Genomic DNA, 56,975 nt, shown 5'->3' with positions numbered 1-56,975 from the left:
TGACGGGTCGGGTCTGCCGGGGACGCGACTATATTGGTCGGTGCCGCTGCCCGCGGAGTGATGCCGGACAGCGATCAGCCGAGCGTCCGCATCCCAAGGCTTTACGCAAGCACCGACCGGCTCGGTGCAGACCGGTGCGCATCCCGGCGACCCGCGCACCGCGACCTCAGATACCCGGCGGCCCGAGCACCAGCATCGAGTTGTGCCCGCCCATACCGAGCGACGACTTCAGCGTGAGACCGCCCTCGAACGGCGTCGGTCCGTCCAGCAGCCGCGGATGCGCCGGTGCAACGATCGGCGGCGCGGGCAACACCCCGCGCTCGTAGGCCATGGCCGCCACGGCCACCTCCACCCCCGCCGCTGCGCCCTGACTGTGCCCGGTGAGCGGTTTGAGCCCGTACACGTGCGGGCGATCCCCGAAGACCCGCGCGACCAGATCACGCTCGGCCAGTTCGCACTGCCGCGTCCCGGTGCCGTGCGCGTTCACGTACGCGATATCCCCCGCCGCCACGCCCGCCTGGGCCAGCGCGCGGTGGGCGCAGTCGAGGATCTGCGCGTGCTCCGGCTCGACCGACACCACGTGGTAGCCGTCGTTGGTCATGCCGCCGCCGAGCACCGCCGCGTAGGGTCGCTCGACCTCGCGGGTCAGCACGAACGCCACGGACGCCTCGGCGAAGCCGAAGCCGCGGCTGCCCTCCTGGAACGGGCGGCACGCCTCGAGCGGTTCGGCGTCGGTGATCGCGGCGCCGAGGCGGACGAAATGCTCCACCATGTCCGGTGTCGCGGACATGTCGGTTGCCACGCACAGCACGTCGTCGGCGATGCCGTTGTCGAGCCAGAGTTTCGCCGTGATCAGCGCGACGTTGGCCGAACTGCACGCCGCCGACACGTTCATCGAGGGACCGTGGAAACCGAACTCCTGCATCAGCACCGAGATCGGGGTGGACGGCAGCAGCCGCAGGTAGTCGCGGGAGCGGCGATGACCCTCGTCGATCTGATAGAAGTCGCGCCAGTTCACCACGTCGCCGAGCACGATCGCGTGCAGCAGGCCCACCGTGCGCCCCGGCCGCCAGCCGCGTTCGCGTGCGTCGGCGATCGCCTCGCGGGCGGATTCGTGCATGGCGCGGCCGTAGCGGCTGGTGCTCACCGCCTGGTCGCCGCCGTCGGGAACCAGCGTGACCCAGGCGTGCTCGTCGCGGCCCGGCCCGTACCCGGGTTGCAGCTGTGCCGCGGATTTACCGCTGAGCAGTCCCTGCCACAGCGACTCCCGCCCCCACCCGTATCCGGTCACCGCGCCGACCCCGGCGATGGACATATGATCCCGGTACCGAACTCTGTGCTCCGGCTTGGCGCCCGGCATGGCAACGCTCCTTCACCGGATCCCCGGGCCGGCCCAACCCTCGGTCCGCCCTGTTCCCAAGGAACCGGAGTCTGTCATGATCACCGGTAGGAGCCCGATGAAGTGCCCGAACCGTGATCGAAGCAAGTGCGTCGACGCTCTGAACTCGTGCGCGTCGACACCAGAATAATCCCATGTTCCAATGGCCATAGGTCGGTCGACGATCGGGGGTTTGCGAGTGGGTGAGGAGACGACGGGCGGCGTCGTCGACGCCGAACAGCTGGCGCAGCGCTACCGATCGCTGATCGAGCACACGCCGGACGGTATCTGCGTGCACGAGAACGGCGTCATCGTCTACGTCAACCAGGCCACCGTCCGGCTGCTCGCCGCGCGCAGCGCCGACGAGGTCGTCGGCCAGCCGCTCACCCGTTTCGTCCACCCCGACTCGATCCCGGCCATGCGCGAACGCATCGAACTGCTCACCAGCAAGGGCACGGCCTCGGTGCCGACCGAGATGCTGTTGCTGCGCACCGACGGCGAGACGGTGCCGGTCGAGACGGTGTCGGTGCTCACGCCCTGGCACGATCACTTCGCCTATCAGGTGGTCATCCACGATCTGACCGCGCAGCGCGCCGCCGAGGACGCCCAGCGCCGCGCCGAACAGCACTTCACCACCGTGGTCTCCCAGCTGGAGGAGGGCGTGGTCGTCATCGATCGCGGCGGACGCATCGAGTCGGCGAACCCCGCGGCGCACCGCATCTTCGGCGGCGACGAGCGCCACGGCGACATCGTCGGACGCACCATCGACGAACTGCCGATGGTGCTGCTCGACGCCAACGCCCAGCCGCTGCCGCCGAGCAGGCATCCGATGGCGCGCACCCTTGCCACCGGCGAGACCATCACCGGCTACATCTTCGGCGTCGACCGCAGGGACGGGCAGCGGCGCTGGCTCTCGGGCAGCAGCAGGCTGCTCAACCCCGGCGACCCGGACTCCCCCGCGGTCTCCTCCTTCGCAGACATCACCGAATTCCGCGCCAGCCGACGGCAATTGGAGTACCAGGCGACGCACGACGCGCTGACCGGCCTCGCCAACCGCTCGCTGATCCTCTCCCAGCTGGCGAACGCGCTCGCCACCAGTGAGGACCTGCCCTACTCGACGGTGCTGTTCATCGACCTCGACGGATTCAAGGCGATCAACGACACCCTGGGCCACGCCATCGGCGACACCGTGCTGCAGATCGTCGCGCAGCGGCTGCAACGCGCGCTGCGCGCCGACGACCTGGTCGGGCGGCTCGGCGGCGACGAGTTCCTCGTGCTGCTCTCCGGCCGCGCCCGGCGAGTCGACCTGGACGTGCTCGTGAACCGGTTGCGCTCCACCATGTCCGAGCCGATCATCGCGCGCGGGCACCGCATCGCGGTCGACGCCTCGGTCGGCGTCACCGAACTCGTTCCCGGCGACCGCCGGACTCCCGAGGCCGTGTTGCACGACGCCGATGTCGCCATGTACCAGGCCAAGCCGCCAGGCCAGCGCGACAGAAGTGTCGCCAAGGGCCGCACCAACAACACGCACGCGTCCTGAAAGTCACCGCATGATCGTCGAACACGCCCTGCTGCCGGTCCGGCCGGAACTGACCGCCGCCTTCGAAGCCGCCTTCGCCGAGGCGCGGCCGATCATCGCCGGCATGCCCGGCTTCCGCTCGCTGTCGCTCGCACGCTGCGTCGAGGCGCCGGGCACCTATCTGCTGCTGGTGGAGTGGGAGCGGCTGAGCGACCACGTCGACGGATTCCGGCGGTCGCCGGAGTACCAGCGCTGGAAGGCGCTGCTGCACCACTTCTACGAACCGTTCCCGGTGGTCCAACACTTCGAGCCGGTGTGCGCGGAGCCGATTTCGGCGGCCCCACCTGCGGTTACGGCGAGCGCACCGAACTCGCAGTAGACTCGACAACTCTGTTTTCCGACGTGCGCGCGGGATCGGCGCGCGCGTTCGCCCCTTCGCGGTGACAAGGAGTCCAGTTTGCCCGACCGCCTCGCCCACGACCGTGCCGTCACCGACGGTGCGGTTGAGCGGCCCCGCGAAATCGACAAGGAACAGGCGTACCTCTCGGTGCTCTACGAGCGGCTCGACGGGATGCGCGAATACGCCAAGAACCGGCTGCGCACCGTGCTGCTGGAGACCGGGGGCACCCCGCAGGCGCGCAGCGAGCGCGAGTCGTTCACCCAGCTGTACTCCGAGGATCTGGCCAAGTACGACGCCGCCGAGCACGGCCTGTGTTTCGGCCGCATCGACCTGAACGGCGACGAGCCGCGCTACATCGGCCGCCTCGGCATCCTGGACGAGAAGGACGACTACGCCACCCTGCTGCTCGACTGGCGCGCACCGCTGGCCCGCCCGTTCTACCTGGCGACCACCGCGACACCGGACGGCGTGACCCGGCGCCGCCACATCCGCACCCGCAACCGGCGAGTCACCGCGGTCAACGACGAATACCTGGACCTCGCGGCCGCCGAGCAGGCGGGCACGATCGAGTCCGACGGCGGCGTCGGCAGCGAGAGCGCGCTGCTCGCGGCGCTCAACGCGGCCCGGACGGGCCACATGAACGACATCGTCGAGACCATCCAGAGCGAGCAGGACGCGATCATCCGCTCCGAGCACAAGAGCGTGCTCGTGGTGCAGGGCGGCCCTGGCACCGGCAAGACCGCGGTCGCGCTGCACCGCGCGGCCTACCTGCTCTACACCTATCGCCAGCAGCTGGCCAAGAGCGGCGTGCTGATCATCGGACCGAACGCGACCTTCCTCGACTACATCGGCCAGGTGCTGCCCTCGCTCGGTGAGACCGGCGTGCTGCTGTCCACCATCGGCGACCTCTACCCCGGCGTGAAGGCGACCCGCGAGGATTCGCTGCGCGCCGGCCAGATCAAGGGCGCGCTGAGCATTCTCGAGGTACTCAAGCAGGCGGTCCGCGACCGGCAGGAGGTTCCCGCCGAACCGATCCGGCTGAGCTTCGACGGCTACCCGGTGACGCTGGACAAGAAGATCGCGACCAAGGCGCGCGGCCGGGCCAGGTCCTCGCGCCGCCCGCACAACCTGGCAAGGCCGATCTTCGCGAGCTCGGTGATCGACGCGCTGACCGATCAGCTGGCCCAGACCATGGGCGCCGATCTCTCCGGCGGCCCGAGTCTGCTCAGTCGCACCGATCTCGCCGAGATCCGCGACGAGATGAAGTCCGATCCCGGTGTGCAGGCGGCCATCGGGCGGCTCTGGCCGATCCTGTCACCGCAGGAAGTACTGGCCGACCTGCTCGCCGACCCGGCGCGGCTGGACCGCGCGGCGGCGAGCCTGAGCTCCGAGGACCGCGCGGAACTGGTCCGCCCCGACGACGGCGAGTTCAGCGCCGCCGACGCGCCGCTGCTCGACGAACTCGCCGAACTGCTCGGCGTGGACGACACCGAGGAGCGCGAGCGGGCCCGCCGCCGCTGGCGCGCGCAGCTGGCCGAGGCGCAGGACGCGCTGGACATCCTGACCGGCTCGGCGCCGCAGGATCTGGAGGACGAGCTCGACCCCGAGATCCTGATGGCCTACGACCTGATCGACGCGAGCCAGCTGGCCGAGCGCCAAGACGTGCGCGCCAGGCAGACCACCGCCGAACGCGCGGCGGGCGATCGCACATGGACCTACGGGCACGTCATCGTCGACGAGGCGCAGGAGCTCTCGGAGATGGCGTGGCGAATGGTGATGCGGCGCATCCCGAACCGCTGGGTCACCGTGGTCGGCGACGTGGCGCAGACCGGCGATCCGGCGGGCGCCTCGTCCTGGCAGCGGATGCTGGAACCCTATGTGGCGCAACGGTGGAAGCGCACCGAGCTGACGGTGAACTACCGCACCCCCGCCGAGATCATGGCGGTGGCCGCCGATGTGCTCGCGGTGATCGACCCGGATGCCAAAGCGCCGCGTTCGGTCCGCGAGACCGGGAATCCGCCGGTAGCGCACCGGGTCGAGGTGGCCGAATTGTCCAGCGCGGTAGGTCGATTGGTGGCCGCCGAGCAGGGGCCCGGCACCACCGCGGTGATCGCGCCGCACCCGCTGGTCGCGGAGCTGGCCGACCTGGCCGGGGAGTCGGTGCGAGTGCTGACGGTGCACGACGTCAAGGGTCTGGAGTTCGACGCGGTGTTCCTTGTCGAGCCCGCGCGGATTCTCGCGGAATCGCCGCGCGGGATGAACGACCTGTACGTGGCGCTGACCCGCGCCACCCAGCGGCTCACGGTGGTGCACAGCGAGGATCTGCCGGAGGTGCTGGCGGCGTTGGGTTGATCGCGGGTCGTCGTCCGCTTCGCGGGCGGCGACCGCCGGCCCCGCCGTGGTGACCACGCTTCCGAGCGACCGCCGAACGCAGGAAAGCTCCGCATCGCACCGAACGGGCGATACGGAGCTTTCAAAGGGGTCTCGGGCGCGCGTCGGACGAAGTCCGTCCGCAGCCCGCGCGGGGCCGGAACGAAGGCGGGCGGTACGCCTACCGGACGGTGTGCACGATGAGCACGTCCGTGCGAGACTTGCGCGCCACATCCGAGGGCACCGAGCCGAGCAGGCGGCCGGCCAGGGTGTTCAGGCCGCGGTTACCGACGACCAGCAGATCGGCCTGGGTCTCCTTGAGCAGGTTGAGCAGCGACTCCACCGGCTCACCGACGATGGCGCGCTCGACGATCTCCTTGGCGCCCGCGGCCGACGCCTTGTCCCTGGCGGTGCGCAGGATCTCGTTGGTGGGGGCGGAGCCGCGCACCTGGTAGGCCTCGTCCTTGAGCACATCCGCCGCGGCGGCGACGTCACGGTCGTCGGTCGGATAGTAGGCGCAGGCCACGATCAGGGTGGAACCGGCATCGCCGGCCAGTGCCGCGGCCTTCTCGACGGCCTTGTACGACGACTCCGATCCATCGGTACCTACGACAATGGTCCGGTAGGCGGTCATCTGTTCCTCCAACTGTGCGGGTCGGGTGCCTGCGTCCAGCGTCCCGGCAAGTCGGGCACCGGCGCGGCGACTGCGCTCGACCATAGCCGCTCTCCGGGCGGAAACAGCAGAAATCGCAACACATCACACTCGCCCATGTCGGGCTTTTCGCCCCGGCGTTCGGTCATCGAATGCGGTGGGGCCTTGGCGACCTGCGTGGACTCAAATTCTCGTGGGTAATCCTGTGATAAATCACAACCGCAATGAACGTTCTTGCGGGCCTGGGATATTCATCACAGAATACTGCCCCCCGGGGCGCCGCCACACTGTGACGCGGTACCGGGCGCTCCGCTACGGCCCTGCTGAGCCCTGGCCAGTTGCGTTGCGGCCGGTCCCTCGGGTCACCGGCGCCGAGCGGATATCCGATTGCGGCTCCGCGCCTTCCGAATAGCGAGCGCGTCATCGCGATTCACCCGGCCGACTGGGCAGCCGCGACCAAATCGGACGCCGCGCGCGAATGCCGCGCGTACTCCAACGGCGCCATTCCGACCTCTGCGGCGAACTCGCGGGAGAAATGCGCCTGATCGAAATAGCCGAGTTCGACGGCCAGGGCGGCCAAATCCGCGTGCCGCCCATTGGCGAGGAGTTCCGCGCCGTCCTGCAACCGGTAGCGGCGCAGCACCCACTTCGGCCCCGCACCGACGTAGCGCCGGAACATCCGCTGCAGGGTGCGGACTGGGACGCCGAATCGGTCGGTGACCTGGTCCACCCGAGTGAGCGAACGGTCGTGCTCCATATCGTGCACGATCCGCGTGACCAGCACGAACGTCGGGTCGTGGCCGCCCGCGCGCGGCGCGAGAAACTCCTCGACCAGCGCGCGGCGGTCCTCGTCGGAGGCGGCGGCCAGCACCCGTTCGGCGAGCCCGGCCGCGTCCGGGAACACGTCGGTGAGCGGCAACGATCGGTCTCGGAGCGACCCGACGTCCAATCCGGTGACGGCGCCGAACCCGCCCGCACGGAACCGCGCCCCGAAGGTCATCCCGAGCCCGGAGAGCTCACGGGTGAATTTGGTGGTGCACACGCCGGTGACGAAGCCGCCGGTGCGCTGCGCGGACTGTTCGAACGTGACGTTCACGCACGGGAACGGCAGCACCTCCGAGACATAGGGAGGCCGGTCGCGCAGATCCCAGCGCACCACCCAATGCCACTCCACGAACTCGTTCACCCCCGGACCCGCGGGCAGCCGGGTCAAGCTCCGGTACCGGGACTGCTCCCTCGGGTGCAATATTCCCTTCTCACTGCCCGCCGGGGTCCGTCCCTCAGTGACCATCGCGCCTTCTCTCCTGAGGTTGTCGCTTTCTTACAAGATCGGACGCACCCGCCCTGCCAGAGTCGAAGTCATGACGACATCGGTGAATCCCATCCCCTCCGGCTACCACTCCATCACCTGCTTCCTCGCGGTCGCCGACGCGAACAAGGCCATCGAGTTCTACTCCGCCGTCTTCGGCGCGAAGGTGGTCAGCCGCAGCGATCTGCCCGACGGACAGCCGGCGCACGCCGAACTCGAGATCGGCGATTCGACGCTGCAGCTCGGTATGCCGATACCCGCCAACGGCGTTCAGGCACCCAACGGCGAATGGGTGCACACCTCGATCGTGCACTACTGCCCCGACGTGGACGCCGTCATCCAGCGCGCGATCGAGCACGGCGCGCGCAGCGCCGAGGAGCCGCAGACCTTCGTCAGCGGCGACCGCTTCGGCGTCGTGATCGACCCGTTCGGTCACCGCTGGGCGGTGATGACTCGCGTCGAGGACATCTCGCGCGAGGAGGCCCAGCGCCGGGTCGACGAGTGGATGGCGTCGCAGAGCTGACGCCACGGCGGACGCCATCGCGACTCAGCTCAGTCCGGCGGCGTCCATGCCGCGCAGCTCCTTCTTCAGGTCGGCGATCTCGTCGCGCAGCCTGCCCGCGAGCTCGAACTGCAGCTCGCGGGCGGCGTTCATCATCTGCGCGGTGAGCTCGGTGACCAGGTCGGCCAGTTCGGCACGCGGCATCGACTTGATGTCGCGGCCCTCGATGACGCCCGCGCTGACCGCACGCCCTGGTTCGCCTTGGGCACGCCTGCCGCGGCTGGCGTTGCGACCCGAGCCGCCGACCTCGACCTCGTCGGCCTCCCGGTACACCTGGTCCAGGATGTCGGCGATCTTCTTGCGCAACGGCTTCGGGTCGATGCCCATCTGCTCGTTGTAGGCGATCTGCTTGGCCCTGCGCCGCTCGGTCTCCTCGATCGCGTGGCGCATGGAGTCGGTGACCTTGTCGGCGTACATGTGCACCTCACCGGAGACGTTGCGGGCCGCGCGGCCGATGGTCTGGATGAGGCTGGTGCTGCTGCGCAGGAAGCCCTCCTTGTCGGCGTCCAGGATGGCGACCAGCGAGACCTCCGGCAGGTCGAGACCCTCGCGCAGCAGGTTGATGCCGACGAGCACGTCGTACTCGCCGAGGCGCAGCTGGCGCAGCAACTCGACGCGGCGCAACGTGTCGATCTCCGAGTGCAAATAGCGCACCCGGACGCCGAGCCCGAGCAGGTAGTCGGTGAGATCCTCGGCCATCTTCTTGGTGAGCGTGGTGACAAGCACCCGCTCGTCCCGCTCGGTGCGCTGCCGGATCTCGTGCAGCAGGTCGTCGATCTGCCCCTTGGTCGGCTTCACCACCACCTTCGGGTCGACCAGGCCGGTCGGGCGGATGACCTGCTCGACAACCTCGCCGCCCGCCTGCCCCAGCTCGTATGGGCCAGGCGTCGCGGACAGGTACACCGTCTGTCCGATGCGATCGGCGAACTCCTCCCAGGTGAGCGGGCGGTTGTCGACCGCGGACGGCAGCCGGAAGCCGTACTCGACCAGATTCCGCTTGCGCGACATGTCGCCCTCGTACATGCCGCCGATCTGCGGCACGGTGACGTGCGACTCGTCGATGACGAGCAAAAAGTCCTCGGGGAAGTAGTCGAGCAGCGTCGCGGGCGCCGACCCGGCCGCGCGGCCGTCGATGTGGCGCGAGTAGTTCTCGATGCCGGAGCAGAACCCGACCTGCCGGATCATCTCCAGGTCGTACTGGGTGCGCATGCGCAAGCGCTGCGCCTCCAGCAGCTTGCCCTGGCGCTCGAACTCGGCGAGCCGCTCCTCGAGCTCCTGCTCGATGTCGCGGGTCGCGCGCTCCATGCGCTCCGGGCCCGCCACGTAGTGGGTCGCCGGGAAGATGCGCAGCGTGTCCACCTTGCGCACCACGTCGCCGGTCAGCGGGTGCAGGTAATACAGCGCCTCGATCTCGTCGCCGAAGAACTCGATGCGCACCGCGAGTTCCTCATAGGACGGGATGATCTCGACGGTGTCGCCACGGACCCGGAACGAGCCGCGGGTGAAGGACAGGTCGTTGCGGGTGTACTGCACGTCGACGAGCAGCCGGAGCAGCGCGTCCCGGTCGACCTCGGTGCCGACCTCGAGCTGCACCGAGCGGTCCAGGTACGACTGCGGCGTGCCGAGGCCGTAGATGCACGACACCGAGGCGACCACCACCACATCGCGCCGGGACAGCAGGCTCGAGGTCGCCGAGTGGCGCAGCCGCTCCACGTCGTCGTTGATCGAGCTGTCCTTCTCGATGTAGGTGTCGGTCTGGGCGATGTACGCCTCGGGTTGGTAGTAGTCGTAGTACGAGACGAAGTACTCGACCGCGTTGTGCGGGAGCATCTCGCGCAACTCGTTGGCCAGCTGGGCGGCGAGCGTCTTGTTCGGCGCCATCACCAGGGTCGGGCGCTGCAACTTCTCGATGAGCCACGCCGTGGTGGCCGACTTGCCGGTGCCGGTGGCCCCGAGCAGGACCACGTCGCGCTCGCCCGCCTTGATCCTGCGCTCCAGCTCCGCGATGGCCGCGGGCTGATCGCCCGCGGGCTGGTGCTCGCTGATCACCTGGAACTGCCCCTCGGCGCGCTCGATGGCGCCGACGGGACGGAACTCCGAACGCGCGAGCGGGGTCTCGCCTTCGGCGGGAATCTCGGTAGCGAAAGCCATGACAACCAGCGTAGGCGCAGGCACCGACAGATTTCGCGGCCCGGTGACCCGGCGCACGCGCGGGGCCTTCGAGTGGGGCCGAACTCCCCTCCTGCTCGGCCCCACTCCCGGCGGAGCGGAAACCGAACGGAACACTCTTGCCTGGGCCGCGGTCCAGGATATCGACCGCAGTTATCGGTTGGCAAATCCTGTAATTTCAATTTTCAATTACCTGCCGCCACCTGCTCCGACCGCGACCGCGTGCCGAACCCCGAGCATCGGCCACGCGCACGAGCGCAGGACTCGACGGAACGGCCGCGACGGTAGATTCTGACTGCATGACACAGGCACCAGCAGTGAACGTGCACCGACCCAAGGTCGAGTACTTCGATGTCGCGAGCCTGACCAACACGGACCCCAAGGGGTTCGTGCGGCCGGTCGAGCGCTATCGCGTCGAACCGTGGGGCCTGTACATGGCACGCACCGCCGACCATCCGCAGTTCCACTACATGGAGTCCTGGCTGTTGCCCGAACTGGGCCTGCGCGCAACGGTTTTCCACTACAACCCGGCGCATCGGCGCGATCAGGACTACTACCTCGACCTCGGCGAGTTCACCAGGATCGAACCGAAGAAGTGGCGGTCGGTCGACCACTACCTCGACATCGTGGTGCGCTCCGAGCGCGAGACGATCCTGCTCGACGTGGACGAACTGCTCGCCGCGCACGCCGCGGGCCTGATCGGCGCGGCCGAGGCGGAGGCCGCCATCCAGCACGCGACCGCCGCGATCGACGGCATCGCCGCGCACGGACATTCCCTCGACGACTGGCTCGCCACCCGCGACATCGAGCTGACCTGGCTCTGACCGCCGCCGATCCCACCGAAAAACCTCGAGCGCCCGGCGGAGCGATTCCCGCTGGGCACTCGCCCGCACCGCGCCCGACGACCTCCATCGGCTGAGCCGCACCGGTTTGCGACGGGCTTGCTCACCCGCTTCCGAAGCCCCGCGCCCACGAAGAACGACCCCGTGAAGGAGAAATACCGGAAATTCTGGGACGGCCGTTCGGTCGGCTGTCGTGATTCGGCCGGAAGAATGGCGGTGCCGGTTACCCGGCGGTATCGATATCAGTGTGCGCACCGATATGACGACCGCCACTCCCCAGGACACACGTGAGCACAGCATCCGGCTTTCCGGAGAATTTCCGGTGAAGTAGTCCGAAATGGGAGATTCGCGCGATAACGGTCAGCCGAGCAGCCGCCGATAGGCCGCGTCGAACCACGGTTCCTTCACCGCGTAATACGCCTCCGACGCGGCGTCGCCGACGAGCCCGGCCGCCTTGGCCGCCGCCTCGCGCTTCACCGCGAGGTACTCCTCGCGCGCCGCCGCGTCCGCGCGCAGCCAGTCGCGGAAGGCAAGCGCGAACCGCTGCCCCGGCGACCCGTCCACCCGGATGTGCACGTTGGCGAGGCGGCCAGGGTCGGCGTTGCCGTGCAGCCGCTTGGCCCAGCGGGCGATGTCGGTCCCCTCCGGATCACCCTCTGTCGGCTTCGGATTGTCGTGCGTGACATGCGCTTTCACCGGGAACCCTGCCGCACCGAGCGCGTCGCGCAGCCCGTCGGCCGCCGCCAGATCAGCCACCGTGACCTGGAGATCCAGCACGTCTTTCGCGGGCAGACCCGGCACCGCCGTGGAACCGATGTGATCGATGCGGGAGGCCGCCGCGCCGCAGGCCACCCACAGTCGCGCGATCAGCCGCTGCGCCTGCGCGGCCCATTCCGGATCGTGCGGGACCAGCCGCAGCTCCCCTCTCGCCGCGGGCGTCCCGGTGCGCAGGTTGCGCTCGAACGGCACCAGCCGCTCCTCCCACAGCCGGTGCACCGTGGCGTCGACCTCGCCCGCAGGGCCGCTGTTGTCCAGCAGGACGTCGGCCACCGCGCGCCGCTGTTCGTCCGTCGCCTGCGCCGAAATTCGGGCCCGCGCATCGGCTTCCGTAACGCCGCGGAATTCCGCGAGACGACGAATTCGAGTTTCCGCGTCGACGTCGACGATCAACACCAGATTCATCAACGGCGCCAAACCATTTTCCACCAACAGCGGAATATCTTGGACGACAATGGCGTCCGCCGGGGCCGCCGAAATCAATTCCGCGGTGCGCTTTCCGACCAGCGGATGAGTAATGGAATTCAGGGTTGCCCTTGCCGCGTCGTCGGCGAACGCGACGGCCGCGAGCGCCGGGCGATCCAGGCTGCCGTCCGCTGTGAGGATGCCGGGACCGAACGCCTCGACCAAGGCCGCGAGTCCCTCGCTGCCCGGCGCGACGACCTCCCTGGCGATCAGGTCGGAATCGACGATGACCCCGCCACACTCGGCGAGGATCCGCGCCACCGTCGACTTGCCAGCTCCCATGCCTCCGGTGAGGCCGATCCGCAACATTCGTTCAGTTTCGCATCCGCCGTGCCCGACCGGCCGACCGCCCGGCGGGGCCCAACGGGGGCACACCGCGCGAACAAGCGGATTACCCACCCACCCCGGCAATTTCACTCACGGCGGCGCCAATTGCCCGTTCCGTGACGCGGCCGAGACCGATTCGCAACATTTACGTCGGAACCGCCGCGCGGCCCGACAACTTTCCGACACGCCGAGGCAATTACTTCCGCAAAATACTGTGTTCCACACTTTCGTTCCGCTAATCTTCGCCGTGGCGATCCAGGCCAGTACCAGCAAGCAAAGGAAAACCATTGGGCACCAGAATCAACCAGACGGGTCGCCACCGCCTGGGCATGGCGGGCGGGGTGCACTGCCTCGAGATCCCCGCCGTCGCGGCCGCGCTCGCCGAGCACCGCCGCTCTTGGTTCACCGCACTGATCAGTCCGGCCCGGCACAGCTTCGCGGCCATGCGAAAACGCTCCACCGTGGCCACGGCCTACTGGGTACCGGCGACCGCCAACTGAACTCGTTCCACGACAGTGGCCCAGCCGCTCGGCTGGGCCATTCGCGTGCGCCGAGCCTGGCTCAGAGCTTGGCGCCCTCCACGACGGCGGTGAACTCGCGCACCTCGGCGCGGAAGCGGGCGAGACCCTCCCGGTCGAGGCCGGTGGCGTCGGCGATCTTCCTCGGGACCTCCCTGGCCCGTTCGCGCAGCGCCGCACCGGCCTCGGTCGGTCGAACCAGCACCGAGCGTTCGTCCTCCGCGGAGCGCACCCTGCTGATCAGCCCCGTGGTCTCCAGCCGTTTCAACAGCGGCGACAGGGTGCCCGAGTCGAGGTCGAGCGCCTCGCCCAGCTCTTTCACCGTCACGGTTTCGCGCTCCCACAGCACCAACATCACCAGGTACTGCGGATAGGTCAGCCCGAGGTCGTCCAGCATCGGCCGGTAGAGCCGCGTGAGCGCCCGCGAGGCGGCGTACAGCGCGAAGCACACCTGGTTGTCGAGCTGGAGTTCGCTCGTCTGTGTCATGGTCACCACCTCTTTGTCGAAGGTAGTAGCCGATTCAGTGGCCTGCAATTCACCCGGCGCGATCCGGCGTTGGCGAAAGTGCGATCTTCGCATTGCGACCTGGGCGTTCGCTGGCGGCAGCCGCCTCGGCCGCGTGCTCGAGCGAGTGCACCGCCGCGATGCTCAGCCGCAGTTCGCCGCTCGCGGCGAGCTCGACCAGCTCGCGCAGCACCCTGGCGCGCTCGGCGGCGCCGATCTCCTGCGCCCGCTGGGCGCCCCAGAAGCCTTTCACCACAGCCTGTTTGAAGATGAGGGTGCCCGGCGAGATCGTCCACGGCTTGCCGGACAGCGCGCCGAAGGAGATCAGCTCACCGTTCGGCGCGAGCAACTCGAGCAGGTCGGCGCCCGCAGGACCGCCCACCTGATCCACGGCGCGCACGATCGGCGCTCCTTCGGTGGCCGCGGCGGCTCGGTCGAGCCAGCCGTCGGTCTCTGTGTCGACGACCGGTTCGTAGCCGAGTTCGCGCAGAGCGCGCACCGACGCCTCGCCGCGCACCAGATTCAGCACGCGCACGCCGCGGCGTCGCGCCAGCAGGTTCAGCAGCCGCCCCACCGCGCCGTTCGCGGCGTTGACCACCACCCAGTCGCCCTGCCGCACGCGCAGATCGTCCAGCAGCACCGCGGCGCTGAACGGCATCGCGAGCAACTGGGCGGCCGTCTCGTCGTCGATCGAGTCGGGCACCGGCAGCGCCTGCGCCGCCTTGGCGACGAAGTACTCGGCCCACACCTCGGTCGCGCCGGAGACCGCCACCCGCTGACCCACAGACCGGTCGGTCACGCCCTCGCCGACCGCGTCGATCCGTCCGACGCCTTCGGTGCCGGGGATCGCGGGCAGCGGCGGCCGGTACCCGTAGACGCCGCGGATGATCGCGAGGTCGTGATTGTGGATCGGCGCGAGATCGAGCGCGATCCGCACCTCGCCGGGACCGGGCTCGGGCAGCGGCCGGTCCGCCGTGGCCAGCACATCCTTCGGCTCCCCGAATTCTTCGATGACAACGGCTCGCACGTCCGCCTCCTTCGCTCGTGGTTTCGCGATACCGGACCAGAGTAGCTCGCAATTCAATTGTGCCCAATCAAATGGGCAGTGTGTCGCGTCACCCCGGGACCGGGTGGCACGGCGGCTACGGAGGTCAGTCCCCTGGCGAATCGCCCGACGCCCGGCGCGCCGACCACGCGTCGATCACGCCGTTCAGCTGGGCGACCACCGTCGCGAGCCCCGACAGATCACCGCCGATCTGGTACGAGCGCAGTTCGGCGGGCGCGGGCAGTTTGGCGACGATCTCGGGCAGGTTGGCGACCAGGGTGGCCTGGATGTTGGCGTCGTTCTGTGCGTTGGCGGTGGTGACGCGTTCCCGCTCGCGCTGCACCACGAGCAGCTCGCCCTCGTGTTCGGCGCGCTGCCGCGCCGTCGTCAGCGCCAGCTCGCCGTCCACTTCCACGCGGCGCAGCTCTTGGCGCAGGCGCAGGTTCTCGAGCAGCTCGGCGTGCTGTTCGCGTTCCAGCCGCACGGCGTGCAGCGCGGTCTGCTGCGCGAGTTCGGCGACCGCGCGCTTGTCGTCGTGTTCGCGGGTGGTGCGCCGCATCCGCTCCGCGGTCTCGCGGTCGAAGCGCGCCGCCTCGTTGCGGTCGCGCAGCTGCGCGAGTTCGCGCTCGTTCTCGATGCGCCGTTCCTCGCTCGACCGCTGCGCGGCCGCCTCCCTGGCCGAGATCGCTTCCTGCGCGGTGAGTTCCGCCAGCCGCGCGACCTGATTCTGTTCGGTGCGGTAGGGCTTCTGCAGGTTCTCCCACAGCGTCGAGGAACTGACCACCGCCTCCTTGATCTGCACGGTGACGATCCGCAGTCCGAGGCCGCGATCACCGCCGCCGGTCTGCGCCTCGCCGCTACCTTCGGCGACCGCGCGCAACCGGGCGGTGAGCTCCTCGATGATGGGCTGCTTGTCGCTGAGCACGTCGCGCACGCCCATCGTGGACACCTTGTCCTTGATGGCGGCCTCGGCCTGCTCCCGCAGCTGGATGTTGACCAGCCGCATGGGATCTTCGGCGTCGGAGAAGTCGAGCTTGCGGTACGCGGTGCCGAAATCCTCGATGATCCATTGCACGTAGCCCTGCACCAGCACGCCCTGCAGCTCCCGGCAGATGCAGTAGGCGTTGATCAGGATGGTCTGCATCGCGCCCGGCACCACGAGATAGGAGTCGGTGGCCGGGTTGTATCGGAACGACACACCGAGCCCGATGTGCAGCGGTTCCGCGCGCCCGCGCCTGGTGTGCACCACGAAGGCGTTGGGCGGCACCAGCACCGTGCGCCACCGCCAGAAGCCGGTGACCCGCACCTCGACCGGTCCCGCGCCCTGCCCCTGAACGCTCTGGCCGACCCGGTCGGCCCGCTTCGCCAGCGCGCTGCGCGGCTGTAGCGGAGCGCCGGGCGCCTGCGGCGCGGGCGCCCCCACGGCCGCGGGCTTGCGCGTGCGCAGATCGTCCTCCAGCGCCGCCTGCTGCGCGACGACCTGATCGAGATAGGTGTTCTTACCCGGATTACTCCCCATGGCCGCGCACACTACCGGCGAATCCCCCCGCCCCCAACACTTTTCGTTCGACGCACGGAGTGGGGCTCAACTCGCCGAGGACAGCGCCTCCGGCGCTCGCTCGCCGAGCCCGCCGACCCGCCGCAGAAAACTGCGCCAGACCAGCGCCGCGGTGGCGCCGAAGCCGACGCACAGCCCGAGCCAGACGCCGGGCCCGCGCCAGGCCACCGCGAACCCGCACACCGCCATCGCGGGCACACCGAGCGCGAAGTAGCCGACCAGGGTGTCGCGCAGCCCCGCCTTGGTCTCGCCGATGCCGCGCAACAGCCCGATGCACACGTTCTGCGAACCCTTGCAGTACTGCTGGACGATGGCGAACCAAAGCAGTGTCGAGGCCGCCGCGACCACCGCCGCGTCGTCGCGATCACCGCCGAGGAACGGCGCGAGCACGGCGCCGGGGAAGAGCACGTAGCCGAGGCCGACGACGGTCATGAATCCGAAGCCGAGCGCGAACGTGCGCCGCGCGATGCCGGCGACCAGTGCCCATTCGCCCCGGCCGACGGTACGGCTGATCAGAATCGAAGATCCTTGGGACAGACCGATGTTCACCTGGTACACGATGTAGGCCAGCTGGTTGACGATATTGTTCGCCGCGAGCGCCACCGGCCCGAAGACGCCCATGAGCAGCGTGGCGATCGAGGTGACGGCGGCTTCCGCGCCGTAGGTCAGGGCGATGGGCGTGCCCATCCGCACGATCCGCCGCATCGTCTCGCGGTCGGCTCGCCAGGCGCGCAGCGAAAGCAGCTGCCCGAGTGCGGGGTCGCGCCGCACGGTCGCGAAATACGTGCCGCAGGTCCATATCTGGACCAGCGTGGTGGCCAGCCCGATGCCCGCAAGTCCCAGCTTCGGCAGGCCGGACCAGCCGAACAGGAACAGCGCGTTCAGCAACGCGTTGACCGCGATGGAGACCAGCGTGACCCGCAGCAGCGACCCGGCGCGCCGCATGCCGACGGCGAACTGCCGCAGCACGTTCAGCCACAGCATCGGGATCAGACCGGGAGCCAGCGTCCAGATGATGGGCCTGGCCAGGTCAAGCACGACGGGATCCTGGCCAAGCCAGGCCAGCGCGTAACCCAAGCCGACCAGCGACACCGCGCCCGCCGCGGCCGTGCCGGTGGCGACCGCCAGCGCGGCGCGCACGTACCCGCGGATTTCGGCGCGCGCCGTCTCGTCGAGATCCGCCGTGCCCGTTCGCTTCTCACCACGACCAACGGCCGCGGCGATCATGTTGCCCACCCCGGTGACCATCCCGACGCACATGGTGCGCCACTGGTTGTAGAGCAGCAGCGCGAGTCCACCCGCCGCCACCGCGGCGACGCCGAGCAGCCCCATCATCGCCAGGTCGACGGTGGTCAGCGCGACCTGTGCCAGCTGGATGCCCGCGATCGGCGCGGCCAGCGCCACGATCGCCCGGTAGTCCGCCAAGCGCGACACGAAACGAAAGGACATGGTCGCCTCAGCTTCCCGTGCGCGCGCTGTCGAATTCCGCCAGCCGCAGCGATTCGTCGTAGGCCGCGAAGAGTCGGCCGATGCGCCGCTGGGCTGCCTCGTCGTAGAGCCCGCGCGCCACCAACCACTCCTCGTCGTACACGGTGTCCAGGTACTTCTCCCCCGCGTCGCACACCAATACCACCACGGTGGCGCCCGCGGGCAGGTGCACGAGGCGGCCCAGCGCGGCGAACACCGCCGCGCCCGCGGTGCCGCCGACCAGAATTCCCGTGCGTCGCGCCACGACTCGCGCGGTCGCGAACGCCTCGCGGTCGCCGACCCGGCAACTCTCGTCGATGGCGTCGTACTTCACGTTGCCGCCCACCGGGAACCCGGCCGGACTACCCGCGCCGGTCTGCCAATACGGCCCGCCCGCACCGCCGAAGATGATCGAACCGACCGGCTCGACCCCGATCGCGGCCACCCCCGACCCCAACCTACGCAGCTCGTCGACGGTGCCGCACAGCGATCCGCCCGTGCCCACCGCGCCGACCAGGTAGTCCACGTCGGTGTGCAGATCGGACAGCAACTCGCAGGCCAGTTCGCGGTAGCCCGCGTTGTTGTGCGGGTTGTTGTGTTGATCGGGACGGAAAGCACCTGCGCGCTCGGCGATCTCGGCCGCGACCCGGCGGCGTTCCACCGTGCTCGGGCCGCCGGTATCGTCGCCCGCCACGCGGACCAGCCGCGCTCCCATCGCTTTCATGGCGCGCAGTTTGTCCTCGGCGGCATGATCGTCGACGACCGCGGTGAAGGTGTAACCGCGTTCCAGCGCCAACAGCGCCAGACCCGTTCCGGTGTTGCCCGAGGTCGGTTCGACGATGTGGCCGCCAGGTCGCAGGTGTCCTTCCCGTTCGGCTTGCAGCACCATCTCCCGCGCCATGCGCACCTTGGCCGAGCCGGTCGGGTTGAACCCCTCGAGCTTGAGCAGCAGACGCGTCCCGGAGCCGGTGCGGACCAGTTCGAGCAGCGGTGTCGCGCCGATCAGCTCGGAAGCGTTGCGCACCACGTTCTCCCGTGGTCGCGGCAGTCGCGTCGTCATCGGTCCAGCCGCCAGCGCAGTCGGCCCGCCGCCTCGGTCACCACGACCTTCGGCGGCAGTGGCAGCTGATGGAACTCGCTCTCGTTCTTGTCCATCTGATACCCGGCGGTGTTCGGATACAGCAGCAGGTCACCGTGTTCCGGTCGCTGCGCCATCGGCACTTTCCGCCAGGTGAGCACGTCGTACTCCATGCAGCTCGCGCCGCCGACGCAGGAGGCGACCGGTCGCGCGGCCGGGTCGGCGCTGCGCGGCACCAAGATCGGGTCGGGCAGGAACTCGCTGCCCTTCCATTGTTCGGAGACGCTCATGCTCAGCCCCTGGACCGTGGTGATCCCGTAGTCCGCGTTCTGCTTGTAGCCGAGCACGGGGAAGACGGTGCACCCTGCGTCGATGAGCAGCGCACGGCCCGGTTCGAGAAGCAGCTCGATTTCGTTGTCCCGCAGTCGTTCCGCCAGTGTCCGTCCGTCGAACTCGGTGGCCAGGATGGCGTCGAGCATGGCCGGTCCGGTCGGGCCTTGGTGGTAGGGATAGAACTTGTCGAAGGTCTTGCCCGCGTGGAACCAGCCGGGGTTCCGCTCGGCCAGGAAGCGCGCCCAGTCCGCTTCGGCGAGATAGCTGCACGCGAAACCGCCGCCGATCGAGATCGCCGAGATCGGCAGCCCCCGCGCCTTGGCCGTGGCGCACGATCCGATCAGCGCGTTGGCGAGTTCGGCGCGCGGTGCGACGGCGTATCCGTCCAGGTGGAAGGAGAATCCGATCAGTTCGACGACCGAGGCCAGTCGCGCGCACCGCTCGATCGCGTGCTCGAGGTCGGCCTCGGACAACCCGAAACGACTGTCCTGCGTGTTCGGCGGCAGCCGCCGCAGCAGTACCCGCACCCGCCCTGCGGAGGCGGCGATCGCCGCGAGCCGCTCGAGCTCGTCGAGCGCGTCGATCGCCACCACGCAGTCGTGCCTGGCCGCGAGGCGCAGCAACCCGGTGCTTTTCGCGGCTCCGGTGACGCCGATGTCGCGGCCGCGTATCCCGTGCGCGAGCGCGTGCACGAGTTCGGGTTCGCTGGCCACGTCGACCGCCCCGTCGAGCTCGGCCACCGTGTCCAGCCAGCACCCCGCCTTGTTGGCCTTCTTGCCGTAGTAGACCCGCCCCGCCACGCCGCGCGCGGCCAGGACGTCGCGGAACGCGTTCAGGTTGGCCGCGAATCGATCCGGATACACGAGGTGGAACGGACCGCCGACAGCGTGCTGGATGTCGAACAGAAACTCCGGCTCCGCACGGACGCGGCGCAGCCAGTCCGGCTCCAGCGCGGGCAGCGACGGGACGTCGGGCAGCGCGGTGTTCACGACCACAGCCGCACCCGCTGTCCGCGACCGGCCGCCACCGCTCGGGTGGCCAGCGCGTGCGCCACCGGGATGTCGGTGATGATCATGCCGCTGGAGAACGCGAAGACGCGGTCGTCGTCCGAGCGGCGGCCGGGAGCGCGGCCCGCCACGATCTCCGGCAGTTCCGCGTCGATGGTCACTACTCCGTCGGGACCCGCCAAACGCGTTCCCGTGACACCCAATTGGCCCGCACTGGTGGCGATGGCGTAGTCGGCCTCCCGCAGCGGGCCGCCGGCCACGCCCTTGCTGGCCACCGAAACGAGTAGTCCGCCGGGCTTCAGCCATTCGGTGCGGACCTGCGGGTGCGCGGCGCGTCCCGAGGCGGCGACCACGATGTCGGACTCGGCGACCGCGGCGGGTACGTCCTCGACGAGTTCGACCTCGCGGTCCGGAAACCAGCGTCGCAGCGTGGCGATGCTCTCGGCGATGCCGTCGGGATGCGTGCCGAACAACCGCAGCCGCTCCAGCTGGGGCAGCGCGGAAAGCAAGTAGGGCAAGGTATTCCGGCCCTGGACACCGGTGCCGATCATCAGGACGCTCGCGGCGTCCGGCTTGGCGCAGTGCGCGGCGATGATCGCGGTGGTCGCGCATGTGCGCGCCGCGCCGATCCGCTGACAGTCCATCAACGCGAAGGGAAGGCCGGTCGTGTCGTCGTAGAGAGTGATCAGCTTCACCGGGCAGCTGGATTCGCCGCGGGCGTAGGCGCGGTAGCCGTCGGTCACCAGTTCGATGACCTCGGCGGGGGTGAGACGTGACGTCCGCCACACCTGGTAGTCACTTGCAGAAAATGGGAAACCCGCCCTAGGCTGACCGAGAAACCTGATAGTGACTATCAGGTACTGACAGGAGGGGCCATGTCGCTACCGACCCTGACCAAGGAGCCCGGCCAACGACCCGTCCCGCCGCCGCGGCTGCGCGCGCTCGGACGCTGGGGCGCGGCCATGGCCCGGTACCGCCGGATCGTCCTCGGCGTCTGGCTGCTGCTCGCGGTGCTCGGCGGCGCCGCCTATCCGCTGCTGCACGATCGGCTCGGCGCGCCCGACTACACCGTGCCGGGTTCGGCCTCCAGCGAGGTGGACAGCCTTGCGGCGCAACACTTCCCGCAGTTCGGCGCGGAACAGGACCTGCTCGTCTTCCACTCGGCGCGGTTCACCGCCGACGCCCCCGAGTTCCGCGCCGCGATCGACCGCGCGCTCGTCGCCGCGCGCGAGACCGCGGGCGTCACCGGTGCGCTCGGACCGTTCCAAGGCAACGCCGCCGCGCAGATCTCCCCCGACCGGCACACCGCGTTCGGCATTGTCGGCTTGGCGGGCGACATGTCCGAGCGGGTCGCGGTCGCCACCCGGTTGCAGGCGGCCGTCACCGCGATCTCCGACGCCGACGTCCGCGTCGCGGTCACCGGTTACGGCCCGGCCCAAGCCGATCTGATGGACATCGAGACCGCCGACATGCAGCGCGCCGAGACCATCGGTCTGCCCGTGGCGGCCGCGGTGCTCGTCCTCGCGCTCGGCGCGCTGGCGGCCGCGACGCTGCCGATCACGGTGACCGCAGCGGGCATCGCGGCGGCCGTGGGCGCGCTGTTCGGCCTGACCACCTTCCTGACCTTCGACTCGCTGGTGCTCTCCGTCGCGACCATGATCGCCACCGGCACCGCGATCGACTACGCCATGTTCATCGTCAGCCGGTTCAACGAGGAACTGACTAGACGCGGGGTGCGCGACCGCTCGGCGCGCGCGGAGATCGACCGCGCGGTCGCCGTCGCGCTGGACACCACCGGCCGGACGGTGCTCGCCTCCGGTCTCATCGTGCTGATCTCGCTGTGCTCGCTTGCCGTGGTCGGCCTGCCGATGCTCGACGGGGTCGCGATCGGCGTGGTGACCGCCGTGCTTGCTACGTTGTCCGCGGCCGTCACGCTGCTGCCCGCGCTGCTTGCGACGCTCGGACCGGCCGTGAACCGGGGCGCGTTGCCCGCGCGATTGCGCCCCGCGGAGACCCGCTCGACGGCGGCGTCGAGCGCCTGGGCGCGCTGGGCGCACACCGTCATGCGCAGACCGGTAATGTTCGGCCTGCTCGGCGTCGCCGTGCTGGCCGTGGCCGCCGCGCCGATCACCGGCATCCGGTACGGCATCGACATGGGTCTCGATTCGCTCGGCGACCGGCCGAGCGGCCAGGCGACCCAACTGGTGCGGGACAACTTCGGCCCCGGCCTGCTCGCCCCGCTCGCGGTACTCGCGACCGGACCCGACGACGGGCCGCTGCTGAGCGCGGCGCAATCGCGGGTGCACGAGTTCGCCGACGAGCTGTCCAACGATCCGCGCGTGGCCACGGTGTTTCCCCAGCAGTCGGCGGGACGGATCATGATCACGGTGGTGCCGCGGGAGTCCTTCGACTCCACCAGTGTCGCCGAACTCACCGACGACATCCGTTCCCGCGCCGGCGAATTCGAGGGCGCGCAGTTGCGCGTCGGCGGCACGCCCGCGACCTTCGCCGAAGTGTCCGAACGGATCACCGCCCGCTTCCCGTGGGTGATCGCCCTGGTGCTGTCGGTCTCGCTGGCTTTCCTGATCCTGGCGTTCCGCAGTATCGTGCTCGCGGTCAAGGCCATTCTGCTGAATCTGCTGGCCACCGGCGCGGCGCTGGGGATCACCGTGGGTGTGTTCCAGTACGGCGTCGGCGAATCCGTGCTCGGCTTCCAGAGCACCGGCTTCCTCCAGGTGTATCTGCCGATGCTGGTGTTCGCGGTGCTCTTCGGTCTCTCGATGGACTACGAGGTCTTCCTGATCCGGCGCATGAAGGAGGCGTGGGACCGCGGTAACGACAACGCCGCCGCGGTCGCCGAGGGATTGCAGCGCACGGCACGCCCGATCACCGCCGCCGCGGCCATCATGGTCGCCGTGTTCGCCAGCTTCGTGACCGCGGAAGTATTGGAGCTCAAGCAGATCGGGCTCGCGCTGGCGGTCGCCATCACCATCGACGCGCTCGTCGTGCGACTGATCCTGGTGCCCGCGTTCATGCGGCTGTTCGGCCGGTGGAACTGGTGGCTGCCGAGGTGGCCCGCCAAGGCCGACAACGCTACCGTCAGCGGACGATCAGCTCCAGCGCGTCGATGATGGATCCCACCGCCTCGGTGTAGACCTCGCTCAGCGGCTCGGCGAAATCCCTTCCTGCCCAATGGTCCAGCGCCGCGACACCGCCCCAGATGGCGGTGGAGGCGGCCATCCGGACCTTCAGGTCGTTGGGGTCGCGCCCGCAGCGTTCGGCGAACAGCTGACCGAACTGTTTCTCCAGTTCGCGCATCTGCCTGGTCTGGCCGTCCCGCACCTCGGGAAAGGCGCGCACGTAGCGCAGCCTGCGCGCGATGCGGTGTTCGGAGTCCGGGGTGATCAGTGCCGCGATCATCACCGGCACCAGCGGCCGCGCCACCGCGAGAAGCGCTGCGGGATCGAGGGTTTCGCCGTCGCCCGCGGTGCGCAGCACCTCGAGCAGGTGCGGATCCGCCTCGTCGTAGAGGACAAGCATCTCCTTGGTGCCGAAGTAGCGGTAGATGGAGCTTGGCGAAACGCCCGCTTCGGCCGCCACCCGCTCGACGGTCACCTCGCGATATCCGTACTCGTCGAACAGATCCAGCGCGACCCGCTGAATCCGGCTCATCGCCTCGACCTTCCTGCGTTCCCAGAGGGTGGCTGGGAACCTCCGGTGTGTCGCCGTCACAGGCCCACCGCCCGCACCAGATCGAGCATCTCGATGTGGAAAAGCTTTGCCGGATCCTGCGATTGGGGCCGCAGGTGGCCGTACACCTCGAGCGCGATCGGGCCGTGCATGCGGCCCCACATCCGCAGCGCCAGCGCCAGCGCGGCCGGGGGTAGGTCGGGAAAGTCGGCGCGCACGTGCTCGACCAAGTCCGGGTCGAAGTCCGACCACGTCGAATCGCCGAGGGATTGCGTCGCGGCGGCGTGCGGCCAAGCGGCGGCGGCCAGGCCGACGAGTCCGTCGCAGGCACGCAGCTCCGCCGTGCGCGCCGGGCCCTCCGGCGGCGGCTGGTAACCGCGCACGGGATCGCCGTAGATCAACCGGAACCCTTCGGGATTCGCGACGGCCCATTCCCGGACGGCCTCGCCCCAGGCGATGATTCGCCCGCCGGGGTCGTCCTCGGGGACGGCGTCCCGCGCGGCCTCCAGCCGGTCGATCAGTCCGGTGTAGACGTCGGAGATGAGGGTGGTGATCAGCTCGTCGCGGGTGGCGAAGTAGCCGTACAGCGCGCCCGCGGTCATGCCCATCTCGCGCGCGATGGCGCGGAGCGAGATCGCGTCCGGACCGCCCTCGGCGAGCAGTCGCCGCGCGATGGCCTTGATCTCCTCCGTCGCCTCCGCACGCAAACGTTCCCTGCGACTCTGCACCTCGACCACGGTTGACACTCTACAGCGTGCGACTACTATCACCCGTGTCGTTACTGAACGGCGTGTAGTAAACGAACAGTGTTTAGAGGATGGCTATCGTGAAGATCGGAATTTTCGGCGCGAGCGGCGTGATCGGTGCCCGCGTGGTCGAGGAGGCGCGCCGACGCGGACACGAGGTGACCGCTTTCGCGCGCGACTCCGCGCGCTTCCCCGCCGACCAGGGCGAGGTGCGCTGGCGGGTGGCGGACTGGCTGGACACCGACAGCATCGCCGCGGCCATCGCGGGCTTGGACGTGGTGATCAGTGCGGTGAACGCCGGGCACGGCATCGCCGACACCATCGCCAACGCGAGCGCCTTCGTCACCGGCGCGCACGCGATGGTCGGCGCGCTGGAGCGGCACCCGGACATCCGGCTCATCGCCGTCGGCGGCGGGGGCAGCCTGGAGGTCGCGCCGGGACGCCAACTCGTCGACACCGGAACCGAATTCACGCGCATTCTCACCGAGGACCTCGGCGTACCCGCCGAATACCGCGACGTGGTGCTGGCGCTGCGGGACGCGCTCAACGTCTACCGCGTCTCCAACCGCAACTGGACCTACCTGAGCCCGTCGTCGGGTTTGGTCCAGCCCGGTGCCCGCACCGGCCGCTACCGCGTCGGCGGCGATCAACTTCTGATCGCCGACGCCGACATCTCCGCCGAGGACTTGGCCGTCGCCCTTCTCGACGAAGCCGAGAACCCCCGCTTCCCGCAGCGCCGGTTCACCGTCGCCGCCGCCTGACCGCGGGCCACCCCGAACAGGGCGAAGGCCCCGGTCCGTGTGGACCGGGGCCTTCGCGTGTGCTCTACCCGAATCAGGCGTTGCCGGAGAGCTTCTCCCGCAGTGCCGCCAGCTGGGCGTCGCTGGCCAGCGACCCGCCGGCGGGCTCGGCCTGGCTGGAGGAGGACTGCGCACCGCTCTCGGAGGAGTAGTTCGACGCGCCGCCACCGTTCGCGGCCTCGGCCGCGGCGTCGGCCGCCATCTTCTCCATCTGCGCGGTGTGCATCTTGTGGCGACGCTCCGCCTCGGCGTAGCGGCCTTCCCACTCCTCGCGCTGCTTGTCGAAGCCCTCGAGCCATTCGTTGGTCTCGGGGTCGAAGCCCTCGGGGAAGATGTAGTTGCCCTGCTCGTCGTAGCTGTCGGCCATGCCGTACTTCGACGGGTCGAACTCGGCGTGGTAGTCCTCGTTCGCCTGCTTCAGCGACAGCGAGATCCGGCGACGCTCCAGGTCGATGTCGATGACCTTGACCATCGCGTCGTCGCCGACCGCGACGACCTGGTCCGGCACCTCGACGTGGCGCTCGGCCAGCTCGGAGATGTGCACCAGGCCCTCGATGCCCTCTTCGACGCGCACGAACGCACCGAACGGAACCAGCTTGGTGACCTTGCCCGGCACGATCTGGCCGATCGCGTGGGTGCGGGCGAACTGACGCCACGGGTCTTCCTGGGTCGCCTTGAGCGACAGCGAGACACGCTCGCGGTCCAGGTCGACGTCGAGAACCTCGACGGTGACCTCGTTGCCGACCTCGACGACCTCGGACGGGTGGTCGATGTGCTTCCAGGACAGCTCGGAGACGTGCACCAGACCGTCCACACCGCCCAGATCGACGAAGGCGCCGAAGTTGACGATCGAGGAGACCACACCCTTGCGGACCTGGCCCTTCTGCAGCTGGTGCAGGAACTCGGAGCGCACCTCGGACTGGGTCTGCTCCAGCCACGCGCGGCGGGAAAGGACCACGTTGTTGCGGTTCTTGTCCAGCTCGATGATCTTGGCCTCGATCTCCTTGCCGACGTACGGCTGGAGGTCGCGGACGCGACGCATCTCGACGAGCGAGGCGGGCAGGAAGCCGCGCAGGCCGATGTCGAGGATCAGGCCGCCCTTGACGACCTCGATGACGGTGCCCTTGACGGCCTCGTCCTTCTCCTTGAGCTCCTCGATGGTGCCCCACGCACGCTCGTACTGCGCCCGCTTCTTCGACAGGATCAGGCGGCCTTCCTTGTCCTCCTTGGTGAGAACGAGGGCCTCGACCTCATCGCCCACGGAAACGACCTCGTTCGGGTCGACATCGTGCTTGATGGAGAGTTCACGGGAGGGGATGACGCCTTCGGTCTTGTAACCGATGTCGAGCAGAACCTCGTCGCGATCGACCTTGACGATGGTTCCTTCGACGATGTCGCCGTCGTTGAAGTACTTGATCGTGGCGTCGATGGCGGCGAGGAAGTCCTCGGCGGAGCCGATGTCGTTGACGGCTACCTGCGGCGAGGTGACGGTGGTGGGCATGTGTCGGTTTGCTCCGGACGGATTGTGGTCGGTTGCGGACATTGGAACTTTCGGTACGCTGCGAAATCACCGCGACGATGCGACGACGGACACAGAGGAACGTACCGCACTCATCCACTTGTGAAACTCAGCACGGGCGCTCTGTTATTTCAGTACGCTGATACGTCGGTAGATCGTTACTTCGGTACACCGGTACGTCGGTACAGCAGACACTCGCGCGTTCAGCGTACGCGACCTTGGTCCGCACGGGCAAACCGGTCTGCACGCCACGCCGGAGCGGTTCCGGCGCGCCGCGATCGTTAAGCTCACGCGCGTGTCGGAAGATCGCCATGCCCAAGCGAACGCGCTGCTCGGAACCACCGGAACCGCACGGACCCGGCTGAGTTCGGCCGACAGTCAACGCGCGAGCAGGCGCTGGTGGGACGCCGACGCCGACCAGTATCACCAGACGCACGCCGATTTCCTCGGCGTGGACTCCCCCGGCGGCGAGTTCGTGTGGTGCCCCGAGGGGCTGCACGAGGGCGATATGCACTTCCTCGGCGAGGACCTGGCAGGCAAGCGCGTCCTCGAGATCGGCTGTGGCTCGGCGCCGTGCGCGCGCTGGCTGGCCGGGCAGGGCGCGCTGCCGGTCGGTCTCGATCTGTCGATGGGCATGCTGGAGCGCGGGCTTGCCGCGATGGCGCGCGGCGGTCCCCGGGTTCCGCTGGTGCAGGCGGGAGCCGAGGCGCTGCCGTTCGCGGACGAATCCTTCGATCTGGCCTGTTCGGCGTTCGGCGCGGTGCCGTTCGTCGCCGATTCCGCGCTGCTGATGCGTGAGGTGGCCAGGGTGCTGCGGCCAGGCGGGCGCTGGGTGTTCTCGGTGAACCACCCGATGCGGTGGATCTTCCCCGACGATCCAGGCCCGGCCGGTCTCACCGCGTCCATTCCCTATTTCGATCGCACCCCTTATGTAGAGGTCGACGCCGACGGCGCGGCGACCTACGTCGAGCACCACCGCACCATCGGTGATCGGGTCCGCGAGATCGTCGCCGCGGGATTGACGCTGCTCGACATCGTCGAACCGGACTGGCCGGAATGGCTGGACCGGGAGTGGGGCCAGTGGAGCCCGTTGCGCGGCGAACTCTTCCCCGGAACGGCCATCTTCGTCACGGAGAAGCCCGGACCCTGACACGGAGCCAGGGGATCTCGACCTAGACTTGGCCGGTGCCCAGTGCGCGAGATCTTCTCGATCGCGTCGAGCGCCACTGCCGAGCCGACCAGACGGCGAAGCGGCTGCGCGAAGTGGTGCTCGCCGATCTCCGCGCGGCCGTCTCCTTCGACGGGTACGTCTTCATGCTCACCGATCCAGCCACCAGGGTCGGGACGTCGCCGCTGGCCGACCTGCTCGGCTTGCCCTGGTCACGTCTGCCGGAGCTGATCCGGCTGCGGTACCTGACCGAGTTCACCCGCTGGAGCGATCTGCTCGACAGGAGTACCGCGGCGACGTCCTTGCGCACCGCCACCGGCGGCGATCCCGCGCGCTCGCGGGTGTGGCGCGAGGTGCTGCGCGATCTCGGCGTCTTCGACACCGCGACGGTGGTGTTCGGCGACCGCTACGGATGCTGGGGATTCCTCGAGCTGCTGCGCAAGACCCCGCGTGCGTTCGACCCGACCCAGCTCACCACCCTGGCCGCGCTGGCGGCGCCGATCACGCGCGGGCTGCGCGCCGCGCTCGGCCGCACCTTCGTCGCGGAGGCGGGCGGACCCGTCCCCGCCGAACCCGCGGTCGTCACGCTCGGGCCCGACCTGCGGATGCGTGGCCAGACCCCGGCCGCCGCCGCGGGGCTGCTCCGGCTGAATCCACCGCAGGAGGCCATGCCGCCGATCCCGAACTCGGTCTACAACGTGGGCGCCGCGCTGCTGGCCGCCGAGCACGGAACACCCGTCGGTCCGCCGATGTCGCGCGTCCATCTGGGCGGCGCCCGCTGGCTGACGGTGCGCGCGGACCGGCTCGGGGATCAGGACATCGCGGTCTCGATGGCGCCGAGCACCACCGCAGAGCGCCTGGATCTGTTCGGGCGGGCACACGCGCTCACCCCGCGCGAGAACAAGGTGCTCACCCTGCTCGCCACCGGCCGCGAATCCCGCCGCCCGGCAAGCGATTCGGGACTGCGCGAGCAGGCGATGAACGATCACGTGAAGGCGATTCTGGCCAAGTGCGGCGTGCACACCCGGCAGGGACTGCTGTCGCGAGCGCTCGGCATCACCTGAGCCGTCAGCTGGTGGCGCCGAGTTCGGCGACCAATGCGGTGCGTGCTGCGGCGACGTGGTCGGCCAGATTCCCGCCGCTGCGCAACCAGATCTCGAAGCCGGCGAAGAAGCAGGACATGCCTACCTTGGCCCAGAGCAGCGGGCGGACGTCGGTGGCGGGGTCGACGCCCATCTGGTGGGCGAGGTGGGTGGTGAGGATGGCTTCGATGGCGCCGCGCTTGGCGAGGTCGCGGGCTTGCAGCGCGGGGTTGGCGGCGATCAGCGAGTCGCGGGTGCGCAACTCGTCGAGCCGGTCGGCGAAGTGCGCCACCATCGGTCCGATGACGGCGGCCAGCGTCGTCTCCGGATCCTCGCCCGCGGGGCGCTCGGCGAGCAGCCGGGCGAGTTCGGCGCGGTGCTCGTCGTCCTCGGCGAAGAGCAGCTCGTCCTTGCCGCTGTAGTACCGGTGCAGGGTCCGGGTGCCCACCTCGGCCGCGGCGGCGATGTCGGCGATGGTCACCGCGTCGAACCCGCGCTCGGCGAACAACCGCAGCGCCGCGTCGGCGATCGCGCGCCGGGTGCGTTCCTTCTTCCGATCACGCAACGACATGGAAGCATTGTCACGCATGGCCTAAAGTGGCACACTGTGCCATATGACAACAAGTGACAGGACCGTGGTTATCACCGGCGGCACAAGCGGACTCGGCCGCGAATGCGCCAGGGTGCTGGCCGCCGATCCGCACTGGACCGTCGTCGTGACGGGCCGGGACGCGGCGCGCGCCGCACGGGAAGCGGCCGAGCTCGGCGCCTACGGCATGGCCCTGGATCTGGGATCACTGGCGTCGGTGCGCGATTTCGCGACCGAACTGCGCGAGGCCGGGCTGCCGCCGCTGCGCGGCTTGGTCTGCAACGCCGGACTGCAATTCACCCGCCGCGCCTACACCGCCGACGGTGTCGAGGCCACTTTCGGCGTCAACCATCTCGGCCACCTCGCGCTGGTGAACGCGCTGCGCGACGACCTGGTCGCACCCGCGCGGATCGTCTTCGTCACCTCGGGCACGCACGATCCGCGCCGCGTCACCGGTATGCCGCATCCGCTGACCGCAACGGCGCGGGAACTCGCCCACCCACCCGCCGCGACGGAGGCCGCGCACAGCGACGGCCGCCGCCGCTACAGCACCTCGAAGCTGGCCAACTTGCAGACCGCCTACGAGCTGGCGCGCAGGCTCGGCGATCAGGGCATCACGGTGAACGCCTTCGACCCCGGTCTGATGCCGGGCACCGGATTGGCCAGGGACGCAAGCCGGTTCGCGCGAACACTGTGGGACACGGCGGCCAAGGCCCTCGTACTGTTGCCCGGCGTCAACACACCCGCCCGCTCCGGAGCCGATCTCGCCTGGTTGATCACCGATCCGACCTTGGCCGCCACCACCGGCCGCCATTTCGTCGGGCGCGCCGACCGCCCGTCCTCCGCGGCCTCCTACGATCGCGAGGCGCAGCGGGCGCTCTACGACGACAGCGTGGCCCTGATCGCGGAGCTCGCTCGCTGATCGTCCCGCGAAACACCGAAGCAGCGCCTCCCGACGGGGAAGGCGCTGCGTCCGTTCGGTTTTCGGCGTCCAACTAGTCGTCCGTGGAGTTTCCCTTGGACTTCGGTTTGCGGCCCGCCTGTTCGAGCGCAAGGCGCAGGGCGTATTCGATCTGTGCGTTGATGCTGCGCAGGTCGTCGGCCGCCCACTTGGCCAGGGCTTCGTGGACGGCCGGGTCGAGGCGCAGCAACAGTTTCTTGCGTTCGACCATGGGCCCGGCTCAGCTGTAGAGCGATCCGGCGTTGACCACGGGCTGGGTCGCGCGATCGCCGCACAGCACCACCAGCAGGTTGGACACCATCGCGGCCCGGCGTTCCTCGTCGAGCTCGACGACGCCCTGCTCGGTCAGGCGGTCGAGCGCCAGGCTCACCATGCCGACCGCGCCCTCCACGATGTGCGTGCGCGCGGCGACCACCTGCGCGGCCTGCTGGCGAACCAGCATGGCCTGGGCGATCTCCGGCGCGTAGGCGAGGTGGGTGATCCTGGCCTCCAGCACCTCGATGCCAGCCATCTCGGTGCGGTCGCGCAGTTCGACGGTCAGTTCCTCGGCCACCTCGGCGCCGTCGCGCAGGCTGGTGCGTCCGGCGTCGTGCGCGTCGTACGGATGCGTGGTGGCCAGATGCCGGACGGCGGCCTCGGACTGGGTCTCCACGTACTCCTCGTAGTCGTCGACGGCGAACGCCGCCTTGAAGCTGTCCACCACCCGGTAGACGACCACCGCGGCGATCTCCACCGGGTTGCCGTCGGCGTCGTTGACCTTCAGCTTCTGCGTCTCGAAGTTGCGGACCCGCAGCGAGATGCTCTTGCGGTCGGTCAGCGGCACCACCGAGAAGAAGCCGGGCTCGCTCACCGAGCCGATGTAGCGGCCGAAGAACTGAATCACCTTCGCCTCGTTCGGGTTGACGATCACCAACCCGGTGGCCAGCAGCGCGAGCACCACGACGACGACGGTGGCCGCGATCGCTGCGATCAGCGCGGGCATGTTCCCGTCCTTGGCCGCCGCGACGTACCCCAAGGCGGCCGCGCCGCCGAAGAAGAGGGTCAGCACCAACCAGGCCAACAGCACCAGAAAGCCGTTGACGTGGAATGCGGGCCTGAGCTTCATGACATCCTCCCGGTATCAGAGTGATATCACGAAGATAGCACGCGGCCGCCGAGCGGCCAATCCGCGATCGGCGGCCCGGCGGCCCATCGCCGCCGGGCGCATCCGACGCTCAGGCCGCGGGCCGGATGTTGCGGTTGAAGCGGAACATGTTGCGCGGGTCGTACTTCGCTTTCAGGTCCGCGAGCCGCGCGTAGGTCTCCGGCGCGTAGCCCGCGCGGGTCTGCGCGTCGTCCGCACCGTCGCCCGCGCCGTAGAGGAAGGCCAGACTGTGGCCGATCGTCCACGGCGCAAGCACCTTTCGAATCGCACCGTGCTCGTCGGGCACGGCGGCCCCCGCGTCGGGCGATGGCATGGTGATCACCCGGACGACGTAGGCGGCCTCGCGCCGGTCCACGGCGATACCCGAGGAGCCCGGCTTGCCGAGCGCGCCACCGAGGTGGCGGATGTCGACCACGGCCGGAATCGCACCGCCGGGACCGGTGGCCGCGGTGAGCGCGGCAAGCGCTTCCTCGGGGAGCTCGCCGAGCACGGCATTGGTCGCGGCGTAGGCGTGCGGATGGTCCGGATCGCTGTGGATGGTGTGCGATTCGGTGTAGGGCAGCTCGCGCAGATCGTCGCGCAGTCGCGCCCCGACCGCGCGCAGCGGCGCGACAAGGCGCTCGCCTTCGGCGGCCGGTCCGTCGAACGCGATCCGGATCGAGGCGACGTAGCGGCCGCGCAGCGACTCGGGCACCTGCGGGATGTCGGGGTAGGTCAGCGTGGCGACGGTCGAGGTCAACTCGTCGGGCACCGTCGCGGTCCACTGCCGCCAGGCTTCAAGCGCGGCCGCGGCAAGGGGCGTGTCGAACACCAGCTGCCCGCCGTAGACCGTCCGCACCGGAACCAGGTCGAGCTCCAGCGCCGTCACCACACCGAAATTGCCGCCGCTGCCGAGCACCGCGCCGAACAGTTCGTCGCCGGGGCGCAGCGTGCGCATCCGGCCGTCCGCGGTGACCAGTTCGATCATCCGCACGTGATCGGCGGCGTAGCCGAATTCCCTGGCCAGCAGGCCGAGTCCGCCGCCGAGCGTGTAGCCGACCACGCCGACCGACGGCGATGAGCCGTTCAGCGGGGCGAGCCCGAACTCCGCCGCCGCCTCGACCAGCGCGCCGGCCCGCACGCCCGCGGCGACCCGCGCGGTCTTCGCCTCGGGATCGATGCGAAGACCGGTCATCCGCGCCGTGCTGATCAGCACCCCGCCATCGGCTGCCACCGACAGCCCGTGTCCGGTCGCCTGCACGGCGACCGGAAGCCCTTGGCGCGCCGCGTATTCCACCGCGGCCCGGACGTCCTCGGCGTGCGCCGCGGCCACCACGAGCGCGGGCCGGTGGGTGTAGGCGGTCTGGAAGCCGGCGATCTCCGCCTCGTAGCCGGGTTCGCCCGGCCGGAACACCTGGCCGGTGAAGGCGGGGAAATCGGTCGTCTGCGTCGCGTTGTCTGTCATGCCTTCGACGATGCTCGGGTCCGAGCAAGAAGTACAACAGATGGTTTCTATCGATCCTAGAATCGACAGTTATGGAACTGCGCCACCTGCGCTACTTCGTCGCCGTGGCGGAGGAAGCCAACTTCACCCGCGCCGCCGCGCGCCTGCACCTGGCCCAGCCCGGCCTGAGCGCCCAGATCCGGCAATTCGAGCGGGAACTCGGCCAGCCGCTGCTGGACCGCGGCGGGCGCACGGTGACGCTCACCGAAGTCGGCGCTGCCGTGTTGCCGCACGCCAAAGCAGCTTTGGCCGCGGCGCAGCGCATCGCGGACACGGTGGACGAGTTCACCGGCCTGTTGCGCGGTCACGTCCGCGTCGGACTCATCTCCGGGGCCGCCCCCGAGGAATTCGACGTCGCGGCGGTGCTCGCCGATTTCCACGACGACCACCCGAAGGTCGCCATCAGCCTCACCGAGGACACCTCCGAACGCATGCTCGCCGCGCTCGGCCGCGGCGAACTCGACATCGCCCTGGTCGGCCTGAGCGGCGCGGAGCTCGATCCCGGGCTCGGCAAGCAGGTCGTGCTGGACACCGCGGTGGTCGCCGCCGTCGCCGCCGACGACCGGGACCACGGCGCGAGCATCCCGCTCGCCGCGCTGCGCGACCAGCCGGTGATCTGCCTGCCCACGGGCACCGGCCTGCGCGGCGTCTTCGAACGCGCCTGCGCCGCGGCCGGATTCGAGCCGCGGGTGGCGTTCGAGGCGGCCGCGCCGCCCCTGCTGCTGCGGCTGGCCGCGCGCGGGCTCGGGGTGGCCGTGGTGCCCGCGCTCACCGCGGCGGAGGCCGCCGCGCACGGGGTGCGGACGCTGCCGATCGTCGAGCCGGAACTGCGCGGGCAACTCGCCATCGTCTGGCGCACCGACCATCCAGCGGCGCCCGCCACCAAAGTGCTCCTCGGCCAACTTCGAATCGCGCTCGGCGACCGTTCCGGCGACCGACGACAAATATCCGAAGAATACTGACGAGTAATTTTCACCAGGCCCGTCGCGCCACCCGAGTGAGTGGCGAGCCCGCCAATCCTCCGGCACTATCGACAGCACAACTCACTCCGATCCGCGCTTGCATAGACACTGGTCAACGCACTTGTCATGGCAAGTTGAATCTCGAATTGCCAGAATTCACCGTCAGCGGTAAACAAACTCGGAATCCGCGTCGAATGCGCTGGTAGACCCCTGGACCAAAGTGATTCAAAGGAGCATCATATTCCTTATCCGGTGCCGTTCGTCGGGGGAACGTCAAAGGAACAGGCAAGGATGATTGGAGTCCAATGTTTATCAAGAAATTGGTGGCTACCGCCTTCATGGCCATTGCGGCCACCGGTATAGCCACCGCTACCGGACACGGGGAGGCCGGTCTGGCAGACGTCAGCTTCAGCGGCACGGACGGAGCGGTCGGCTACACGACGACACTCGCGGCCGATCATTCGAGCGCGTTGGTGAACCTCACTTCCGGCAAGTTCGCCATCACGCCCGACGCGGTCACGGTCCTCGCGGACGACGGCTCGGTAGTCGGCGCTATCCCGACGACGTTCGGGCAGTTCGCCGTCGCACCCGTGGTCAACGCCGCGGGCACCCAGCTGTCGCTGACACCGATCGGCGGGCCGACGACCGAGGCGGTCAACTCGCAAGATCTGCCCGGCGTGCAGCAGGCATGGGGGCCGTTCTCGATCGTCGTCGGCGCGGCCATCGGCTGCGCGATCGGCTTCGCGATCGGCATCTGGTTCTTCCTGGTCGGAGCCATCCCCGGATGCGTCATCGGCGCAGCGGTCGGCGCCACCCTCGGCTTCTTCTCACCATGGCCGTGATAGGTCGCCGAGCGAAGTAACCGACAACAACGACATGCGGGCCGGACGTCCCTCAGACGCCCGGCCCACTACTGTCGCCATCCGGCGCGACCGCTACGAGGACACTCGGCGCGACCGCGACGAGAACACCGCGACCGCGATCGGAACACTCAGAGCAACCGCGACAGGAACGCCTTCGTCCGTTCGTGTTTCGGGTCGCCGAGCACCTCACGCGGCGCACCCGCCTCCACCACCACGCCGCCGTCCATGAACACCAGCTGGTCGGCGACCTCGCGGGCGAAGCCCATCTCGTGCGTCACCACCACCATGGTCATGCCGCTCTCGGCGAGTTCGCGCATCACCTGCAGCACCTCGCCGACCAGCTCCGGATCCAGCGCCGAGGTCGGCTCGTCGAAGAGCATCAGCTTCGGATCCATGGCCAGTGCCCTGGCGATCGCCACGCGCTGCTGCTGGCCGCCGGACAGCTGGGCCGGATAGGCGTTGGCCTTGTCGCCCATGCCCACCCGATCGAGCAGCTCGTGGGCGCGGGCCACGGCGTCGGCCTTGCGCACCTTCTTCACCTGCGTCGGCGCCTCGATGATGTTCTCCAGCGCGGTCCGGTGCGGGAACAGGTTGAAGTGCTGGAACACCATGCCGATGTCGCGGCGCTGCTTGGCCGCCTCGCGCGGGTGCAGTTCGTAGAGCTTGTCGCCCTTCTGCCGGTAGCCGACGAGCTCGCCGTCCACGTACAGCCTGCCCGCGTTCACCTGCTCCAGGTGGTTGATACAGCGCAGGAAGGTGGACTTGCCGGAACCGGATGGTCCGATCAGGCACAGCACCTCACCGCGCGCCACCTCCAGCGAGATGCCCTTGAGCACCTGCAGCGCGCCGAAGTTCTTGCAGACCCGGTCGGCGACGATCATCCGCGGCGCGGCCTGCTCGTCCTTGTCCATGGAAACCGTCATTTCGCCTTCACCACGCTCTGCGCGTCGGCCAACTCCTGCAACTGCTTGGCGGTGAGCTGCCGGGACGCGCCGCGCGAGTAGTACCGCTCCAGATAGAACTGGCCGACCATCAACACGCTGGTGATGGCCAGATACCAGGTCGCCGTGACGAGCAGCAGCGGGATCGGCTGGAAGTTCACGCCGTAGATGTCGCGGGCCCGCCCGAACAGGTCGGTGCTGAGCGGGATCGCGGTCACCAGCGAGGTGGTCTTCAGCATGCCGATGAGTTCGTTGCCGGTCGGCGGAATGATCACCCGCATGGCCTGCGGCAACACGGTGCGCCGCATGGTCTGGGTCCAGGACATGCCGAGCGCGATCGACGCCTCGCGCTGCCCCTCGCCCACCGAGTTGATGCCCGCGCGGACGATCTCGGCCATGTAGGCGGCCTCGTTCAGACCGAGACCGATCACCGCGAAGGTGAACGCGGCCTGCAACTCCTGCACGTCGAGTTCGAAGAACTGCGGCCCGAACGGCACGCCGAGATGGATCTGCTGATACAGCGAGGGCACCAGACCCCAGAACACCAGCTGCACGAAAATCGGTGTGCCGCGGAAGATCCAGAGATACACCCACGCCGTCGACCGCAGCACCGGGTTGGGCGACAGGCGCATCACCGCGAGCACCGTGCCGAGGACGATCGCGATGGCCATCGCCAGCACGGTCAGCTCCAGGGTGACGACCGCGCCCGCGACGATGCGGCTGTCGAACAGGTACTTCCAGTAGGTGCCCCACTGGTAGGCGTCATTGGTGGCGGCGCCGTAGACGAACAGCCCGAGCAGCACCAGGATGACGGCGGCGGCGATCCATCGCCCCGGCCTGCGCAGCGGAACCGCTTTGATCGGTTCGGGCTCGGACGGCGCCGGGATACCGCCGGGCCCGGGATCGCCGGGCACGACGGTGGTGTCGGTGTCTGACATCGGTCAGCTCACGGCCCCGTTGATCACCGACTCGGTGATCGCGCCGTCCTGCACGCCCCAGTTCTCGGTGATCTGCTTGTACTGACCGTTCTTGATCAGGTGGTTGACCGCGGCCTGCAGCACCTTGGCCAGCGGCGAGCCCTTCGGCACCGCCCAGCCGTAGGGCGCGGAGTCGAACACGGGACCCGCGGTCTCGATCTTGCCGTTGCTCTGCTTGATGGCGTAGGCGGTCACCGGGGAGTCGGCCGACATCGCGTCGACCTGGCCGAGCACCAGCGCGTTGGTCGCGGCGCTCTGCTCGTCGAACGGCTTGATGTCGATGGCGGGCTTGCCCTCGGCGACGCACTTGGCGCTCTTGGCGGGCACCTCGTCGGTGTGCTCGACGGTGGTGGCCTGCACGGCGACCTTCTTGCCGCAGGCGTTGTTCGGGTCGATCGGCTTGCCGGTCTGCTGGGCCCACTGGATGCCCGCGCTGAAGTAGGTGGTGAAGTCGACCTGCTGCTCACGTTCCTTCGAGTCGGTGATCGAGGACATGCCGACGTCGTAGGTCCCCGCCTGGATCGCCGGAATGATCTTCTCGAAGGCCGACTCGACGTACTCGGCCTTGATACCCAGCACCGAGGTGACCGCGTCCATCAGATCCACGTCGAAGCCCACGATCTTGCCGCTGGCGTCCTTGTACTCGTTGGGCTGGTAGGGCACGTTCACGCCGATGACCAGCTTGCCGGACTGCTTGATCTTGTCGGGCAGTTGATCGGCGATTTCGGTGACCTTGTCCACCTGCACCTTGGAGACCGCCGGTCCGGTCTCTTCGGTATTGGTGGTACAGCCCGCGAGAACGAGTGCGGCGCCGGTGAGCGCGCACATCGCTCGCAGGGCCCGCCTGCCAGGCTTGGATCGATCAGACACAGCAGCCCTCCACATTTCGGTTACAAGAAACCCGGGTGTCACCACCCGTTTGGCAATCTAAGCGACCGAGACGTTTCGTGCTGGACAGTAATGGAATTCCACATCGGGTCGTTGCGGACTCCATCCCGGTACAGGTTGCCGGTGCGCCGACCGGACACCATACCCCGACACCTCACAACCGAGCCCTCGGGGTTGCCACATAATTGCCCTTCGCCATGCGGGAGCGTTCCGCACGCCACATCCATGCACCGAAGCAGAGTCCCGACCGTTGATGCGCGCGACGGAAAGCGCACGGCCGGTTGGCTTTCGAGCATCACATCGGAATGCGGTCGGTATCGAAGGCGGCCCTTCTACCTCGGATCGAGTTCGACCGCCACGGCCGAGGGGCCGCCCGCGGTGGCGGACACGGATTCGTCGACGGGGGCGGAGGCGGTTGTCGTCGGGGCGGGGGATGGGGTGGTGCCGGTGGCGACGCGCCGGAGGTTTGCCGCCGCGGTCTTGAAGAGAGGCTGTTTGGAGGCGGGGTCCCAGTCGGTCGGGGTGAGTTCGTTCGCGGCGCGGTCGTGGGCATCGTCCCCGCGGTCCCAGTAGCCGTAGTGGAACGGCAGGAAGAGCACGCCTTGGCGGATGCGGCCGATGCGGGCGCGGGCGTGCACCGATCCGCGTCGGGTCGACACCTCCACCAGGTCGCCCTCCCCGATCCCCGCGTTTTCGGCGTCGGTGCGGGAGATCTCGAGCCAGACCTCCGGCGCGGCCGCCGCCAGCTGCGGTGCGCGGGCGGTCTTCGTCCTGGTGTGGAAGTGGTACAGCGTTCGGCCGGTGACCAGCGCGAACGGATGCTCCGCGGTGGGCGCCTCGCGCGCGTGCACGTAGTCGGCGGATTTGATGATCGCCTTGCCGTCCGGGTTCAGCGCGCGGTACTCGCCGAGCTCGACCTGCTTCCCGGAGAGCAGGTCCTTGCCGTAGGACTCGCACTCGGCGGGCGCGCTCCAGAACCGTCCGTCGGCGTAGAGGCGCTCGGTGCCGTCCGGATGCGCGCTGTCGCAAGGCCATTGGATGCCCGAGCCTTCGCGCAGCCGCGCGTGCGTCAGGCCGCTGTAGTCGCACGGACGTCCGGCCGAGCACGCCTTCCACGCCTCGAACGCCGACTCCGCGTCGCGCCAGTGGATCAGCGGGCCGCCGTCCCGGTCGCGAAAGTCCATGCGGCGGGCGTAGTCCAGGAAGATGTCCAGATCGGACTTCGCCTCGCCCGGCGGGTCGACGGCTCGATCCGAGAGGTGCACGGTGCGGTCGGCGTTGGTGAAGGCGCCGGTCTTCTCGCCCCACGCCGCGGCGGGCAGCACGACATCGGCCATCGCCGCGGTCTCGGTCGGGAAGATGTCCTGCACCACAAGGAAAAGGTCCTCGCGCGCGAGGACCGACCGGACGCGCGCCAGCTCGGGCAACGACACGGCGGGGTTGGTGGCGCTCACCCACAGCATCCGGATATCGCCCTGCTCGGCGCATCGGATCATCTTCATGACGTGGGTCGGCGGTCCGGAGTGCGGGATCCGATCGGGATCGACCCGCCACCGCTCGGCGAGCTCGGCGACGTGCGCGTCGTTGGCCCAGTTGCGGAAGCCAGCCATGTCACCGTCGGCGCCGCATTCGCGGGTGTTCTGCGCCGTCGGCTGGCCGTTCATCTGCAATATCCCGCAGCCGGGCCGCCCGATCTGCCCCCGGATCAAATGCACGTTGTTGACCTGCACGGCCGCCGCGGTCGCCTGATGGGATTGATAGAAGCCCTGGAGCACGGTGGACAGCAGCCGCGGCGCGGTACCGAGCAGGCGGGCCGCCTCGCGGATGTGTCCGGCCGCGACACCGCAGATTCGCGCCGCCCGCTCCGGGAAGCATTCGCTCACCCGGGTGCGTAGTTCGTCGAAGCCGACGGTGTGCTCACGGATGTAGTCGTGATCCACCCAGCCGTTGGCGATGATCTCGTGCAGCAGCGCGTTCATGAGCGCGACGTTGGTGCCGGGCAGGGGCGCGAGGTGGACGGCCGCGTGCTCCGCGACCGGGGTGTGGCGTGGGTCGACGCAGACGATCGCGGGCGGGTTCGGTCCGGCGAGCCGGTCGAGCATCCGCGCCCACAGCACCGTCTGCGTTTCGGCGACGTTGTGCCCGAACAGCGCGATGACGTCGGCGTGGTCGACGTCGGCGAACGAGCCGGGCTGGCCGTCGCAGCCGAAGGACTGCTTCAGCGCCTCCGCGGCCGTCGACGTGCACAGCCGGGTGTTCCCGTCGACGTGGTTGGTGCCGATGCCCGCGTGGGCGAGCACGCTCAGCGTGTAGTACTCCTCCAGGAACAACTGGCCGGAGGTGTAGAAGCCGATCGCGCCGGGGCCGTGCCGCTCGAGCAGGCTCTTGCTGTGCCGCACGATGCGGTCCATGGCCGTGTCCCAATCGGTTTCGACAAGTTCGCCGTCGCGGCGGACGAGCGGGCGGGTCAGCCGATCGGGCGACGCGTTGGCTTGCCAGGCGAACAGATCCTTCGGTCCGAGCCTGCCGCGGTTGACCCGGTCCACCGCGCGGCCGCGCACCCCGACCATCCGCCCGTCCACGACCGCGATGTCGAGTGCGTCGCCGTTGGAGCTCATGACCGAGGCGGACGGCACCCACCGCTGCACGGACTCGGGTTCGACGCCGTCGGCCAGATACATGTCGACCCGCTCGGGCCACCGCTGTCCCGCGCCGTAGGCGAATCTGCGCCCCCAAGGGTCGGCAATTCGATCTCGGGTCTCCATACCGCGCGCGTACCCGCCGAGGGACACGGCACGCCTGCGAGAAACGGGCGCGACGAACCGCTCGCTCGAGTTTGATCCGGCGATCGGGTGGTACGGCGGACCTACCCGACAGTGAGGAGTGGCCATGCGCGTCGTCGTGGTGGGGGCCACCGGCAATATCGGCACCTCGGTGGTGTCGGCCCTGACGGCCGAGCCGGCGGTGACCTCGATCGTGGGGGTGGCGCGTCGCGCGCCGTCGACGCTGCCGTCCGGGGTGGAGTTCGCCTGCGCCGACGTGCGCATGGACGATCTCGGCCGGGTCTTCCGCAACGCCGACGCGGTCGTGCAGCTGGCGTGGCTGTTCCAGCCGACCCACCGGGCGGAGGTCACCTGGCGGGCCAACGTGATCGGGACCCAGCGGGTACTCGCCGCGGCGGCGGCCGAGGACGTGCCCGCAGTGGTCTGCGCCTCGTCGATCGGCGCCTACTCGCCCGCGCGCGATGACACTCCTGTCGACGAGTCGTGGCCCACCGACGGCTGGCCGCTCGCGGCGTACACGAGGGAGAAGGCCTACGTCGAGCGGGTGCTCGACGCGTTCGAAACCGCGCATCCCGAGACGCGGGTGGTGCGCATGCGGCCGTCGTTCGTCTTCCAGCGTGCCTCGGCCAGCGAGCAGCGCCGCCTGTTCGCCGGACCGCTGCTGCCGCACCCGCTGATCCGCCCGGGAGTTGTTCCGATCCTTCCGCTGCCGCGTGGTCTGCGGATGCAGGCGCTGCACAGCCACGACGCGGGCCGCGCCTTCGCCCGCGCCGCCGTCACCGACGCGCACGGCGCGTACAACATCGCCGCGGACCCGGTGCTCGACCGTGCGCGCCTCGGCGAGCTCTTCGACGCCAGAACCGTCGAAGTGCCGCCGGGCACGATCCGCGCTGCCCTCTCGACGGCGTGGCGGCTGCGCCTCGCACCCACACCGCCCGGCCTCTTCGACGCGCTGCTGCGGCTGCCGATCATGGACACCGGCCGCGCGCGAACCGAACTGGACTGGACGCCGCGCCACACCGCCGTCGAGACCCTGCGCGAGGCGCTGGACGGATTCCGCGCCAACGCGGGCGGCGACACTCCCCCGCTCGCCTCGGACGCGGGCGGACGGTTCCGCCTCAAGGAATTCGCGTCCGGGGTGGGCGGCCGCGATCCGGTCGACGCGTGGGGTGCGGCAGCGCACTAGGAACCCGGGCGCGGCACACCGCTCGGCGGTGCGCCCGGACGCAGGTTGCCGGGGTGCCGTCGCGCGCGACGCGCCGGAGATGTCCGTTTCCCCTCTACACTGGGCGCGTGCGTGTTCGACGGCTGATCGCCCTGTCCTTTGTGGCCCTGCTCGCTCCGCTCGGCGCTGCCGCCTGCACCGTGGAGGGGCCGGGCACCAAGTCCGAGTGCAATGTCGGCGGGTGCACCGTGACCTTCACCCGCGGCGTGGACGCCAAGGCGAACATCCTCGGCATCGACGCGGAACTCGTCGCGGTGAACGGCAACCTGGTCACCCTGAAGATCGGCGGCCAGCAGGTCGACGTCCCGGTCGGTGAGACACAGGCCGCCGAGGGCATGAACGTCACGGTGCAGGAAGTCACCGACGAGAAGGTGGTCGTCAAGATCGCCACCGGGCTGACCGGCGGCAACTGACGCCACCCTGCTCTATCGATCTCGCCCTACCGAACGAACTCGGCCGGTTCAGCGGCGGTGCACCCGCGCGCACACCTGCTCGGTGAACTCCGCCGTCGAAGCCTGACCACCCAGATCCGCGGTCGCGATGCCCGCGGCGAAGGTGGCCGCGACCGCCCGCTCGATGCGGTCGGCGGCGTCGCTCACCGCGCCGTCCGCGTCGCGAGTCCCCAACCAGCGCAACAACATCGCCGCGGACAGTTGGAGCGCCACCGGGTTGGCGCGGTTGTGTCCGGCCAGCGTCGGCGCGGCGCCGTGCACCGCCTGCGCCATGGCGCGGGTTGCCGAACAGTTCAGCGAGGCGGCCATGCCGAGCGAACCACTCAGCTCGCCCGCCAGATCGGACAGGATGTCGCCGAACAGATTCTCGGTGACCAGCACGTCGAAATCGCCCGCGGCGCGGACCAGATGCGCGGCCGCCGCGTCCACGTGCTCGTCGTCCACCTCGACGCCGGGGTAGGCCCGCGCCACCTCGTGGCAGACGTCGCGGAACAGGCCCATGGTCATCGGCAGGACGTTCGCCTTGTGCACGATGGTCACCCGCTTGCGGCGGGCCGAGGCCACGCGGAAGGCCTCGTGCGCGATCAGCTCGCAGGCCCGCCGGGTCACCACGCCGACGGCCATGGCCATGTCGCGGGTCGGCTGGAACTCCCCCGACCCGGCGAACATATTGCGATCGGCGTAGAACCCCTCGCTGTTCTCGCGCACGATCACCAGGTCGATATCCGGAGCCGCCGACCGCACGCCGGGGAAGGCGCGGGCCGGGCGGATGTTCGCGAACAGGCCGAACTGCTTGCGAATCGCGCCGCCCGGCGCCACCGCGCCGCGGTGCTCGGCCGGGTAGGACGCGTTGTCGTGCGGTCCGAGGATCCACGCGTCGAGCTCCTCGAGTCCGCGCAGCGTGTGTTCCGGCAGCGCGGCGCCGAACTCTTCGATGGCGCGGTGACCCATCGGCAACTCCACCCACTCCACCGCGGGCGCGCCTGCCGCCGCCAGCGCCTCGTCCACGACCACCCTGGTCGCGCGCACCACCTCGGGACCGATCCCGTCGCCCTCGATCAACCCCAGTCGCACCGCTGTCCTCGCCTGCTTCACCGGGCAATCCTCTCGCCGACGCCTCGCCGCACCGGAACCGGCCCGCCGCACCGGCCGTGCGGCTACGTTGGAAAGATCATGGTGCAGTCGGTCGAATTGCTGGTGGACGACGCGGCCGAGGCGGAGATTCGGCGGCAGTGGACGCTGCTCGCGGAGGCCGGACTGCCGAGCGTCTCGGCGAAGGCGATCGAGACCCATCGCCCGCACATCACGATCGCGGTGGCGAGACAGATCTGGCCGCGCATCGACCACGCACTCGACCAGCTGATCTTCCGGCCTTTCCCGGTGCGGCTCGGCGGTGTGCTGGTATTCGGGGCGCGGCACCCGATCCTGGTGCGGCTGGTGGTGCCCTCCGAACAACTGCTGGCGCTGCAAAGGCGGGTTTACGACGTCGTGTCGCCCTGTCCCGGCGCGCCCGCGAACCTGCGTCCGGACGCCTGGACACCGCATATCACGCTGGCCAGGCGGGTACCCGTCCGGCAGCTCGGCGCCGCTGTGCACGCCGTGGCCGCCGACAGTGATTTCCCCGCGACGATCGCGGGTATCCGGCGGTGGGACGGCGACCAACGGCGGGAGTGGCCGGTGGCCCGTGGAAGATAAGAGACAAGCCCGGCGTTACAGCTGGCAACATTCGAACGAGAGGACGTCATGGCCACCCAGACGCTGACCCAGCAGAACTTCGATGAGGTAGTCACCGGAAACGACGTGGTACTCGTCGATTTCTGGGCCGATTGGTGCGGCCCGTGCAAGAGCTTCGCGCCGACTTTCGAGAAGTCCTCGGAACAACACCCCGACGTCGTGCACGGCAAGGTCGACACCGAATCCGAGCAGGGTCTCGCGGCCGCCGCGAACATCCGCTCCATCCCGACCATCATGGCGTTCCGCGAGGGCGTGCTGGTCTTCGCGCAGCCGGGCGCGCTGCCGCCCGCCGCGCTGGAGGACCTGGTCACCCAGGTGAAGGCGCTCGACATGGACGAGGTCCGCAAGCAGCTCGCCGAGCAGCAGTCCGCCTCCGAGTAGGCCGCGCCAACGGATCGGGCCGGGCACCCCCTGCGGGGCGCCCGGCCCGTCGTGCGTTCAGGAACCGTCGTACGTTCAGGAACCGAGTCGGTTGATACCGGAAATCATTGCGCGGACGATGGATTCGGCGCCGTCGTCGGCGACCGCCGCGCCCCACCCGCGCTTGCCGTCGAGCTCGCACCGGACGAAGGTCGCGGTGCCGCCCGCGGTGCGGCGCTGGTGGAACTGCAGGATCTCCACCGGGTAGCCCTCCTCGTAGAGGGCCGAGGTGAGGGCGGCGACCGGGCTGCCGGTGGTGGCCACGGTGCGCAGGTGGTCGGCGAACTCGAGCGTGGCGGTGCACTCGGCGTTGCGGTGACCGCCGGCGAATTCGCTGAGCCGGACCGGACCGGTGTGCCCGCAGTAGGAGTCGTAGAACTCCGCCGGTGTCATCCCGGCGGCTTCCGCGCGCAGGCCCTTGGGGGCGGCGGCGATGAAAGTCTTCGTATCAAGAGTGAGCATGGTCATTGTGAGGTAGGTCTTCCCGAAGAATGTCGGCGGAGGGGACCAGCGTCAACACATCTACAGCCCGCAGCGAGGGGGCCGGTCCGAATCAGACCCCGCTACGGCGGGTTACTACGAGAAGTCGCGCGTGCGCCACAACCGCGGTAAGCGGAATTAGCGCAACGCGGTCGCGGTCTGCGACACGGAGCGCTGCGCTGTGGCGGTCGGCGGGATTCGGCACGGCATCGAGAATAGGCATTCCGAGGCCCGATAGCAACCTTTTCGTACCCCTGTTTCCTCTACTCACGAGTACCATCACCGCAGCTCACACCGCTCGCGACGCCGGTACGGTTATGGCATGGGTCTCATCGCCTTGACCATCCCCGGCCTCGCCATCCTGCTCGTCGCGGTCGCCTTCGCCGAAGTCCTCTGGAATCGCCTCACCGGCAGCCGCCTGCTGCCCTGGACCAAACGCCGCACCGGCCACCCCATCGCCGCCACCGCCTTCGACGAGGTGACCGCGGCCTTCCAAGGCTCCAAGCACTTCGAGTTCGAGCAGCGCATGACCACCCTCATGCACCGCGAGACGAAGTCCGACGGCGCGCCGCCCCGCGACGAGGTGGACCTCACCGCGGGCTCGGCCCGCCTCGTGCGGAAGGCCTGACAGAACCCGGATCGGACCGCATGCGGGCCGAATCAGGCTGAGCCACAACCAGTTTCGCGCTCTCCCATGCGCGTGACGGAGTCCACTGGCACCGACCTCAGCCGACAGCGGCCACGGCGGCGACCTCGGTCACATTGTCCGCCTGGGCCGCTTGGCCGCTGGACGCTGCGCGCGGCAGACCGCGGCGGTCGTAGAGGTGGGTGCCGAGGACTCCGAGGACGAGTCCGATGGCCAAGCCGAGCAGCGTCATCCAAAAGCCCTGGCCGAGACCGGCGTCCGCGTGCGCGTCGAAGAAGAGGATCGCGCGCACGGCAAGGTAGATCTGGTGCATGGGTTCGAAGGCGGCCAAATTCGCGATGTAGGACGGCGTGGCCTCCAGCGGGACGGTGGCGGCCGAGGAGGGCAGTCCGAGCACCACGAACAGGACCAGGTTCACCAGCAGACCCGCGGTGCCGAAGATGGCGAGCACCGCGAGCGCGGTGACGCCGACGGCGATGATGGCCAGGGTGCCGTACAGCCAGAGCAGCGCTCCGTTGCCGAGCGGGACGCCCAATGCTGTTGCGACGCCGAGGAATATCGCGGACAGGACGGGCGCCGCTGTCGCGATGACGCCCCACTTGATCAGCAAAGTGCGCAGCCGTGAGACGCCGGTGGCGGGCGGGTGCACGAACCAGGGGCCGAACTCGGTAGGCGTGAAGCCGAGCACCGAATCGATGAGCGTGTGGATGATCATGGCGCCGGTGAATCCGGCCAGCAGCAGAATCAGTGTGTAGAAGAAGGCCACCAGACCCTGCCCCGCGCCGTCGTCCATGGGCCGGTAGGGAGCCGTGACGACCCGCACCGGATCGGTGAGCGAAAGCCTTGCCGCGCCGCTCATCTCGACCGGGGTTCCGTTGGCGAGCGCGGCGTTCACCTGGTCGGTCAGGTTCTCGCCGACGGTCTCGTTCACCTGCGCCAGCGCGCGGTCGGCGATGCGCTGCATGATGCCGGTCGTATACGGCCCGACGCGGGGGTTGGTCTGCACGGTGATGACCGGTCGCTCGATCTCGCCGGGCACCACCGCGCCCGCGCCGAGGACGGCGAGTCGCTTGGTGAAGTCCGAAGGGATGACGATGGCGCCGTACACCTCGGCGTTCTGCAACTGGGTGCGCGCCTCGGCGATGCCGACGACTCGCAGATCGACCGCCTCCGAGGGGATTTCGGCCACCAGCCCGTCGGTGACCTGGGCGCCGAAATTCGCGGGCTTGCCGTCGATCGTGTCGCCGACGTCCTGGTTCACCAGCGCGACGGGAAAGTCGTGCAGGTTCGTCTCGGTATTGCTGGCGTAGCCGAGGTACATGGTGGCGAGCAGCGCCGCGAACACCATCAACACGGCGATCGGGGCGGTGAAGGTCCGAACCGTCATACCGGAAAATGTAGGCAGTGCCTACAAAGTAGTCAACGACTACATCTTGTTATCCTGCATACACCATGCCGATCACCCGAGCTCGCGCCTATCACCACGGCGACCTGCGCGCCGAGCTGCTTCAGCGCGCGGAGGCGACGCTGCGGGAATCCGGTGTGGACGGCCTGTCCTTGCGACAGCTGGCCCGCGACGTCGGCGTCAGTCACGGGGCCCCGACCCGGCATTTCAAGGACAAGCAGGCGCTGCTCGACGCCCTCGCGGTGTCCGGGTTCCAGCAGCTGGGCGCCGCGCTCGAGCGGACTGCGGCGAGCGACTCGTTCGGCGGACGCATCCGCGAGATGGCGCGGACCTACCTGCGTTTCGCGACGGAGAACTCGGCGCTGCTCGCGCTGATGTTCGCGCGCAGACACAGCCCGGCCGCGGGCGACGCCATGTCCGAGGCCGTCGACCGCGCCTTCGCCGCGCCGGTCGCGCTGATCGCGGACGCGCAGGCGCGCGGGGAGGTCATCGCGGGCGAGCCACGGCGCATCGCCCTCTCGGCCGTCGCCGCGCTCCAGGGCCTGGCCACCTTCGTCGGCTCCGGCGTGATCGCGGACGAAGTCGCCGACGAACTCCTGGACGAGATGACCATCCACATGATGGACGGCCTGCGCCCCCGCCGCTGAACGCGGGTTCCCACACACCCGGTGTACGCCTCACATAGGCAGCGCCTGTGTGAGGCGTACGAAAGGTGTGTGGGACGAAGATCAGTGCGCGGCGGAATCCCAGCTGCGGCCGGTGCCGACCGAAACGTCCAGCGGCACCGACAGATCGATCGCCGTCGACATCTGTTCGCACGCGAGCTGTTCCAGCGCCTCCCGCTCGCCCTCGGCGACCTCGAAGACGAGTTCGTCGTGGATCTGGAGCAGCATCCGCGAGCGCAGGCCTGCCTCGCCGATCGCCCTGTGCACGTTGATCATCGCCACCTTGATGATGTCGGCGGCGGTGCCCTGGATGGGCGCGTTGAGCGCCATCCGCTCGGCGGCCTCGCGGCGCTGCCGGTTGCTGGAATCCAGGTCGGGCAGGTAGCGGCGGCGTCCGAAGAGCGTCTCGGTGTAGCCGACCTTGCGCGCCTGCTCGACCACCTCGTACAGGTAGTCGCGGATGCGGCCGAAGCGGGAGAAGTAGATGTCCATCTGCTCCTTCGCCTCGGTGGTGCTGATCTTCAGCTGCGCCGAGAGACCGTAGGAGCTCAGGCCGTAGGCCAGACCGTACGACATGGCCTTGATCCGCCTGCGCAGTTCCGGGCTGACCTCGGAGATCGGGATGTCGAAGGCCTTGGACGCGACGAAGCTGTGCAGGTCCTCGCCGGAATTGAACGCCTCGATCAGGCCCTCGTCGCCGGACAGGTGCGCCATGATCCGCATCTCGATCTGGCTGTAGTCGGCGGTCATCAGCTCCGCGTACCCGGCGCCGACCACGAACGTATCGCGGATCATGCGTCCGGTATCGGTGCGGATCGGAATGTTCTGCAGGTTCGGCTCGGTCGAGGAGAGCCGTCCGGTGGCCGCGATCGTCTGGTTGAACGTGGTGTGGATGCGGCCGTCCTCGGCGACGGACTTCAGCAGGCCGTCCACCGTCACCTTGAGCCGGGTGGCGTCGCGGTGCGCGAGCAGGTGCTCGAGGAACGGGTGCTGGGTCTTCTCGAACAGCGATTCCAGCGCGTCGGCGTCGGTGGTGTAGCCGGTCTTGGTGCGCTTGGTCTTCGGCATGTCGAGCTCGTCGAACAGCACCACTTGCAGCTGCTTGGGCGAGCCGAGGTTGATCTGCTTGCCGATCACGCCGTAGGCCGCCTCGGCCGCCTCGCTGACCTTGTCGGCGAACTGGCGCTGCAAGGTCTCCAACTGCGGGACGTCCACCGCGATGCCCGCGTCCTCCAGGGTGGAGAGCACGCCGAGCAGCGGCAGTTCCATGTCGGTGAGCAGCGCGGTGGACTCGATCTGCTCGAGTTCCCCGTCCAGCGCGGCGGCCAGGTCGAGCACCGCGCGGGCGCGCAGCATCTCGGCCTGGGCGACCTCCGCCTCGGCGGTGTCCTCGTCGTCGAGCAGCGAGAGCTGGGGTGTCGCGTCGGTCTCGGCGCGCAGCTCGCGGTGCAGGTAGCGCAGCGAGAGGTCGTCGAGATTGAAACTGCGCTGGCCGGGCCGGACCAGATAGGCCGCGAGCGCGGTGTCGCTGGTGAGCCCCGCGATGCGCCAACCGCGTCCGCGCAGCGCGTGCCCGGCCGACTTGGCCTCGTGCAGCGCCTTGAACACCGCGGCATCGGCGAGCCAGGCGCCGAGCGCCGCCTCGTCCTCCGGGGTGAGCACGGTGACGTCGATGTAGCCGCTCTCGCCGTCGGCCGCCGCGATCGCGATCGCCTTCACGTCGCCGTTGCCCGGCGTGCCCGTGCCGACCACCGAGACACCGTGCCGGACACCGGCTTTCGCGTGCTCGGCGAGCCACTCGGCGACCGCGCCGACGGCGAGCGCGCCACCGGAGATCTCGAAACCGGACTCGGCCTCCGGCTCCGGCGGCGCCAAGGTCTCGAACAGCCGGTCGCGCAGCACCCGGAACTCCAGATCGTCGAAGAGCCGGTGGATCTGCTCCCGGTTCCACGGCGCCTGCGCCAGCTGATCGGGGGTGTAGGGCAGCGGCACGTCCTTCACCATCTCGGTGAGCTGCCGGTTGAGCAGCACGCTGCTGAGGTTGGCCCGCAGCGCGTCGCCGACCTTGCCCTTCACCTGGTCCACCTTCTCCACCAGGGTGGCCAGATCGCCGTACTCGCGAATCCACTTGGCGGCGGTCTTCTCCCCCACGCCGGGGATGCCGGGCAGGTTATCGCTCGGGTCGCCGCGCAGCGCCGCGTAGTCCGGGTACTGGTTCGGGGTCAGGCCGTATTTGGCCATCACCTCGTCCGGGGTGAACCTGGTCAGATCGCTGACGCCCTTGCGCGGGTACAGCACCGTGACCTCGTCGTCGACCAGCTGGATCGAGTCGCGGTCGCCGGTGACGATGAGGACGCGGAAACCCTCGGCCCGCGCCTGGGTGGTGATGGTCGCGATCACGTCGTCGGCCTCGAAACCGTCGATCGCCATCACCGGGATGCCGAGCGCGCCGAGCACGTCCTTGGTGAGCTCCACCTGGCCGCGGAACTCGTCCGGCGTCTGGCTGCGGTTGGCCTTGTACTCCGGGTACGCCTCGGTGCGGAAGGTCTTGCGCGACACGTCGAAGGCGGCCGCGACGTGCGTCGGCTTCTCGTCGCGCAGCAGGTTGATGAGCATCGCCGTGAACCCGTACACCGCGTTCGTGGTCTGTCCGGTGACCGTCTTGAAGTTCTCCGCGGGTAGCGCGAAGAACGCGCGGTAGGCGAGCGAATGCCCGTCCAGCAACAGCAGTGTCGGCCGGTCGCCGGAACCGGCGGCGGTCGCGGAAGCGGGACGCGAGGCAGTCGAGGGTGAGCTCACGCCCCAGAGTCTAGGGACCGGCACCGACAAGCCGATACGCCGACACCGGCACACGCGCCGAACCGGCTCGGGCGGTGGCGCTACTCGACGTTCTCCTGGTCGGCGTACCAGGTGTTGCACTCCCAGGTGTCGCCCTTGTCGGAGCCCCACTTCCACCAGCCCCACACGTTGTGGTCCGCGCCGTGCAACCGAGGTGCGCCCGGCCGGTCGGCCACGGCGCGCGCCCGGTCGGCGGCCTCGTCCCAGGTCCGCTGGTCGATGTCGCCGCGGCCGTGGTTGATGCCGAAGAACATGCCCGCGAAACAGCCGGCCTGCAGCTCGAGCCGTCTGCTCTGCTCCTGACCCGCCGCGGTCTGCCAGCCCACCTCGGTGCGCCGCTCGGTGTAGGCGCGCAGCACGCCGACCACCTGCTGGATGTGGTGGCCGTACTCCTGGGCGAGCAGCGCCAGCTGCGCGCCGCGGCGAGAATCGGCGATGACGTCCCGCGCCGCGGCGTACGGGATGACGATCGTCTCGTCCGACTCGCAGTACGACGCGGGCCGTCCGTCCTGCGGGCAGGCGCCGCGCACCGCGTCCCCCGTGGCGGGCGCGTCCAGCCGAGGCGGCCGGAACGGCAGCCCGGCACCGCGCAACGTCGGCTCCCACGCGGCGTTCAGGCAACCGAGCGCGGCGCGGTAGAACACTCGCGCGCCCTCGGGATCGTCGCGCCATTCGGGCAACTCGCAGTCGACCCGGCCGAGCCCGATGTGCTGGGCGAACAGCGGATGGTCCCGCAGCGCGTACACCGGGCGGGCCGAGGAGGCGTGCGGCGATCCGGCCAGCGGAAGCCCCGCCAGCGGCGCGGGCGCGATCGGCGGGGCGGCGTCGCGCGCTGGATCGGTCGCGTCGCCGACCGATCCCGCGAAACCGGGTCCGGTCGCGGCAGCGAGTCCCCCTGACCGCAGAGTTCCCGCGTCCGCTGGCGGCCCGCTCAGCGCGCCGATGCTCACCGCCGCACCGATCGCCACCGCACCGCAGAGCAGCGCGATGATGATTCGTCTTCGGATGCGGGTTGCCAACAGCCGGTTCATCGTCCCCCCTGACCGTGCTTCGTCAACGCACCTTCATGGAACCCGACGCGGCGGCCGCCCGCAACCCGGCCGTTCGAACCGAGAACCTCACAGCGCGGCGACCAACTCCCTGAGCACCGGCAGGCTCACCGTGCCCGATCCGAGCACGACATCGTGGAAAGCCTTGATGTCGAAGCGCTCCCCCAGCCGCTCGGCGGCCAGCGCCCGCTGCTTCCGAATCTCCAGCTGCCCCACCTTGTAGGACACCGCCTGCCCGGGAATCGCGATGTAGCGGTCGATCTCGACGGTGATCTCGGTCAGCCCCACCGGCGCGTTGGCCACCATGAAGTCGATGGCCTGCTGCCTGCTCCAGCCCTTCGCGTGGATGCCGGTGTCCACCACCAGGCGGCAGGAACGCCAGGAATCGCCCGCGAGCATGCCGAGCCGGTCGAGATCGTCGGCGTACAAACCCATCTCGTCGGCCAACCGCTCGGTGTAGAGCGCCCAGCCCTCCACGAAGGCGGTGTTGGCGAAGGACTGGCGCTGGAAGCGCGGCAAGTGCTCGAGCTCGTTGGCGATGGTGAGTTGCAGGTGGTGCCCCGGGATCGCCTCGTGGTAGGCCACCGCCGCCGTCTCGAACCGGCCGCGCTCCTGCGGTTCGTGCTGGTTCACGAAATACGTTCCGGGACGGGAGCCGTCGGCGGCGGGCGGGAAGTAGTAGGCCGTCGGGGCGTCGGCGGCCAGGAAGTCCGGCACCGGCACGATGTCGCAGGATTCCCTTGGCAGCCTGCCGAACCAGTTCCCCATCTCGGCGGTCGCGGCGTTCAGGCAACGGTAGGCGTCGGTCATGATCTGCGCGCCGTCGGCGTAGCGCAGGCCGGGATCGTCGCGCAGCCTGCCGAAGATCTCCGCGAGGTCCGACGTGCCGAACAGTCGCGCGCCGATCTTCGCGTATTCCGCACGCAGCAGAGCCAATTCGGCGAGCCCCAGCTCGTGGATCTCCTCGGCGCCCAGATCGGGCAGCGTCGTGTGGTGGCGCAGCAGGCTGCGGTAGATCTCGGCGCCGTCGTCGCCGAGCCAGCACAGACCGCTGCGCTCGTCCGGTCTGGCCGCGGGCAGCAGTTCGTCGGCGAGCGCGGTGCGGTACCGCTGGAACGCGGGCCGGATCACGTCCGCAGAGACCCGCGCGAGTTCGGCGCGCCACTCGGCCTCGCCATCCCAGTCCTGCGGTCCGGCGAAGGTGACGAACGGGTCGGTCGACGGGTCCGAGGCCAGATAGCCGTCGAGCTGGTTGAGCGAGCGCTCGATGGTGATCCGAGCGGGAGCGCGGCCCGCGGCCAGACCGTCGCGGAAACGGTCCACCGCCGTGCTCAGCATGTCGCCGAGCTGTTCGTGCCGACGCACCAGCGCCCGCGCGTGCTCGGGCCGCGGCGCGTTGATCTGCGGCGCCGCCGTGAGCAGCGCCGCGTGGACGCCGTCCATCTGATCGGAGGCCATCTCTACCGGCCGCCAGGCCAAATGGTCCACCGCCGTGGCCAATTCGGCGCGCAGCAGGGAGCGGGTCACCCGATCGGCGGGCGAGAGCCCGGCCGGGTCGAGCGCGTCGACCCGGCCGAGCAGATCGCGCGCGGACTCGAGCCGACGCTTTTCGGCGTCGAGCGAGAGATCCTCGATGCGATCGTCGAAGCGGTGATCGCCGAGCAGAGTCGCCAAGCTCGGCGCCGCCGCCAACGTCTCGTCCCAGTACCGGTCCGCCAGCTCGAGCAACTCCTCGTTCATGTTCGCGAGGCTACCCCCAACAGACACTGCCGGAGGGGAGTCCGCCCTCGGACCGCGCATGGCGGAGCGAAGGCGGAGGTACGCTCACCCCACGCCGAGGTACGCCGACTTCACCGCGGGATCGGTGAGCAGCTGGCTGCCGCTTCCGGTCTTGGTGACGCCGCCGGTCTCCAGGATGTAGGCGCGGTCGCTGCGGGCCAGCGCCTGCTGGGCGTTCTGCTCGACGAGCAGCACCGTGGTTCCCTGCCGGTTGATCTCCGCGATGATGCGGAAGATCTGCTGAATCACCATGGGCGCCAAGCCCATCGACGGCTCGTCGAGCAACAGCAGGCGCGGGCGCGCCATCAGCGAGCGACCGATGGCGAGCATCTGCTGCTCGCCGCCGGAGAGCGTGCCGCCGACCTGTTTGCGCCGCTCGAGCAGCCGGGGAAACAGCTCGAACACCCAATCCAAGGTTTGCTGATACTCGGACTTCTGCGCGAAAGTCCGCCCGTAGCAACCCATGTCGAGGTTCTCCTGCACCGTCATGCCGGGGAAAACGCCCCGGCCCTCCGGCGCCTGGATCAGCCCGCCGATCACCCGTTCGTGCGCCTTCATCGTGGTGATGTCGCGGCCCTCGAACTTGATCCGCCCGCGCGCCAAGGGCAGCAGCCCGGACAGCGCGCGCATGGTGGTGGTCTTGCCCGCGCCGTTCGCGCCGAGCAGGGTGACCAGCTCGCCCTCCGCGACCCGCAGCGAAACACCGTGCAGTGCCTGGATTCTGCCGTAGTTGACGACCATGTCGTCGACCTCGAGCAGCGCGGGGGCGTCGCTGAAGTCGCGCTCGGGAGGCGTCGTCGGTTGGTCGCCCGGTTCCTTCCGCACGCTCACCGCGGGTCCCGCGCCGGGCGGGGTGGTCGGCGGTTTCCCGGTCACCTCGCCCGCGTCCGAATCGGAGTCGCCCTCGTCCGCGGAAGACTCGGACTCGCCTGAAACCCCTGTGGCGGAACCGGATTCGACCTCCGAATCCGGCACGCCGAGATAGGCCGCGATGACCGCAGGATCCTCCCGAATCTCGCCCGGCAGTCCGTCGGCGATCTTACGGCCGAACTCCAGCACCACGATCCGGTCGGTCACACCCATGACCAGCCGCATGTCGTGCTCGATCAACAGCACGGTGAACCCGTCGTCGCGGATCTTGCGGATCAGGTCCATCAGCGCCGACTTCTCGCTGGGATTGAACCCGGCGGCTGGCTCGTCCAGGCACAGCAATTTCGGCTCGGTGGCCAGTGCGCGCGCGATCTCCAGGCGGCGCTGATCGCCGTAGGAGAGGTTGCGCGCCTTCTCCACCGCGCGCGGCGCGATGCCGACGAATTCGAGCAGCGCCATCCCGCGCTCGATGGCGTCGCGCTCCTCCCGCCGGTGCCGCGGACTGCGGAACACCGCGCCCGGCACCGAGGTCTTGTGCCTGGCGTCGGTGCCGACCACCACGTTCTCCAGCGCGGTCATCTCGCCGAAGAGCCGTACGTTCTGGAAGGTGCGTGCGATGCCGAGCCGGGTGATGGCGTTGCGCTTGGTCTTGGTCAGCGGCTTGCCGTCGAAGTACACCAGCCCGGAGGCGGGCTTGTACACGCCGGTGATCGCGTTGAAGCAGGTGGTCTTGCCCGCGCCGTTGGGACCGATGAGCCCGAGGATCTCGCCGCGGCGGATCTCGAAACTCACATCGTCCAGCGCGGTGAGACCGCCGAACTTCACGGTCAGGCCCTCGGTTTTCAACAGCGGGGCGCCGACCTCGGTCTCGATTTCCCGATGCGGGGCGACGACTTCGGCGACGGCTTCCTTGTCGCCGAGTTCCGGAAGCACCGCGGTGACGTCGACCTCGCCCGCGCTCTTCTCCGGCTCCGGCGGTGCGGCGTAGCCCGCGGCCATGTCCTCGTTGTCGAACAGCGCGTCACCCGCGCCCGGCCCGGTCATTTCCCCGCTCCGATCGGCTCGCCCACCGTGGGTCTGCGCACGGCCTGGTACACCTGCCTGCCGTAGGTGAGCAGCTTCTGCCGGGCCGGGAACAGACCCTGCGGCCGCAGAATCATCATCACCACCAACGCGATTCCGAAATACAGATACTTGAGGTCGCCGAGCGACTGGGCGCCGCCCTTGCGGAACAGCAGCACGCTGCCGAGCAGCAGCGCCGCCATGACGCCGGTGAACACCATGCCGGTGATCAATCCGCGGCGCGGCCAGATACCGAATGTGCGGCCCTTGTACCGCCAGAGCACCAGCAGGCCGACGAACAGCACCACGTCGACGATCAGCAGCACGTAACCGGTCGACTCGTTGTCCACCAGCTGCACCGAGGTCAACCGCTTGGGCAGGTAGGCGATGATGAACGCGCCGAAGATGACCCCGAGCTTGTTGCCCTGGCCGCCGATCACCACCGCGCAGAGGAACAGCATCGAGTTGATGATGTTGAACCCGGTCGGGTTGATGAACTGCACTTGGCCCGCGTACATCGCGCCGGACAGACCGCCGACCGCGGCGCCGATCAGGAATGCCCACAGCTTGAACTTGAAGGTCGGCACGCCCATGATCTCGGCGGCGTCCTCGTCCTCGCGGATGGCGACCCAGGCGCGGCCGACCCGGCTGCGCTCCAGGTTGCCGACGATCAGCAGCACGATGATCACCAGCACCATGCCGAGCCAGAACCAGTAGGTGCCGTAGCTGGCCCGGTCGAGCAGGTTGGCGCTGTCCGGGTCGCCGGTGTTGCCCGCGGAGAACACGCCGTTCGGCTTCTCCGTCGACTCGCCGACATGCGGGTACGCCACGCCCGAGAGCCCGAGGCTGCCGTTGGTCAGCTCGTGCAGGTTGTCGGCGAGCAGTCGCACGATCTCGCCGAAGCCGAGCGTGACGATCGCCAGGTAGTCACCGCGCAGCCGCAGCGTCGGCGAGCCGAGGATCAGACCCGAGATCGCGGTCACCGCGACGGCGATCGGCAGGCACGCCAGCCACGCCCACTCCGGGTCGAGCCAGCCGCCGTCGGTCTGGTTCCACGGGCTGTTCGGGCTGGTGAGCAGGCCCACCGTGTAGGCGCCGATGGCGTAGAAGCCGACGTAGCCGAGGTCGAGCAGACCCGCCTGTCCGACAACGACATTCAGGCCGATGGCGATCAGCGCGAACATCGCGACCTCGGCCATGACGAGGCCGAAGTTGTAGGCGGGGGTGTCCAGGATCGGGGGTGGGAAGAGCGGAAGCAGCGCGAGCGCGATGATCGCTGGCACGCCGACGGCCCACTGGGCGGGCCGGGACAGTCCCTCCCACCAGGTGCGCAGCGCGTCGCCGACGCCCTGGCGCGGCGGGGTCTTGGTCGAGTCGATCATGCGCGGGCCCTCCCGAGACTTTCACCAAGGATGCCGGTCGGGCGGACCATCAGCACCACGACCAGCACGACGAAGGCGACCACGTCGCGCC

52 protein-coding genes and 1 pseudogene (2 of these 53 only partly in view) are annotated in these 56,975 nt (G+C 69.3%); 20 read left to right on the top strand and 33 right to left on the bottom strand.

The window, feature by feature from the left end:
- Positions 1-61 carry the end of a sensor histidine kinase gene (locus tag CRP45_RS32470; RefSeq protein ID WP_097248429.1) on the top strand. Its footprint begins 1,679 nt before the window's first position, so 61 of the gene's 1,740 nt are visible here — the last part of the coding sequence; the start codon falls outside the window, past its left edge; it ends in the stop codon at positions 59-61.
- Between the two features lie 105 nt (positions 62-166).
- Here CRP45_RS32470 and CRP45_RS32465 read toward each other — a convergent pair whose 3' ends face one another.
- Positions 167-1,315: a beta-ketoacyl synthase N-terminal-like domain-containing protein gene (locus tag CRP45_RS32465; RefSeq protein WP_097248428.1), complete on the bottom strand. Its 1,149-nt coding sequence runs from the start codon at positions 1,313-1,315 to the stop codon at positions 167-169.
- Positions 1,316-1,577: 262 nt separating this feature from the next.
- Between CRP45_RS32465 and CRP45_RS32460 the strand changes: the two genes are divergently transcribed.
- The 3 genes from CRP45_RS32460 to CRP45_RS32450 all read left to right on the top strand — a co-directional run bounded on the left by CRP45_RS32460 (position 1,578) and on the right by CRP45_RS32450 (position 5,649).
- Complete coding sequence (locus CRP45_RS32460) at positions 1,578-2,918, top strand: diguanylate cyclase domain-containing protein (protein WP_245910665.1); 1,341 nt, start codon at positions 1,578-1,580, stop codon at positions 2,916-2,918.
- A gap of 10 nt (positions 2,919-2,928) precedes the next feature.
- The gene (locus CRP45_RS32455; RefSeq protein WP_067793156.1) at positions 2,929-3,276 is read left to right on the top strand and encodes an antibiotic biosynthesis monooxygenase family protein; all 348 of its coding nucleotides are present in this window, start codon (positions 2,929-2,931) and stop codon (positions 3,274-3,276) included.
- 78 nt (positions 3,277-3,354) lie between these two features.
- Positions 3,355-5,649, top strand: coding sequence for a HelD family protein (locus CRP45_RS32450; RefSeq protein WP_245910664.1), 2,295 nt, complete (start codon positions 3,355-3,357; stop codon positions 5,647-5,649).
- 199 nt (positions 5,650-5,848) lie between these two features.
- Here the strand turns inward: CRP45_RS32450 and CRP45_RS32445 are convergent, their stop codons facing one another.
- Together CRP45_RS32445 and CRP45_RS32440 are read right to left on the bottom strand one after the other, a co-directional pair.
- Positions 5,849-6,301 carry a universal stress protein gene (locus CRP45_RS32445; RefSeq protein ID WP_067793162.1) on the bottom strand — a complete coding sequence of 151 codons (453 nt, stop codon included), beginning with the start codon at positions 6,299-6,301 and terminating at the stop codon, positions 5,849-5,851.
- A gap of 448 nt (positions 6,302-6,749) precedes the next feature.
- Positions 6,750-7,610: a helix-turn-helix domain-containing protein gene (locus CRP45_RS32440; protein WP_097248426.1), complete on the bottom strand. Its 861-nt coding sequence runs from the start codon at positions 7,608-7,610 to the stop codon at positions 6,750-6,752.
- Positions 7,611-7,680: 70 nt separating this feature from the next.
- Between CRP45_RS32440 and CRP45_RS32435 the strand changes: the two genes are divergently transcribed.
- The gene (locus tag CRP45_RS32435; protein WP_067793165.1) at positions 7,681-8,151 is read left to right on the top strand and encodes a VOC family protein; all 471 of its coding nucleotides are present in this window, start codon (positions 7,681-7,683) and stop codon (positions 8,149-8,151) included.
- Positions 8,152-8,175: 24 nt separating this feature from the next.
- Here the strand turns inward: CRP45_RS32435 and uvrB are convergent, their stop codons facing one another.
- Positions 8,176-10,341 (bottom strand): excinuclease ABC subunit UvrB, encoded by a 2,166-nt coding sequence (uvrB, locus tag CRP45_RS32430; RefSeq protein ID WP_097248425.1) that lies wholly within the window; start codon positions 10,339-10,341, stop codon positions 8,176-8,178.
- Positions 10,342-10,658: 317 nt separating this feature from the next.
- Between uvrB and CRP45_RS32425 the strand changes: the two genes are divergently transcribed.
- Complete coding sequence (locus CRP45_RS32425) at positions 10,659-11,183, top strand: ribonuclease FAU-1 family protein (RefSeq protein ID WP_067793173.1); 525 nt, start codon at positions 10,659-10,661, stop codon at positions 11,181-11,183.
- Between the two features lie 378 nt (positions 11,184-11,561).
- Here CRP45_RS32425 and coaE read toward each other — a convergent pair whose 3' ends face one another.
- Positions 11,562-12,752 (bottom strand): dephospho-CoA kinase, encoded by a 1,191-nt coding sequence (coaE, locus tag CRP45_RS32420; protein ID WP_097248424.1) that lies wholly within the window; start codon positions 12,750-12,752, stop codon positions 11,562-11,564.
- Between the two features lie 305 nt (positions 12,753-13,057).
- Here coaE and CRP45_RS33575 point away from each other — a divergent pair, with 305 nt between their 5' ends.
- Positions 13,058-13,270 carry a hypothetical protein gene (locus CRP45_RS33575; protein WP_143861601.1) on the top strand — a complete coding sequence of 71 codons (213 nt, stop codon included), beginning with the start codon at positions 13,058-13,060 and terminating at the stop codon, positions 13,268-13,270.
- 61 nt (positions 13,271-13,331) lie between these two features.
- Here the strand turns inward: CRP45_RS33575 and CRP45_RS32415 are convergent, their stop codons facing one another.
- From CRP45_RS32415 to CRP45_RS34860, 7 genes are all read right to left on the bottom strand, one after another.
- Entirely contained in the window at positions 13,332-13,775 is a 444-nt protein-coding gene (locus CRP45_RS32415; protein WP_067793176.1) for a MarR family winged helix-turn-helix transcriptional regulator, read from the bottom strand.
- Positions 13,776-13,824: 49 nt separating this feature from the next.
- Positions 13,825-14,820, bottom strand: coding sequence for a zinc-binding dehydrogenase (locus tag CRP45_RS32410; RefSeq protein ID WP_097248492.1), 996 nt, complete (start codon positions 14,818-14,820; stop codon positions 13,825-13,827).
- Positions 14,821-14,944: 124 nt separating this feature from the next.
- Entirely contained in the window at positions 14,945-16,357 is a 1,413-nt protein-coding gene (locus tag CRP45_RS32405; RefSeq protein ID WP_097248491.1) for an SPFH domain-containing protein, read from the bottom strand.
- Positions 16,358-16,423: 66 nt separating this feature from the next.
- Positions 16,424-17,845, bottom strand: a complete 1,422-nt coding sequence (locus CRP45_RS32400; protein ID WP_097248423.1) for an MATE family efflux transporter — start codon at positions 17,843-17,845, stop codon at positions 16,424-16,426.
- A 7-nt stretch (positions 17,846-17,852) separates the two neighbouring features.
- Positions 17,853-18,923, bottom strand: a complete 1,071-nt coding sequence (locus tag CRP45_RS32395) for a PLP-dependent cysteine synthase family protein (protein ID WP_097248422.1) — start codon at positions 18,921-18,923, stop codon at positions 17,853-17,855.
- Entirely contained in the window at positions 18,920-20,269 is a 1,350-nt protein-coding gene (locus CRP45_RS32390) for an alanine racemase (protein WP_245910663.1), read from the bottom strand. The genes CRP45_RS32395 and CRP45_RS32390 overlap by 4 nt, the downstream gene beginning before the upstream one ends.
- Positions 20,260-21,069, bottom strand: coding sequence for an ornithine cyclodeaminase (locus tag CRP45_RS34860; RefSeq protein ID WP_245910662.1), 810 nt, complete (start codon positions 21,067-21,069; stop codon positions 20,260-20,262). The genes CRP45_RS32390 and CRP45_RS34860 overlap by 10 nt, the downstream gene beginning before the upstream one ends.
- Before the next feature lie 87 nt (positions 21,070-21,156).
- Between CRP45_RS34860 and CRP45_RS32380 the strand changes: the two genes are divergently transcribed.
- Positions 21,157-23,412 (top strand): MMPL family transporter, encoded by a 2,256-nt coding sequence (locus tag CRP45_RS32380; protein ID WP_097248419.1) that lies wholly within the window; start codon positions 21,157-21,159, stop codon positions 23,410-23,412.
- Here CRP45_RS32380 and CRP45_RS32375 read toward each other — a convergent pair.
- Positions 23,381-23,953, bottom strand: a complete 573-nt coding sequence (locus tag CRP45_RS32375; RefSeq protein ID WP_097248418.1) for a TetR/AcrR family transcriptional regulator — start codon at positions 23,951-23,953, stop codon at positions 23,381-23,383. The genes CRP45_RS32380 and CRP45_RS32375 overlap by 32 nt on opposite strands.
- Positions 23,954-24,009: 56 nt before the next feature.
- The gene (locus CRP45_RS32370; protein ID WP_097248417.1) at positions 24,010-24,708 is read right to left on the bottom strand and encodes a TetR/AcrR family transcriptional regulator; all 699 of its coding nucleotides are present in this window, start codon (positions 24,706-24,708) and stop codon (positions 24,010-24,012) included.
- 89 nt (positions 24,709-24,797) lie between these two features.
- On the opposite strand from CRP45_RS32370, the gene CRP45_RS32365 reads away from it, so the two are divergent.
- Complete coding sequence (locus tag CRP45_RS32365) at positions 24,798-25,478, top strand: NAD(P)-dependent oxidoreductase (protein ID WP_097248490.1); 681 nt, start codon at positions 24,798-24,800, stop codon at positions 25,476-25,478.
- 73 nt (positions 25,479-25,551) lie between these two features.
- On the opposite strand, the gene rpsA is transcribed toward CRP45_RS32365, so the two are convergent.
- Complete coding sequence (gene rpsA / locus CRP45_RS32360) at positions 25,552-27,018, bottom strand: 30S ribosomal protein S1 (RefSeq protein WP_067793196.1); 1,467 nt, start codon at positions 27,016-27,018, stop codon at positions 25,552-25,554.
- Between the two features lie 313 nt (positions 27,019-27,331).
- Here rpsA and CRP45_RS32355 point away from each other — a divergent pair, with 313 nt between their 5' ends.
- Complete coding sequence (locus tag CRP45_RS32355) at positions 27,332-28,186, top strand: class I SAM-dependent methyltransferase (RefSeq protein WP_097248416.1); 855 nt, start codon at positions 27,332-27,334, stop codon at positions 28,184-28,186.
- A 35-nt stretch (positions 28,187-28,221) separates the two neighbouring features.
- Positions 28,222-29,268, top strand: coding sequence for a helix-turn-helix transcriptional regulator (locus CRP45_RS32350; protein ID WP_097248415.1), 1,047 nt, complete (start codon positions 28,222-28,224; stop codon positions 29,266-29,268).
- Positions 29,269-29,272: 4 nt separating this feature from the next.
- Here CRP45_RS32350 and CRP45_RS32345 read toward each other — a convergent pair whose 3' ends face one another.
- Positions 29,273-29,857: a TetR family transcriptional regulator gene (locus tag CRP45_RS32345; RefSeq protein WP_179831091.1), complete on the bottom strand. Its 585-nt coding sequence runs from the start codon at positions 29,855-29,857 to the stop codon at positions 29,273-29,275.
- Positions 29,858-29,900: 43 nt separating this feature from the next.
- Between CRP45_RS32345 and CRP45_RS32340 the strand changes: the two genes are divergently transcribed.
- Entirely contained in the window at positions 29,901-30,797 is an 897-nt protein-coding gene (locus CRP45_RS32340; RefSeq protein ID WP_097248413.1) for an SDR family NAD(P)-dependent oxidoreductase, read from the top strand.
- 73 nt (positions 30,798-30,870) lie between these two features.
- On the opposite strand, the gene CRP45_RS33570 is transcribed toward CRP45_RS32340, so the two are convergent.
- The 3 genes from CRP45_RS33570 to CRP45_RS32330 all read right to left on the bottom strand — a co-directional run bounded on the left by CRP45_RS33570 (position 30,871) and on the right by CRP45_RS32330 (position 33,424).
- Positions 30,871-31,047 carry a type II toxin-antitoxin system antitoxin gene (locus CRP45_RS33570; protein ID WP_143861600.1) on the bottom strand — a complete coding sequence of 59 codons (177 nt, stop codon included), beginning with the start codon at positions 31,045-31,047 and terminating at the stop codon, positions 30,871-30,873.
- 9 nt (positions 31,048-31,056) lie between these two features.
- Positions 31,057-31,941 carry an SPFH domain-containing protein gene (locus CRP45_RS32335; protein WP_097248412.1) on the bottom strand — a complete coding sequence of 295 codons (885 nt, stop codon included), beginning with the start codon at positions 31,939-31,941 and terminating at the stop codon, positions 31,057-31,059.
- 109 nt (positions 31,942-32,050) lie between these two features.
- Positions 32,051-33,424, bottom strand: coding sequence for an FAD-binding oxidoreductase (locus CRP45_RS32330; protein WP_097248411.1), 1,374 nt, complete (start codon positions 33,422-33,424; stop codon positions 32,051-32,053).
- A 71-nt stretch (positions 33,425-33,495) separates the two neighbouring features.
- Between CRP45_RS32330 and CRP45_RS32325 the strand changes: the two genes are divergently transcribed.
- Both CRP45_RS32325 and CRP45_RS32320 read left to right on the top strand, forming a co-directional pair.
- Positions 33,496-34,425, top strand: a complete 930-nt coding sequence (locus CRP45_RS32325; RefSeq protein WP_097248410.1) for a LysR family transcriptional regulator — start codon at positions 33,496-33,498, stop codon at positions 34,423-34,425.
- A 305-nt stretch (positions 34,426-34,730) separates the two neighbouring features.
- Positions 34,731-35,267 carry a DUF8020 domain-containing protein gene (locus tag CRP45_RS32320; RefSeq protein WP_067793209.1) on the top strand — a complete coding sequence of 179 codons (537 nt, stop codon included), beginning with the start codon at positions 34,731-34,733 and terminating at the stop codon, positions 35,265-35,267.
- Between the two features lie 149 nt (positions 35,268-35,416).
- Here CRP45_RS32320 and CRP45_RS32315 read toward each other — a convergent pair whose 3' ends face one another.
- From CRP45_RS32315 to CRP45_RS32300, 4 genes are all read right to left on the bottom strand, one after another.
- Complete coding sequence (locus CRP45_RS32315) at positions 35,417-36,169, bottom strand: amino acid ABC transporter ATP-binding protein (protein ID WP_067793344.1); 753 nt, start codon at positions 36,167-36,169, stop codon at positions 35,417-35,419.
- Between the two features lie 38 nt (positions 36,170-36,207).
- A complete protein-coding gene (locus CRP45_RS32310; protein WP_179831090.1) occupies positions 36,208-37,167 on the bottom strand; it encodes an amino acid ABC transporter permease in 960 nt (319 codons plus the stop codon).
- A 3-nt stretch (positions 37,168-37,170) separates the two neighbouring features.
- Entirely contained in the window at positions 37,171-38,034 is an 864-nt protein-coding gene (locus CRP45_RS32305) for an ABC transporter substrate-binding protein (RefSeq protein WP_245910677.1), read from the bottom strand.
- 392 nt (positions 38,035-38,426) lie between these two features.
- Positions 38,427-40,859 carry a molybdopterin oxidoreductase family protein gene (locus CRP45_RS32300; protein WP_097248488.1) on the bottom strand — a complete coding sequence of 811 codons (2,433 nt, stop codon included), beginning with the start codon at positions 40,857-40,859 and terminating at the stop codon, positions 38,427-38,429.
- Positions 40,860-40,983: 124 nt separating this feature from the next.
- Here CRP45_RS32300 and CRP45_RS32295 point away from each other — a divergent pair, with 124 nt between their 5' ends.
- Together CRP45_RS32295 and CRP45_RS32290 are read left to right on the top strand one after the other, a co-directional pair.
- Positions 40,984-42,063, top strand: a complete 1,080-nt coding sequence (locus tag CRP45_RS32295) for an NAD-dependent epimerase/dehydratase family protein (RefSeq protein ID WP_097248408.1) — start codon at positions 40,984-40,986, stop codon at positions 42,061-42,063.
- A gap of 107 nt (positions 42,064-42,170) precedes the next feature.
- The gene (locus tag CRP45_RS32290) at positions 42,171-42,515 is read left to right on the top strand and encodes a hypothetical protein (RefSeq protein WP_067793216.1); all 345 of its coding nucleotides are present in this window, start codon (positions 42,171-42,173) and stop codon (positions 42,513-42,515) included.
- Positions 42,516-42,563: 48 nt separating this feature from the next.
- On the opposite strand, the gene CRP45_RS32285 is transcribed toward CRP45_RS32290, so the two are convergent.
- The gene (locus CRP45_RS32285; RefSeq protein ID WP_097248407.1) at positions 42,564-43,649 is read right to left on the bottom strand and encodes an isocitrate/isopropylmalate dehydrogenase family protein; all 1,086 of its coding nucleotides are present in this window, start codon (positions 43,647-43,649) and stop codon (positions 42,564-42,566) included.
- Between the two features lie 78 nt (positions 43,650-43,727).
- On the opposite strand from CRP45_RS32285, the gene CRP45_RS32280 reads away from it, so the two are divergent.
- Complete coding sequence (locus CRP45_RS32280; protein WP_067793218.1) at positions 43,728-44,249, top strand: 2'-5' RNA ligase family protein; 522 nt, start codon at positions 43,728-43,730, stop codon at positions 44,247-44,249.
- A gap of 48 nt (positions 44,250-44,297) precedes the next feature.
- Complete coding sequence (gene trxA, locus CRP45_RS32275; RefSeq protein WP_097248406.1) at positions 44,298-44,669, top strand: thioredoxin; 372 nt, start codon at positions 44,298-44,300, stop codon at positions 44,667-44,669.
- Between the two features lie 75 nt (positions 44,670-44,744).
- On the opposite strand, the gene CRP45_RS32270 is transcribed toward trxA, so the two are convergent.
- A complete protein-coding gene (locus CRP45_RS32270; protein ID WP_245910661.1) occupies positions 44,745-45,170 on the bottom strand; it encodes a 2-isopropylmalate synthase in 426 nt (141 codons plus the stop codon).
- A gap of 340 nt (positions 45,171-45,510) precedes the next feature.
- On the opposite strand from CRP45_RS32270, the gene CRP45_RS32265 reads away from it, so the two are divergent.
- Positions 45,511-45,816 carry a DUF6191 domain-containing protein gene (locus tag CRP45_RS32265; protein WP_097248405.1) on the top strand — a complete coding sequence of 102 codons (306 nt, stop codon included), beginning with the start codon at positions 45,511-45,513 and terminating at the stop codon, positions 45,814-45,816.
- Between the two features lie 97 nt (positions 45,817-45,913).
- On the opposite strand, the gene CRP45_RS32260 is transcribed toward CRP45_RS32265, so the two are convergent.
- On the bottom strand, positions 45,914-47,221 hold the full coding sequence (locus CRP45_RS32260) for a YhgE/Pip domain-containing protein (protein ID WP_097248404.1): 1,308 nt from the start codon (positions 47,219-47,221) through the stop codon (positions 45,914-45,916).
- A 65-nt stretch (positions 47,222-47,286) separates the two neighbouring features.
- Here CRP45_RS32260 and CRP45_RS32255 point away from each other — a divergent pair, with 65 nt between their 5' ends.
- The gene (locus tag CRP45_RS32255) at positions 47,287-47,886 is read left to right on the top strand and encodes a TetR/AcrR family transcriptional regulator (protein ID WP_097248403.1); all 600 of its coding nucleotides are present in this window, start codon (positions 47,287-47,289) and stop codon (positions 47,884-47,886) included.
- Between the two features lie 81 nt (positions 47,887-47,967).
- On the opposite strand, the gene polA is transcribed toward CRP45_RS32255, so the two are convergent.
- From polA to CRP45_RS32225, 7 genes and pseudogenes are all read right to left on the bottom strand, one after another.
- Positions 47,968-50,703: a DNA polymerase I gene (gene polA / locus CRP45_RS32250; RefSeq protein ID WP_179831089.1), complete on the bottom strand. Its 2,736-nt coding sequence runs from the start codon at positions 50,701-50,703 to the stop codon at positions 47,968-47,970.
- Between the two features lie 80 nt (positions 50,704-50,783).
- On the bottom strand, positions 50,784-51,773 hold the full coding sequence (locus tag CRP45_RS32245; RefSeq protein WP_097248401.1) for a neutral zinc metallopeptidase: 990 nt from the start codon (positions 51,771-51,773) through the stop codon (positions 50,784-50,786).
- Positions 51,774-51,860: 87 nt separating this feature from the next.
- Entirely contained in the window at positions 51,861-53,531 is a 1,671-nt protein-coding gene (locus CRP45_RS32240) for a DUF885 domain-containing protein (RefSeq protein ID WP_097248400.1), read from the bottom strand.
- A gap of 84 nt (positions 53,532-53,615) precedes the next feature.
- Positions 53,616-54,311, bottom strand: coding sequence for an ABC transporter ATP-binding protein (locus CRP45_RS34855; RefSeq protein ID WP_245910676.1), 696 nt, complete (start codon positions 54,309-54,311; stop codon positions 53,616-53,618).
- A 216-nt stretch (positions 54,312-54,527) separates the two neighbouring features.
- Positions 54,528-55,484: pseudogene (locus CRP45_RS34850) on the bottom strand (ABC transporter ATP-binding protein); the annotation flags it as partial.
- The gene (locus tag CRP45_RS32230) at positions 55,481-56,884 is read right to left on the bottom strand and encodes a branched-chain amino acid ABC transporter permease (protein WP_101750213.1); all 1,404 of its coding nucleotides are present in this window, start codon (positions 56,882-56,884) and stop codon (positions 55,481-55,483) included. The gene CRP45_RS32230 and the pseudogene CRP45_RS34850, both read right to left, overlap by 4 nt.
- Positions 56,881-56,975 carry the final stretch of a branched-chain amino acid ABC transporter permease gene (locus CRP45_RS32225; RefSeq protein ID WP_097248399.1) on the bottom strand. Its footprint extends 943 nt past the window's final position, so only the last 95 of its 1,038 coding nucleotides appear in the window; its start codon lies off the right edge, out of view; it ends in the stop codon at positions 56,881-56,883. The genes CRP45_RS32230 and CRP45_RS32225 overlap by 4 nt, the downstream gene beginning before the upstream one ends.

Origin of the sequence: Nocardia amikacinitolerans (genome assembly GCF_900215415.1) — a bacterium.
Lineage (GTDB): Bacteria > Actinomycetota > Actinomycetes > Mycobacteriales > Mycobacteriaceae > Nocardia > Nocardia amikacinitolerans.
Note: the sequence above shows the minus strand (reverse complement) of the source record. Positions and strands in the feature narration are given on the sequence as shown.

Coding starts and splice junctions, on each gene's coding strand:
- CRP45_RS32315 (WP_067793344.1), bottom strand. CDS start 36,169: ATGATCGTCGCCGACCGGGTCTGCAAGAACTTCGGCGCGCTGCAGGTG.
- CRP45_RS32320 (WP_067793209.1), top strand. CDS start 34,731: ATGTTTATCAAGAAATTGGTGGCTACCGCCTTCATGGCCATTGCGGCC.
- CRP45_RS32325 (WP_097248410.1), top strand. CDS start 33,496: ATGGAACTGCGCCACCTGCGCTACTTCGTCGCCGTGGCGGAGGAAGCC.
- CRP45_RS32245 (WP_097248401.1), bottom strand. CDS start 51,773: ATGAACCGGCTGTTGGCAACCCGCATCCGAAGACGAATCATCATCGCG.
- CRP45_RS32305 (WP_245910677.1), bottom strand. CDS start 38,034: ATGTGCGCGCTCACCGGCGCCGCACTCGTTCTCGCGGGCTGTACCACC.
- CRP45_RS32345 (WP_179831091.1), bottom strand. CDS start 29,857: ATGTCGTTGCGTGATCGGAAGAAGGAACGCACCCGGCGCGCGATCGCC.
- CRP45_RS32335 (WP_097248412.1), bottom strand. CDS start 31,941: ATGAAGCTCAGGCCCGCATTCCACGTCAACGGCTTTCTGGTGCTGTTG.
- CRP45_RS32310 (WP_179831090.1), bottom strand. CDS start 37,167: ATGTCAGACACCGACACCACCGTCGTGCCCGGCGATCCCGGGCCCGGC.
- CRP45_RS32445 (WP_067793162.1), bottom strand. CDS start 6,301: ATGACCGCCTACCGGACCATTGTCGTAGGTACCGATGGATCGGAGTCG.
- CRP45_RS32230 (WP_101750213.1), bottom strand. CDS start 56,884: ATGATCGACTCGACCAAGACCCCGCCGCGCCAGGGCGTCGGCGACGCG.
- CRP45_RS32240 (WP_097248400.1), bottom strand. CDS start 53,531: ATGAACGAGGAGTTGCTCGAGCTGGCGGACCGGTACTGGGACGAGACG.
- CRP45_RS33570 (WP_143861600.1), bottom strand. CDS start 31,047: ATGGTCGAACGCAAGAAACTGTTGCTGCGCCTCGACCCGGCCGTCCAC.
- CRP45_RS32395 (WP_097248422.1), bottom strand. CDS start 18,923: ATGACGACGCGACTGCCGCGACCACGGGAGAACGTGGTGCGCAACGCT.
- CRP45_RS32300 (WP_097248488.1), bottom strand. CDS start 40,859: ATGGAGACCCGAGATCGAATTGCCGACCCTTGGGGGCGCAGATTCGCC.
- CRP45_RS32425 (WP_067793173.1), top strand. CDS start 10,659: ATGACACAGGCACCAGCAGTGAACGTGCACCGACCCAAGGTCGAGTAC.
- CRP45_RS34855 (WP_245910676.1), bottom strand. CDS start 54,311: ATGGTCGTCAACTACGGCAGAATCCAGGCACTGCACGGTGTTTCGCTG.
- CRP45_RS32340 (WP_097248413.1), top strand. CDS start 29,901: ATGACAACAAGTGACAGGACCGTGGTTATCACCGGCGGCACAAGCGGA.
- CRP45_RS32270 (WP_245910661.1), bottom strand. CDS start 45,170: ATGCTCACTCTTGATACGAAGACTTTCATCGCCGCCGCCCCCAAGGGC.
- CRP45_RS32265 (WP_097248405.1), top strand. CDS start 45,511: ATGGGTCTCATCGCCTTGACCATCCCCGGCCTCGCCATCCTGCTCGTC.
- CRP45_RS32295 (WP_097248408.1), top strand. CDS start 40,984: ATGCGCGTCGTCGTGGTGGGGGCCACCGGCAATATCGGCACCTCGGTG.
- CRP45_RS32415 (WP_067793176.1), bottom strand. CDS start 13,775: ATGACACAGACGAGCGAACTCCAGCTCGACAACCAGGTGTGCTTCGCG.
- CRP45_RS32400 (WP_097248423.1), bottom strand. CDS start 17,845: ATGTCCTTTCGTTTCGTGTCGCGCTTGGCGGACTACCGGGCGATCGTG.
- CRP45_RS32440 (WP_097248426.1), bottom strand. CDS start 7,610: ATGGTCACTGAGGGACGGACCCCGGCGGGCAGTGAGAAGGGAATATTG.
- CRP45_RS32260 (WP_097248404.1), bottom strand. CDS start 47,221: ATGACGGTTCGGACCTTCACCGCCCCGATCGCCGTGTTGATGGTGTTC.
- uvrB (WP_097248425.1), bottom strand. CDS start 10,341: ATGGCTTTCGCTACCGAGATTCCCGCCGAAGGCGAGACCCCGCTCGCG.
- trxA (WP_097248406.1), top strand. CDS start 44,298: ATGGCCACCCAGACGCTGACCCAGCAGAACTTCGATGAGGTAGTCACC.
- CRP45_RS32405 (WP_097248491.1), bottom strand. CDS start 16,357: ATGGGGAGTAATCCGGGTAAGAACACCTATCTCGATCAGGTCGTCGCG.
- CRP45_RS32255 (WP_097248403.1), top strand. CDS start 47,287: ATGCCGATCACCCGAGCTCGCGCCTATCACCACGGCGACCTGCGCGCC.
- CRP45_RS32330 (WP_097248411.1), bottom strand. CDS start 33,424: ATGACAGACAACGCGACGCAGACGACCGATTTCCCCGCCTTCACCGGC.
- CRP45_RS32465 (WP_097248428.1), bottom strand. CDS start 1,315: ATGTCCATCGCCGGGGTCGGCGCGGTGACCGGATACGGGTGGGGGCGG.
- CRP45_RS32435 (WP_067793165.1), top strand. CDS start 7,681: ATGACGACATCGGTGAATCCCATCCCCTCCGGCTACCACTCCATCACC.
- CRP45_RS32380 (WP_097248419.1), top strand. CDS start 21,157: ATGTCGCTACCGACCCTGACCAAGGAGCCCGGCCAACGACCCGTCCCG.
- coaE (WP_097248424.1), bottom strand. CDS start 12,752: ATGTTGCGGATCGGCCTCACCGGAGGCATGGGAGCTGGCAAGTCGACG.
- CRP45_RS32280 (WP_067793218.1), top strand. CDS start 43,728: ATGGTGCAGTCGGTCGAATTGCTGGTGGACGACGCGGCCGAGGCGGAG.
- CRP45_RS32455 (WP_067793156.1), top strand. CDS start 2,929: ATGATCGTCGAACACGCCCTGCTGCCGGTCCGGCCGGAACTGACCGCC.
- CRP45_RS32375 (WP_097248418.1), bottom strand. CDS start 23,953: ATGAGCCGGATTCAGCGGGTCGCGCTGGATCTGTTCGACGAGTACGGA.
- rpsA (WP_067793196.1), bottom strand. CDS start 27,018: ATGCCCACCACCGTCACCTCGCCGCAGGTAGCCGTCAACGACATCGGC.